The sequence below is a fragment of the Kitasatospora sp. NPDC007106 genome (assembly GCF_040634455.1).
In the GTDB taxonomy this organism is placed as follows: Bacteria; Actinomycetota; Actinomycetes; order Streptomycetales; family Streptomycetaceae; genus Kitasatospora; species Kitasatospora arboriphila.
The window spans coordinates 1-48,638 of the sequence record NZ_JBEYFP010000006.1; the positions used below are offsets into that span (position 1 = coordinate 1).

51 protein-coding genes and 1 pseudogene are annotated in these 48,638 nt (G+C 72.5%); 31 read left to right on the plus strand and 21 right to left on the minus strand.

Annotation, left to right across the window (positions count from 1 at the left end):
* From ABZ641_RS01395 to ABZ641_RS01465, 15 genes are all read left to right on the plus strand, one after another.
* Window positions 1-345 (plus strand): RsmE family RNA methyltransferase (locus ABZ641_RS01395; RefSeq protein WP_359978265.1); only part of this gene is annotated, 345 nt, incomplete at its 5' end.
* Between the two features lie 100 nt (window positions 346-445).
* The gene (locus ABZ641_RS01400; protein ID WP_359978268.1) at window positions 446-3,688 is read left to right on the plus strand and encodes a PDZ domain-containing protein; all 3,243 of its coding nucleotides are present in this window, start codon (window positions 446-448) and stop codon (window positions 3,686-3,688) included.
* A 141-nt stretch (window positions 3,689-3,829) separates the two neighbouring features.
* Complete coding sequence (locus ABZ641_RS01405) at window positions 3,830-4,189, plus strand: histidine triad nucleotide-binding protein (RefSeq protein WP_359978271.1); 360 nt, start codon at window positions 3,830-3,832, stop codon at window positions 4,187-4,189.
* 1 nt (window position 4,190) lies between these two features.
* On the plus strand, window positions 4,191-5,111 hold the full coding sequence (locus ABZ641_RS01410) for a ribonuclease Z (protein ID WP_359978274.1): 921 nt from the start codon (window positions 4,191-4,193) through the stop codon (window positions 5,109-5,111).
* A gap of 366 nt (window positions 5,112-5,477) precedes the next feature.
* Complete coding sequence (locus ABZ641_RS01415) at window positions 5,478-6,503, plus strand: PhoH family protein (RefSeq protein ID WP_344622746.1); 1,026 nt, start codon at window positions 5,478-5,480, stop codon at window positions 6,501-6,503.
* 14 nt (window positions 6,504-6,517) lie between these two features.
* Window positions 6,518-7,012: an rRNA maturation RNase YbeY gene (gene ybeY / locus ABZ641_RS01420; protein ID WP_263105453.1), complete on the plus strand. Its 495-nt coding sequence runs from the start codon at window positions 6,518-6,520 to the stop codon at window positions 7,010-7,012.
* A 13-nt stretch (window positions 7,013-7,025) separates the two neighbouring features.
* Entirely contained in the window at window positions 7,026-8,360 is a 1,335-nt protein-coding gene (locus ABZ641_RS01425; RefSeq protein ID WP_344622623.1) for a hemolysin family protein, read from the plus strand.
* Between the two features lie 114 nt (window positions 8,361-8,474).
* Window positions 8,475-8,711, plus strand: coding sequence for a hypothetical protein (locus ABZ641_RS01430; RefSeq protein WP_344622624.1), 237 nt, complete (start codon window positions 8,475-8,477; stop codon window positions 8,709-8,711).
* 19 nt (window positions 8,712-8,730) lie between these two features.
* A complete protein-coding gene (locus tag ABZ641_RS01435) occupies window positions 8,731-9,267 on the plus strand; it encodes a DUF4383 domain-containing protein (protein ID WP_344622625.1) in 537 nt (178 codons plus the stop codon).
* Between the two features lie 144 nt (window positions 9,268-9,411).
* Window positions 9,412-10,410, plus strand: a complete 999-nt coding sequence (locus ABZ641_RS01440) for an aldo/keto reductase (RefSeq protein WP_359978278.1) — start codon at window positions 9,412-9,414, stop codon at window positions 10,408-10,410.
* 71 nt (window positions 10,411-10,481) lie between these two features.
* Window positions 10,482-10,835 carry a cytidine deaminase gene (locus ABZ641_RS01445; protein WP_344622627.1) on the plus strand — a complete coding sequence of 118 codons (354 nt, stop codon included), beginning with the start codon at window positions 10,482-10,484 and terminating at the stop codon, window positions 10,833-10,835.
* Between the two features lie 138 nt (window positions 10,836-10,973).
* The gene (locus ABZ641_RS01450) at window positions 10,974-11,129 is read left to right on the plus strand and encodes a hypothetical protein (protein ID WP_159400980.1); all 156 of its coding nucleotides are present in this window, start codon (window positions 10,974-10,976) and stop codon (window positions 11,127-11,129) included.
* 57 nt (window positions 11,130-11,186) lie between these two features.
* Entirely contained in the window at window positions 11,187-12,116 is a 930-nt protein-coding gene (gene era / locus ABZ641_RS01455) for a GTPase Era (protein ID WP_344622628.1), read from the plus strand.
* Window positions 12,117-12,316: 200 nt separating this feature from the next.
* Window positions 12,317-13,795: an insulinase family protein gene (locus ABZ641_RS01460; RefSeq protein WP_359978283.1), complete on the plus strand. Its 1,479-nt coding sequence runs from the start codon at window positions 12,317-12,319 to the stop codon at window positions 13,793-13,795.
* A 64-nt stretch (window positions 13,796-13,859) separates the two neighbouring features.
* Window positions 13,860-14,417, plus strand: a complete 558-nt coding sequence (locus ABZ641_RS01465; protein ID WP_359978285.1) for a hypothetical protein — start codon at window positions 13,860-13,862, stop codon at window positions 14,415-14,417.
* 38 nt (window positions 14,418-14,455) lie between these two features.
* Here the strand turns inward: ABZ641_RS01465 and ABZ641_RS01470 are convergent, their stop codons facing one another.
* Together ABZ641_RS01470 and ABZ641_RS01475 are read right to left on the minus strand one after the other, a co-directional pair.
* Entirely contained in the window at window positions 14,456-14,722 is a 267-nt protein-coding gene (locus ABZ641_RS01470; RefSeq protein WP_344622631.1) for a protealysin inhibitor emfourin, read from the minus strand.
* Between the two features lie 63 nt (window positions 14,723-14,785).
* Window positions 14,786-15,817 (minus strand): M4 family metallopeptidase, encoded by a 1,032-nt coding sequence (locus ABZ641_RS01475; protein WP_344622632.1) that lies wholly within the window; start codon window positions 15,815-15,817, stop codon window positions 14,786-14,788.
* A gap of 310 nt (window positions 15,818-16,127) precedes the next feature.
* Between ABZ641_RS01475 and leuA the strand changes: the two genes are divergently transcribed.
* The 4 genes from leuA (at window position 16,128) to ABZ641_RS01495 (ending at window position 20,803) form a co-directional block, all read left to right on the plus strand.
* Window positions 16,128-17,909 (plus strand): 2-isopropylmalate synthase, encoded by a 1,782-nt coding sequence (gene leuA, locus ABZ641_RS01480; protein WP_359978288.1) that lies wholly within the window; start codon window positions 16,128-16,130, stop codon window positions 17,907-17,909.
* 262 nt (window positions 17,910-18,171) lie between these two features.
* Window positions 18,172-18,849 carry a TerB family tellurite resistance protein gene (locus ABZ641_RS01485; RefSeq protein WP_344622634.1) on the plus strand — a complete coding sequence of 226 codons (678 nt, stop codon included), beginning with the start codon at window positions 18,172-18,174 and terminating at the stop codon, window positions 18,847-18,849.
* Window positions 18,850-19,202: 353 nt separating this feature from the next.
* Window positions 19,203-19,949: a DNA repair protein RecO gene (gene recO, locus ABZ641_RS01490; protein WP_359978291.1), complete on the plus strand. Its 747-nt coding sequence runs from the start codon at window positions 19,203-19,205 to the stop codon at window positions 19,947-19,949.
* Window positions 19,950-19,951: 2 nt separating this feature from the next.
* Complete coding sequence (locus ABZ641_RS01495) at window positions 19,952-20,803, plus strand: isoprenyl transferase (RefSeq protein ID WP_344622636.1); 852 nt, start codon at window positions 19,952-19,954, stop codon at window positions 20,801-20,803.
* Window positions 20,804-20,980: 177 nt separating this feature from the next.
* On the opposite strand, the gene ABZ641_RS01500 is transcribed toward ABZ641_RS01495, so the two are convergent.
* Genes ABZ641_RS01500 through ABZ641_RS01515 form a run of 4 tightly spaced genes read right to left on the minus strand, consistent with a single transcriptional unit; the run spans window position 20,981 to window position 24,316 of the window.
* Window positions 20,981-21,391 (minus strand): Fur family transcriptional regulator, encoded by a 411-nt coding sequence (locus ABZ641_RS01500; RefSeq protein ID WP_344622637.1) that lies wholly within the window; start codon window positions 21,389-21,391, stop codon window positions 20,981-20,983.
* A gap of 35 nt (window positions 21,392-21,426) precedes the next feature.
* Window positions 21,427-22,410: a metal ABC transporter permease gene (locus ABZ641_RS01505; RefSeq protein ID WP_359978360.1), complete on the minus strand. Its 984-nt coding sequence runs from the start codon at window positions 22,408-22,410 to the stop codon at window positions 21,427-21,429.
* On the minus strand, window positions 22,410-23,327 hold the full coding sequence (locus tag ABZ641_RS01510) for a metal ABC transporter ATP-binding protein (protein ID WP_359978295.1): 918 nt from the start codon (window positions 23,325-23,327) through the stop codon (window positions 22,410-22,412). The genes ABZ641_RS01505 and ABZ641_RS01510 overlap by 1 nt, the downstream gene beginning before the upstream one ends.
* Window positions 23,328-23,341: 14 nt before the next feature.
* Window positions 23,342-24,316, minus strand: coding sequence for a metal ABC transporter substrate-binding protein (locus tag ABZ641_RS01515; RefSeq protein WP_359978298.1), 975 nt, complete (start codon window positions 24,314-24,316; stop codon window positions 23,342-23,344).
* Between the two features lie 389 nt (window positions 24,317-24,705).
* Between ABZ641_RS01515 and ABZ641_RS01520 the strand changes: the two genes are divergently transcribed.
* A complete protein-coding gene (locus ABZ641_RS01520) occupies window positions 24,706-26,088 on the plus strand; it encodes a glycine--tRNA ligase (RefSeq protein ID WP_344622640.1) in 1,383 nt (460 codons plus the stop codon).
* Between the two features lie 102 nt (window positions 26,089-26,190).
* On the opposite strand, the gene ABZ641_RS01525 is transcribed toward ABZ641_RS01520, so the two are convergent.
* Both ABZ641_RS01525 and ABZ641_RS01530 read right to left on the minus strand, forming a co-directional pair.
* A complete protein-coding gene (locus ABZ641_RS01525) occupies window positions 26,191-26,811 on the minus strand; it encodes a hypothetical protein (RefSeq protein WP_359978301.1) in 621 nt (206 codons plus the stop codon).
* 1,585 nt (window positions 26,812-28,396) lie between these two features.
* Window positions 28,397-28,942 (minus strand): NADAR family protein, encoded by a 546-nt coding sequence (locus ABZ641_RS01530; RefSeq protein WP_359978304.1) that lies wholly within the window; start codon window positions 28,940-28,942, stop codon window positions 28,397-28,399.
* 192 nt (window positions 28,943-29,134) lie between these two features.
* On the opposite strand from ABZ641_RS01530, the gene ABZ641_RS01535 reads away from it, so the two are divergent.
* The 5 genes and pseudogenes from ABZ641_RS01535 (at window position 29,135) to traB (ending at window position 33,462) form a co-directional block, all read left to right on the plus strand.
* Complete coding sequence (locus ABZ641_RS01535) at window positions 29,135-29,527, plus strand: hypothetical protein (protein ID WP_359978306.1); 393 nt, start codon at window positions 29,135-29,137, stop codon at window positions 29,525-29,527.
* Window positions 29,524-29,907: pseudogene (locus ABZ641_RS01540) on the plus strand (DUF2637 domain-containing protein); the annotation flags it as partial. The gene ABZ641_RS01535 and the pseudogene ABZ641_RS01540, both read left to right, overlap by 4 nt.
* A 611-nt stretch (window positions 29,908-30,518) precedes the next feature.
* On the plus strand, window positions 30,519-30,800 hold the full coding sequence (locus ABZ641_RS01545; protein WP_359978309.1) for a hypothetical protein: 282 nt from the start codon (window positions 30,519-30,521) through the stop codon (window positions 30,798-30,800).
* Between the two features lie 83 nt (window positions 30,801-30,883).
* The gene (gene traA, locus ABZ641_RS01550) at window positions 30,884-31,417 is read left to right on the plus strand and encodes a plasmid transfer protein TraA (RefSeq protein WP_359978312.1); all 534 of its coding nucleotides are present in this window, start codon (window positions 30,884-30,886) and stop codon (window positions 31,415-31,417) included.
* A 14-nt stretch (window positions 31,418-31,431) separates the two neighbouring features.
* Window positions 31,432-33,462, plus strand: coding sequence for a plasmid transfer protein TraB (traB, locus tag ABZ641_RS01555; protein WP_359978315.1), 2,031 nt, complete (start codon window positions 31,432-31,434; stop codon window positions 33,460-33,462).
* Window positions 33,463-34,046: 584 nt separating this feature from the next.
* On the opposite strand, the gene ABZ641_RS01560 is transcribed toward traB, so the two are convergent.
* From ABZ641_RS01560 to ABZ641_RS01610, 11 genes are all read right to left on the minus strand, one after another.
* Window positions 34,047-34,457: a hypothetical protein gene (locus ABZ641_RS01560; RefSeq protein ID WP_359978317.1), complete on the minus strand. Its 411-nt coding sequence runs from the start codon at window positions 34,455-34,457 to the stop codon at window positions 34,047-34,049.
* A gap of 50 nt (window positions 34,458-34,507) precedes the next feature.
* Window positions 34,508-34,864: a hypothetical protein gene (locus ABZ641_RS01565; protein WP_359978320.1), complete on the minus strand. Its 357-nt coding sequence runs from the start codon at window positions 34,862-34,864 to the stop codon at window positions 34,508-34,510.
* 188 nt (window positions 34,865-35,052) lie between these two features.
* On the minus strand, window positions 35,053-35,406 hold the full coding sequence (locus ABZ641_RS01570; RefSeq protein ID WP_359978322.1) for a hypothetical protein: 354 nt from the start codon (window positions 35,404-35,406) through the stop codon (window positions 35,053-35,055).
* Window positions 35,407-35,468: 62 nt separating this feature from the next.
* Entirely contained in the window at window positions 35,469-35,702 is a 234-nt protein-coding gene (locus tag ABZ641_RS01575; protein WP_359978324.1) for a hypothetical protein, read from the minus strand.
* Between the two features lie 24 nt (window positions 35,703-35,726).
* Window positions 35,727-36,179 carry a hypothetical protein gene (locus ABZ641_RS01580; protein WP_359978327.1) on the minus strand — a complete coding sequence of 151 codons (453 nt, stop codon included), beginning with the start codon at window positions 36,177-36,179 and terminating at the stop codon, window positions 35,727-35,729.
* The gene (locus ABZ641_RS01585) at window positions 36,176-36,373 is read right to left on the minus strand and encodes a hypothetical protein (protein WP_359978329.1); all 198 of its coding nucleotides are present in this window, start codon (window positions 36,371-36,373) and stop codon (window positions 36,176-36,178) included. Before ABZ641_RS01585 ends, ABZ641_RS01580 begins: the two co-directional genes overlap by 4 nt.
* A gap of 183 nt (window positions 36,374-36,556) precedes the next feature.
* Complete coding sequence (locus ABZ641_RS01590) at window positions 36,557-37,864, minus strand: hypothetical protein (RefSeq protein WP_359978332.1); 1,308 nt, start codon at window positions 37,862-37,864, stop codon at window positions 36,557-36,559.
* Window positions 37,861-38,694, minus strand: a complete 834-nt coding sequence (locus ABZ641_RS01595; protein WP_359978335.1) for a bifunctional DNA primase/polymerase — start codon at window positions 38,692-38,694, stop codon at window positions 37,861-37,863. The genes ABZ641_RS01590 and ABZ641_RS01595 overlap by 4 nt, the downstream gene beginning before the upstream one ends.
* Window positions 38,691-38,900 (minus strand): hypothetical protein, encoded by a 210-nt coding sequence (locus tag ABZ641_RS01600; RefSeq protein ID WP_359978337.1) that lies wholly within the window; start codon window positions 38,898-38,900, stop codon window positions 38,691-38,693. Before ABZ641_RS01600 ends, ABZ641_RS01595 begins: the two co-directional genes overlap by 4 nt.
* Window positions 38,901-38,997: 97 nt before the next feature.
* A complete protein-coding gene (locus tag ABZ641_RS01605) occupies window positions 38,998-39,402 on the minus strand; it encodes a hypothetical protein (RefSeq protein WP_359978340.1) in 405 nt (134 codons plus the stop codon).
* 121 nt (window positions 39,403-39,523) lie between these two features.
* Window positions 39,524-39,739 carry a helix-turn-helix domain-containing protein gene (locus tag ABZ641_RS01610; RefSeq protein WP_359978342.1) on the minus strand — a complete coding sequence of 72 codons (216 nt, stop codon included), beginning with the start codon at window positions 39,737-39,739 and terminating at the stop codon, window positions 39,524-39,526.
* A gap of 179 nt (window positions 39,740-39,918) precedes the next feature.
* Between ABZ641_RS01610 and ABZ641_RS01615 the strand changes: the two genes are divergently transcribed.
* A complete protein-coding gene (locus tag ABZ641_RS01615; protein WP_359978344.1) occupies window positions 39,919-40,335 on the plus strand; it encodes a hypothetical protein in 417 nt (138 codons plus the stop codon).
* Entirely contained in the window at window positions 40,310-41,626 is a 1,317-nt protein-coding gene (locus tag ABZ641_RS01620) for a site-specific integrase (RefSeq protein ID WP_359978346.1), read from the plus strand. Before ABZ641_RS01615 ends, ABZ641_RS01620 begins: the two co-directional genes overlap by 26 nt.
* Here the strand turns inward: ABZ641_RS01620 and ABZ641_RS01625 are convergent.
* A complete protein-coding gene (locus tag ABZ641_RS01625; protein WP_359978348.1) occupies window positions 41,623-41,754 on the minus strand; it encodes a hypothetical protein in 132 nt (43 codons plus the stop codon). The genes ABZ641_RS01620 and ABZ641_RS01625 overlap by 4 nt on opposite strands.
* 84 nt (window positions 41,755-41,838) lie before the next feature.
* Window positions 41,839-43,278: an MFS transporter gene (locus ABZ641_RS01630; RefSeq protein ID WP_359978351.1), complete on the minus strand. Its 1,440-nt coding sequence runs from the start codon at window positions 43,276-43,278 to the stop codon at window positions 41,839-41,841.
* Between the two features lie 102 nt (window positions 43,279-43,380).
* Here ABZ641_RS01630 and ABZ641_RS01635 point away from each other — a divergent pair, with 102 nt between their 5' ends.
* The 4 genes from ABZ641_RS01635 (at window position 43,381) to ABZ641_RS01650 (ending at window position 48,438) form a co-directional block, all read left to right on the plus strand.
* The gene (locus ABZ641_RS01635; RefSeq protein WP_359978354.1) at window positions 43,381-44,388 is read left to right on the plus strand and encodes a helix-turn-helix transcriptional regulator; all 1,008 of its coding nucleotides are present in this window, start codon (window positions 43,381-43,383) and stop codon (window positions 44,386-44,388) included.
* A 1,284-nt stretch (window positions 44,389-45,672) separates the two neighbouring features.
* On the plus strand, window positions 45,673-46,899 hold the full coding sequence (locus ABZ641_RS01640; protein WP_344622644.1) for a sensor histidine kinase: 1,227 nt from the start codon (window positions 45,673-45,675) through the stop codon (window positions 46,897-46,899).
* Window positions 46,887-47,531: a response regulator transcription factor gene (locus ABZ641_RS01645; RefSeq protein ID WP_344622645.1), complete on the plus strand. Its 645-nt coding sequence runs from the start codon at window positions 46,887-46,889 to the stop codon at window positions 47,529-47,531. The genes ABZ641_RS01640 and ABZ641_RS01645 overlap by 13 nt, the downstream gene beginning before the upstream one ends.
* Before the next feature lie 85 nt (window positions 47,532-47,616).
* Window positions 47,617-48,438 (plus strand): DUF4097 family beta strand repeat-containing protein, encoded by an 822-nt coding sequence (locus tag ABZ641_RS01650; RefSeq protein WP_359978357.1) that lies wholly within the window; start codon window positions 47,617-47,619, stop codon window positions 48,436-48,438.
* Window positions 48,439-48,638 lie beyond the last annotated feature (200 nt).

Below are 48,638 nucleotides of genomic sequence, written 5' to 3' on the forward strand. Positions count from 1 at the left end.
GATGCGGGAGACCCTGGAGAAGCGGTTCGCCGCCCGCGCCGGGGCCGTGGAGAACTCCGACGGCTTCGAGTGGTTCGAGCTGCTGCGCCCGGTCGGGCCGCCGCGGCCTTCGCCGCCGTGCTGCACGAGGACGGCGCCGAACCGCTGGCCGCCGCGGGGCTGCCCGCGGAGGGCGACATCGTGCTGGTGGTCGGCCCGGAGGGCGGCGTCTCGCCGGACGAGCTGGCCGCGTTCGCCGAGGCCGGCGCCGCACCGTACCGGCTCGGCCCGTCGGTGCTGCGCACCTCCACGGCCGGGGTCGCGGCCGGAGCCCTGCTGCTGGGCCGTACCGGCCGCTGGTCCTGACGCCGGGCCGCGGGCCCGTCCGGACACCGGCGGCCGACCGGCTCGTACGCTCAAGAAGAAACCCCCTGCGACGCGGGCGGGCGGTGCCTAGGGTGCTGGTGTGACCGAACCGCAGAGCACCTCCGAGGGCGCCTACCTGCGCCACCCCCACCTGCACGGCGACCTCGTCGCCTTCGTCGCCGAGGACGACGTCTGGCTCGCACCGCTGGACGGCGGCCGGGCGTGGCGGCTGACGGCGGACCAGACGCCGGTCAGCCACCCGCGCTTCTCCCCGGACGGCCGGCACGTCGCCTGGACCTCCACCCGGGACGGCGCGCCCGAGATCCACGTCGCCCCCACCGACGGCGGCCCGTCCCGGCGCCTCACCCACTGGGGCAGCGCCCGCACCGCGCTGCGCGGCTGGACGCCCGACGGCCGGCCGGTCGCCGTGACCACCGCGGGCCAGGCCACCCTGCGCCGCACCTGGGCCTTCGCGCTGCCGCTGGAGGGCGGCGAGCCGGCCAGACTGCCGTACGGGCCGGTCGGCGGGCTCGCGTTCGAGCCGGACGGCGAGCGCGTCCTGCTGCTGTCGGCGTTCAGCCGGGAGCCCGCGCACTGGAAGCGCTACCGCGGCGGCACCGCGGGCAAGCTGTGGATCGGCGGCCGGGACTTCGAACGGCTGCACACCGGTCTCGACGGCAACATCGACTCGCCGCTGTGGGTCGGCGGGCCGCAGGGCTCCAGGATCGCCTTCCTGTCGGACCACGAGGGCACCGGGCAGCTGTACTCCAGCCTCCCCGACGGCTCCGACCTGCGACGGCACACCGACGGCGGGTTCTACGCCCGCAACGCCACCACCGACGGCACCCGGGTGGTCTGGCACAGCGGCGGCGACCTGTGGCTGCTCGACGACCTGGAGGGCGCCGAGCCCCGCCGGCTGGACGTCCGGCCGGCCGGCCCGCGCACCCGCCGCCAGCCGCACCCGGTCTCCGCGGCGGGCCGACTGGAGTCGGTCGCCCCGGACCGCACCGGACGGGCCGGCGCGGTCGTCGTCCGCGGCACCGTGCACTGGCTGACGCACCGTGAGGGCCCGGCCCGGGTGCTGGACGCCACCCCCGGGGTGCGCGCCCGGCTGGCCCGGGTGGTGCCCGGTGCCGACGGCGGCCAGGGCGTCGTCTGGGTCACCGACGCCGAGGGCGACGACGCGCTCGAGTTCGCCCCGGTGGTGCTCGGCGCCGAGCGCCGCCGGCTCGCCGCCGGCCGGCTCGGCCGCGTCCTCGACCTCACCGTCTCGCCCGACGGCAAGCAGCTCGCGGTGGCCTCGCACGACGGCCGGGTGCTGCTGGTGGCGCTCTCCGACGGAACCGTGCACGAGCTCGCCCGCAGCGAGAACGGCGAGGTCACCGGGCTGGCGTTCAGCCCGGACTCCAGCTGGCTGGCCTGGTCGAGCCCGGCGCTCGGCGCCTGGTCGCTGCGCCAGATCATGCTGGCCGACCTGACCAGCCGCACCGTCAGCGAGGCCACCCCGCAGCGCTTCGTCGACTACGCGCCGGCGTTCACCGCGGACGGCAAGCACCTGGCCTTCCTGTCGGTGCGCAACTTCGACCCGGTGTACGACTCGCACTCCTTCGACCTGTCCTTCCCGACCGGCTGCCGCCCGTACCTGATCACGCTGGCCGCCGACACCCCGTCGCCGTTCGGCCCGCAGCGGGCCGGGCGCCCGGTCGGCGCCGAGGACGACGACAGCGCGGCCGGCAAGGCCGCGAAGGACGCGAAGGACGGCGCCGAGGGCGAGGAGGCGGCCGCCCGGACCCGGGTCGACCTGGAGGGCATCGCCGACCGGATCCTGGCCTTCCCGGTGGAGGGCGGCTCCTTCGGCAGCCTGCGGGCCACCAAGGAGGGCGTGGTCTGGACGCGGATGCCGCTGCTCGGCGAGCTCGGCGACACCGCCGCCTCGCTGGAGGACGACCACCCGCGGCCGGTGCTGGAGCGGTTCGACTTCAAGCGGCGGCGCGCCGAGGAGCTCGTGCACGCCCTGGACGCGTTCGCGGTCAGCGGCGACGGCAGCCGGCTCGCGGTGCTGGACGACGCCCGGCTGCGGATCGTCCCCGCCGACCAGAAGGCCGGCGAGGACGACGAGGTGGACGTCGACCTCGCGCGGCTGCGGGTCACCGTCGAACCGTCCGCCGAGTGGCGGCAGATGTTCGACGAGAACGGCCGCATCATGCGCGACAACTTCTGGCGCGCGGACATGAACGGCGTCGACTGGGCGGGCGTCCTCGACCGCTACCGCCCGCTGGTCGACCGCCTCGGCAGCCACGACGACCTGGTCGACCTGCTGTGGGAGACGGTCGGCGAGCTCGGCACCTCGCACGCCTACGTCACCCCGTCCGGCCGCGGCACCGAGGCCGCCCGCCGGCAGGGCCTGCTCGGCGCCGACCTCGTCCGCGACGGCGACGTCTGGCGGGTCGAGCGGATCCTGCCCGGCGAGTCCTCCGACCCGCGGGCCCGGTCGCCGCTGGCCGCCCCCGGCGTCGCCGTCCGGCCCGGCGACGCCGTGCTCGCCGTCGACGGCCGCCCGGTCGACCCGGTCGCCGGCCCGGCCCCGCTGCTGGCGGGCACCGCCGGCCAGCCGGTCGAACTGACCGTGGCCGGCAAGGACGGCGTCCCGCGGCACCCGGTGGTCGTGCCGCTCGCCGACGAGGAGGCGCTGCGCTACCACGACTGGGTGGCCGGCCGCCGTGCGGAGGTCCGCGAGCGTTCCGGCGGCCGGCTCGGCTACCTGCACGTGCCCGACATGGTCAGCTCCGGCTGGGCGCAGCTCCACCGCGACCTGCGGGTCGAGCTCGCCCGCGAGGGCGTGGTCGTCGACCTCCGGGAGAACCGCGGCGGCCACACCTCCCAGCTGATCGTCGAGAAGCTGAACCGGCGGATCGTCGGCTGGGACCGCGGCCGCGACCTCGCCAACCCCGAGCCGTACCCCGGGGACGCCCCGCGCGGCCCGGTGGTGGCGCTCGCCAACGAGTTCTCCGGCTCCGACGGCGACATCGTCAACGCCGCGATCCAGGCGCTCGGCATCGGCCCGGTGGTCGGCACCCGCACCTGGGGCGGCGTGATCGGCATCGACAGCAAGTACGCGCTGGTCGACGGCACCTCGATCACCCAGCCCAAGTACGCGTTCTGGCTGGAGGGCTACGGCTGGGGCGTGGAGAACCACGGCGTCGACCCGGACGTGGTCGTCGACTGCCCGCCGCAGGACTGGGCGGCCGGCCGCGACCCCCAGCTCGCCGAGGGCGTCCGCCTCGCGCTGGAGGCGCTCGCCGAGCGGCCGGCGAAGACCCCGCCGCCGCTGCCCGAGCTGTAGGGCCCGTCCGGGCGCGAACGGGCCCGGGGGCGGGCGGCAGCGGCCGTCCGCCCCCGCGCCGGTCCCGTGCCCGCCGCGGGGGAGTGCGCAGCTCGGCTAGGCTGCGGACCGTCAGGAACGTGCACCCGCAAGGAGACCGCCATGGCCGGCGAGGCCCAGCCCGACTGCCTGTTCTGCAAGATCGTGGCGGGGGAGATCCCGGCGACCGTCGTCCGGGAGACCGAGCGCACCGTCGCCTTCCGGGACATCAACCCGCAGGCGCCGACGCACGTCCTGGTGATCCCGAAGGTGCACTACCCGAACGCGGCCGCGCTCGCCGCCGCCGAGCCGGAGATCACCGCCCAGCTGCTCATCGAGGCCGCCCGGGTCGCCGAGGACGAGAAGATCGACGGCCACGGCTACCGGATGATCTTCAACACCGGTGCCGGCGCCGGCCAGACCGTCTTCCACGCCCACCTCCACGTGCTCGGCGGGGTGCGGCTGCGCGAGGGCCTGGTCTGAGGTGTCCCAGCGCGAACTCGTCGTCCTCGGCACCGCCAGTCAGGTGCCCACCCGGCACCGCAACCACAACGGCTACCTCCTGCGCTGGGACGGCGAGGGCCTGCTCTTCGACCCCGGCGAGGGAACCCAGCGGCAGATGCTGCACGCCGGCGTCTCCGCCACCCAGATCACCCGGATCGCCGTCACCCACTTCCACGGCGACCACTGCCTGGGGCTGGCCGGCGTCGTCCAGCGGATCAACCTGGACCGGGTCCCGCACCCGGTGGACGCCTACTACCCGGCCTCCGGCCAGGTCTTCTTCGACCGGCTGCGGTACGCCTCCGCCTTCCACGAGACCGCCGAGCTGCGGCAGCGGCCGATCCTCGACCCCGGCCCGCTGGAGGCCCCCGGCGCGCCGTTCGAGCTGTCCGCGGCCCGGCTGTCGCACCCGGTGGAGTCCTTCGGCTACCGGCTCACCGAGCCGGACAGCCGCCGGATGCTGCCCGAGCGGCTCGCCGCCCTGGGCCTGCGCGGGCCCGCGGTCGGAGCCCTCCAGCAGCACGGCCGGGTCGAGGTGGACGGCCGCACCGTCACCCTGGACGAGGTCAGCGAGGTGCGGCCCGGCCAGCGCTTCGCCTTCGTGATGGACACCCGGCTGTGCGACGGCGTCGACGAGCTCGCCGAGGGCGCCGACATGCTGGTCATCGAGGCCACCTTCGTGGACGCGGACGAGCACCTGGCGTCCGAGCACGGCCACCTCACCGCGGCGCAGGCCGCCCGGGTCGCGGCCGCGGCCGGGGTGCGGACCCTCGTCCTCACGCACTTCTCGCAGCGCTACCCCGTCCTCGACCAGCACCTCGCCGAGGCCCGCAAGCACTTCGACGGCGAGATCGTGATCGCCGAGGACCTCGCCCGCGTCCCGGTGCCCCGCCGCCGGGCCTAGGACGTGCGCGCACCGCAAGGGCGTACGGATGCTTCCACGCGCTCCTGGGGCGGTCTCCCGCGCGGCCCCGGGGACGGCTCCTGGTGCGGCCGGGGCGGAAAACCACTCGCGCGGTCGGGGCGGGTGGCCCACCATCGAATCCGGCCGCCGCGGGCGGAGCCGCGCCGCCCCTGCCCTCCGGGAGAGGGCCCGTGCGGCGTACCCTGGTGACCTCGGACACCCCGAGCTGCACCCCGAGACGACGGATTGGGATGAGGCAGGCCGCAGCGCCGACCCATGAGTGACACACCGCAGACCCGTACCAACGGACAGCCGCGCCGTGAGGCGCAGGCCAGCACCCGGATCGTGATCCCCGAGAAGCACCCCATGGTGACGCTGCTGGGTGCGGCCGACTCGCTCCTGCGAGTGATCGAGCAGGGGTTCCCGCAGACCGACATCCACGTGCGCGGCAACGAGGTGACAGCCACCGGCGACCGCTCCGAGATCAGGTTGGTCGAGCAGCTCTTCAACGAGATGATGCTGGTGCTCCGCACCGGCCAACCCCTGACGGAGGACGCCGTGGAGCGTTCCATCGCGATGCTCAGGAGCGCCGCCGACAACCCGGACCACCCGGCGCCCTCCGAGGTGTTCACGGCGAACATCCTGTCCAACCGGGGCCGCACGATCCGCCCCAAGACGCTCAACCAGCAGCGCTACGTCGACGCGATCGACAAGCACACGATCGTCTTCGGCCTCGGCCCCGCCGGCACCGGCAAGACCTACCTGGCCATGGCCAAGGCCGTGCAGGCCCTCCAGGCCAAGGAGGTCAACCGGATCATCCTGACCCGGCCGGCCGTCGAGGCGGGGGAGCGGCTGGGCTTCCTGCCCGGAACCCTCTACGAGAAGATCGACCCGTACCTGCGCCCGCTCTACGACGCGCTGCACGACATGATGGACCCGGACTCGATCCCCCGGCTGATGGCCGCGGGCACCATCGAGGTCGCCCCGCTCGCCTACATGCGAGGCCGCACCCTCAACGACGCCTTCATCATCCTCGACGAGGCCCAGAACACCTCGCCCGAGCAGATGAAGATGTTCCTGACCCGGCTCGGCTTCAACTCGCGCGTGGTGGTCACCGGCGACACCAGCCAGATCGACCTGCCGGGCGGCACCCGCAGCGGCCTCAAGGTCGTCCAGGAGATCCTCGCCGACGTGCCGGACATCCACTTCTCGGTGCTGACCAGCACCGACGTGGTGCGGCACAAGCTGGTCGGCCGGATCGTGGACGCCTACGAGCGCTGGGACGCCCAGCAGGAGGCCGACCAGGCCGCCACCGACCGCAAGCCCGTCCAGCGCCGGGGCGCCCGTGCCCCGCGTCAGTCCCAACGCCAGTCCCACCGCACCGAAAGCTGAGTCACAAGCCCTCCATGTCGATCGACATCGCCAACGAGTCCGGGTGGGACGTCGACGAGGAAGCCATCCTCGACGTCGCCCGCTTCGCCCTCGACAAGATGCGGATCCACCCGCAGTCCGAGCTCTCCGTGATCCTGGTCGACAGCGACGCGATGGCGGAGCTGCACGTCCAGTGGATGGACCTGCCCGGGCCCACCGACGTGATGTCCTTCCCGATGGACGAGCTGCGTCCCGGCAAGGAGGGCCAGGAGCTGCCGCAGGGCCTCCTCGGCGACATCGTGCTCTGCCCCGAGGTCGCCCAGCAGCAGGGCAAGGCCGCCCCCTCGCAGCACTCGATGGACGAGGAGCTGCAGCTGCTCACCGTCCACGGGGTGCTCCACGTGCTCGGCTACGACCACGAGGAGCCGGACGAGGAGAAGGAGATGTTCGGGCTGCAGAAGCGCATCCTGGACGACTGGCGCTCCGGCCGCGGCCTGTCCGGGATCTCCCCGGCGCCGACCGTCCACTGAGGGCCGGCCGCTTGTGAGTGGTGATAGTACGAGCTTCCTCGTCGGGGCTCTGCTGCTGGTCGTGGTCGGCTGGCTCGCCGCGTGCGCCGAGGCCGGCATCTCCCGGGTCTCCCGGTTCCGTGCCGAGGAGGCCGTCCGGGCGGGCCGCAAGGGATCGGCCCGGCTGCTGACGGTGGCCACCGACCCGATCCGCTACCTCAACCTGGCCACCCTGATCAGGGTGGCCTGCGAGATGGCGGCGGCCGTCCTGGTCACCGTGGTCTTCGTGCGGAACGTCGACAAGACCTGGCAGGCGGTGCTCTCCGCGATCGCGGTGATGGTGCTGGTCTCCTTCGTCGCGGTGGGCGTCTCGCCGCGCACCATCGGCCGCCAGCACCCGCTGACCACCTCGACCGCCGCCTCCTTCGTGCTGCTGCCGCTGGCCCGCATCCTCGGGCCGATCCCGCGGCTGCTGATCCTGGTCGGCAACGCGCTGACCCCGGGCAAGGGCTACAAGGAGGGTCCGTTCGCCTCCGAGGCCGAGCTGCGGGCCCTGGTCGACCTCGCCGAGAAGGACGACCTGATCGAGGACGAGGAGCGCCGCATGGTGCACTCCGTCTTCGAGCTCGGCGACACCATCGTCCGCGAGGTGATGGTGCCGCGCACCGACCTGGTGATGATCGAGCGGCACAAGAGCATCCGGCAGGCGCTGACCCTGGCGCTGCGCTCCGGCTTCTCGCGGATCCCGGTGGTCGGCGACAACGAGGACGACGTGGTCGGCATCGTCTACCTCAAGGACCTGATCCGGCGCACCCACGTCAACCGGGACGCCGAGTCCGAGCAGGTCGGCACGGTCATGCGGCCCGCCGTCTTCGTCCCGGACTCCAAGCCGGCCGCCGACCTGCTGCGCGAGATGCAGCAGATGCGCTCGCACGTGGCGATCGTGATCGACGAGTACGGCGGCACGGCCGGCCTGGTCACCATCGAGGACATCCTGGAGGAGATCGTCGGCGAGATCACCGACGAGTACGACCGGGAGATCGCCCCGGTCGAGGACCTCGGCGACGGCTCGTACCGGATCACCGCGCGGCTGCTGGTCGAGGACCTCGGCGAGCTGTTCGGCCTGGAGCTGGAGGACGAGGACGTCGAGACCGTCGGCGGCCTGCTCGCCAAGCACCTCGGCCGGGTGCCGATCCCCGGCTCGTCCTGCGACATCCCCGTCCCGGACGAGACGGCCACCGACCTGGTGGCGATCCGGCTGAGCGCCGAGAGCTCGGCCGGCCGCCGCAACCGCATCGACACCGTCGTCGCCGCGCCCGTCCGGGCCGTCGAGGACCCGGAGGACGAGCTCGCCGACCAGCAGAGCTGACCCCCGCCACCGCGCCACGGCCGGTCCCCCGCACCCGGGGGACCGGCCGTTCGTGTGGCGACGGACCCCGCCCGCGTTTGCCGCCGGGGCCCGGGCGTTTGCACCATGGAGGGTATGACGCACCAACTGCGCGCGGAGTACGGCCCGGCGGGCCGGTCCGGCGAGGTGAGCAGGTGGCACATCGTCCGGACCGCCAACCCCGCCGAGGGCATGTGCGGCGCCACGATCGAACCCGATGCCGAGACCAGGCCGGAGACGGACTGGGGGACGGGGCTGCGGACCTGCCAGCAGTGCGGTTCGCTCTACCTCCACGAGATCCCCTACCACCGCGACTACCACGGCCACGGCTGACGTACGGCGGAGGCAGCAGATGAAACTGCAAGACGAACTTCCCGTGGACCACCGGCTCGGCCAGATCTACCGCTGGACCGCGGGCCTCGGCGGAGTGTTCCTGGTGGTCTTCGGCATCCTCGGCCTCGTCGACCAGGTCGGCTTCTTCGACACCGACGGCAAGGAGACCCTGGGCCTGTCCAGCAACGGCGCCCTCAGCGTGCTGTCCATCGTGGTCGGCGGGATCCTCATGATCGGCGCGGTGATCGGCGGCAACTTCGCGTCCACCCTGAACATGATCGTCGGCGTGCTGTTCATCCTCGCCGGCTTCGTGGGCCTCATGGTGCTCGACAGCAGCGCCAACCGGCTGGCCTTCCAGATCCCCAACGTGGTGTTCAGCTTCGCCTTCGGCTTCGCGGTGGTGACCTTCGGCATGTACGGCAGAGTGAGCAGCCACCTGCCGCAGGACAACCCCTACTGGCGCCAGCGCCACAGCGGCCCGGAGACCGCGCCCAACGGTCCGCAGACCCTCGTCAAGGTGCTCAAGCCGGGGCCGCCCAACCCGATCGGCCACTGAACCGCACCCCGACGGCCGCAAGAACCAGGAGGCCGGGACGCCCGCCGTCCCGGCCTCCGGTCCGCCCGGCGAAGTACTTTGACGGACCGTCGGATTCCGGGGGAGGGTGGGCGCCGACCGCACACCACCCACGGAGGGGGACGGATGAGCGAGCGCTCGCTCGGAGGACTGCAGACCGCACCCGTCGGCTTCGGAGCCATGGTGCTCTCGCCCGGCATGTACGGGCGGACCGACGACGACCGGGGCGTCGCCGCCCTGCACGCCGCGCTGAACGCCGGCGCCACGATGATCGACACCGCCGACGGCTACGGCGCCGACGGCCACAACGAGGCCCTCGTCGGCCGGGCGGTCGCCGGCCGCCGCGACGAGGTGGTGATCGCCACCAAGTTCGGCTTCCGCATCCCGGAGGGCGCCGAAGCGCACAGCTTCCCGGTCGGCTACTCCTTCGGCGAGCTGGCCGTCAACGCCGAGCCGAAGTACGTGCGCGGCTACGCCGAGCAGTCGCTGCGCAACCTCGGCACCGACGTCATCGACCTGTACTACCCGCACTTCCCCGACCCGCAGGTGCCCTTCGAGGACACCGTCGGCGCCGTCGCCGACCTCGTCGCCGCCGGCCTGGTCCGCCACCTCGGCCTCTCCAACGTGACCGCCGGGCAGCTGCGCGCCGCGCACGCCGTCCACCCGGTGGCCGCCGTCCAGACCCAGTGGTCGATGTGGCAGCCCGTCGACCCGGAGCTGCTCGCCGCCGCCCGCGAACTCGGCGTCGGCCTGGTCGCCTGGAGCCCGCTCGGCGGCGGCTTCCTCACCGGCACCGTCCAGCAGCTCGGCGAGGACGACTTCCGCCGGCACATCCCCCGCTTCGACGGGGCCAACCTGCAGACCAACAACGACCGCTACGCCCCGCTGCGCGGCATCGCCGCCGACCTCGGCCTGACCCCCGGGCAGCTGGCGCTGGCCTGGCTGCTGCACCAGGACGAGCACGTGGTGCCGATCCCCGGCAGCCGGACCCCCGCCCACATCGCCGAGAACACCGCCGCGGCCGGAGTGACCCTGGACGCCGCCGTGCTGCACCGCATCGACGAGGCCCTCGCCCTGTTCGCCCCGGCCGGCCGGGGCGCCCTGCTGGCGGAGGCCGACGGCTGACCGGGCCGGCGGGTGTCCGCCCCGCGGTCCGGCGCGGACGGCGTGGCGGCGCCCGCCTATGCTCAGGGCTCATGAGCGAGATCACCGAACTGGATCCCGAGGACAAGAAGATCATCACCCTGGCCCGCTCCGTCCGCGCCCGCAACGGCGTGGCGGAGGGGGCCGCGGTGCGCGACGAGACCGGCCGCACCTACACGGCCGGCAGCGTCTCGCTGGAGTCGCTGCGGCTCAGCGCACTGCAGACCGCGGTGGCCATGGCCGTCGCCAGCGGCGCCAAGGGCCTGGAGGCCGCCGCCGTGGTCACCGAGGCCGAGACCCCGGCCGAGGCCGACCTCGCCGCCGTGCGCGACCTCGGCGGCGCCGGCACCCCGCTGCTGCTGGCGGGCCCCGACGGCGCCCTGCGGAGCCGTACCGAGGCGCGCTGAGACCCGCCCGCCGAGCCGGTCCCGCCCGATAGTCTGATGACCGGCCCGGCGGGGGGCGGGGCCGCGCGGACGGCACCGTCCCGGTGCACGGGAGCGGCGCACGGTAGCAGTGCCGGGGAACGGCGCAGGGGAGGGGACATGGGCGTACTGGCGTTCTTCGCGGGGCTGCTGCTCACCGTCATGGGCTTCGGCCGCTGGCGGGAGACCGGCTCGCCGTACTGGCTGATCGGCTCGCTCGTCCTGCTGGTCCTCGTCCTGGTCGGCGCACTGACCGGAGGCAAGAAGACCGGCTGAGCCGCCCGCCGCGGCACGCGTCCGTCCGGCCGCCGGTGATCAGGGAGAATGGTGCCCATGAATGCCCCTTCCTCCCCGTACCGCTCCGGGTTCGCGTGCTTCGTCGGCCGTCCCAACGCGGGCAAGTCGACCCTGACCAACGCCCTGGTCGGGACGAAGGTCGCGATCACCTCCGACCGACCGCAGACCACCCGGCACACCGTGCGCGGCATCGTGCACCGCCCGGACGCGCAGCTCGTCCTGGTCGACACCCCGGGCCTGCACAAGCCGCGCACCCTGCTCGGCGAGCGGCTCAACGACCTCGTCCGCACCACCTGGGCGGAGGTCGACGTGATCGGCTTCTGCCTGCCCGCCGACCAGAAGCTCGGCCCCGGTGACCGGTTCATCGCCAAGGAGCTCGCCGAGGTCCGCAAGACCCCCAAGGTCGCGATCGTCACCAAGACCGACCTGGTCGACTCCAAGCGGCTGGCCGAGCAGCTGATCGCCATCCACCAGCTCGGTGCGGAGCTCGGCATCGAGTGGGCCGAGATCATCCCGGTCTCCGCCGTCGGCGACAAGCAGGTCTCGCTGGTGGGTGACCTGATCACCAAGCTGCTCCCCGAGGGCCAGCCGCTCTACCCGGACGGCGACCTGACCGACGAGCCCGAGCAGATCATGGTCGCCGAGCTGATCCGCGAGGCCGCCCTGGAGGGCGTCCGCGACGAGCTGCCGCACTCGCTCGCCGTGGTGGTCGAGGAGATGCTCCCGCGCGAGGGCCGGCCGGCCGACCGTCCGCTGCTCGACATCCACGCCAACGTGTACATCGAGCGGCAGAGCCAGAAGGCGATCGTCATCGGCGCCAAGGGCTCCCGGCTGAAGCACGTCGGCACCACCGCCCGCAAGCACATCGAGGCGCTGCTCGGCACGCCCGTCTACCTCGACCTGCACGTCAAGGTCGCCAAGGACTGGCAGCGCGACCCGAAGCAGCTGCGCAAGCTGGGCTTCTGAGCAGCCACCCCGCAGCACTGCAGCACTGCAACACCGCAGCACCGCACGGCCCGCCGGCACCCCGTCGGCGGGCCGTCGCCGTTCCGGGAACCGTGCCGATGTCGGCCGCGGGCAAGGGGCGTGCGCGGCGCGGCCGCGGTCATGTGCTCCGTCATCAAATCGTCACAAGCGGGTCGATGGATTCCCCTTATGATCGCCCGGTGAACCACGAGGTCGTCGACGGAATCCCCGTCCTGTGGGCGGAAGCGCCCGGACCGCTCGAAGCGGTCCTCATGTTCGGGTGCGGCGCGCAGGACGAGACGCTGCGCACCCTGGGCACCACCCACATGATCGAGCACCTGGCGATGAGCACCCTGCCGCGGCTGCACCACGACCACAACGCCTCGGTCGACCTGCTGACCACCCAGTTCACCTGCACCGGCCGCCCCGAGCAGGTCACCGCCTTCCTCGCCGCGGTCTGCGGGGCGCTCACCGCGCTGCCGCTGGACCGCATCGAGCAGGAGGCCGGCGTCCTCGCGGCCGAGGACGGCAGGGTCGCCGACCCGATGACCGGCGAGCTCCTCTCCCACCGTTACGGCGCCCAGGGCCTCGGCCTCGCCGCCTTCCGCGGCCCCGGCGCGGACCGCATCCCCGTCGAGGCCGTCCGCGGGACCGTCGAACGGTACTTCCACCGCAACAACGCCGTCCTCCTGCTGACCGGCCCGCCCCCGGAGGGGCTGCGCCTGCCGCTGCCCGACGGCGAGCGGCCCGACCGCAGCACCCCCCGGCCGGTCCTGCACACCGGCCCGTCCTGGCGCCACGAGGACGTGCCCGGCCCCGGCATCGCCCTGCGCGGCGACCTCGACGATCCGGCGCTGCTGCTCGCCTGCAAGGTCCTCTCCGAGCGCCTGCGCGCCACCGTCCGCCACGAGCACGGCCTCTCCTACGACGTCGGCGGCGACACCGTCCACGCCGGCCCCGGCCGGGGCGAGCGCACCATCTGCCTGGACGCCCGCGAGGGCCAGGAGGCGCGGGTCGCCGAACTCCTCTGGGCGGGCGCGCTCCGCCTCGCCGCCGAGGGCCCCACCGATGCCGAACTCGCCGAGGAGGTCACCGGTCTCCGCGAGCTCTTCGAGGACCCTCGCTCGGTCACCCACGAGCTCGGCGAGGCCGCCGGCGCCCTGCTCTTCGGCGATGAGTGCCAGGACGCGCAGACCCGCCTCGCCGCCCTCGCGAAGGTCACCCCGGACCAGGCCCGGGAGGCGTTCGCCCGCGCGCTGGAGACCGTGCTGCTCGTGGTGCCCTCCGACGCGGAGGTCGAGGCGGTGCTGCCGGACGGCCGCCCGCTGCCCGCGTACTCCTGCGCCACCGTGCGCGACCTGCCCTCCGGCGCCGCGGTGTTCCGTCCGCCGCTCAGCGCCCGGCTGCGCTCCTCGCAGGCCCGCCGGGCCCGTCTCGCGGTCGACGACCGGGGCCTGTGGGCGCGCGAACCCGACGGCGGGGTGCACCACGTGCCGTTCGCCGAGGTGGTGGGCGTCGAGATGCGCGGCCCCGGCCGGGTCGTCTTCGGCCGCGACGCCTGCGTGATCCCGGTGGTGCCGGAGTTGTGGGCCGGCATCGGCGCGGCCGTCGACGCCGTGGACGCCGCCGTGCCCGAGCACCTGCGGTACGCCGCCTCGGCCTTCCGCCCCGCGGACTGAGCCCCCACCCCCCTCGTCTTCCCGGCGCGTTCCCAGCGTCCGTTCCGCCGACCGGAGTTCCGCCGTGCCCACCTTCGCCGCCGTCACCGCCGCCGACACCGACCGGGTCCGGGCCGCCCTCGGGCGGTCCAGGCTCGGCGGCTACCTCTACCCGGGCACGCCCGGCGGCACGGCCGTCCTCTTCGACCCGCCGAAGCCGCGGTTCGGCCGGATCTCCCGCTCCCGGCTGCTCGACCCGGCCTTCGACCTCGCGTTCGAACTCAAGGCCCCGGTCTGGGTGCTGGAGGACGACGGGCGGTGCGCCGGCGCCACGGCCTGCTTCGCCGGCGGCGGCTTCCGCGAACTGAGCTGGGCCGCGGACTGGACGCCGCCCGCGGACCCGGCGGCCCGTGCCGCGCACTGCGCGAAGACCGCCGAGAAGGCCGGACTGCCCGACCCCGCCGCCCTGGCCGCCGTCCGCAACGACCCGGCGCCGGACGGCAGCCGGCCGAGCGGCGAGGACGTGCTCCGCCGGCTGTGCGCGGTGGTCGGCGCCCCGGACACCGCCGTCGGACAGTCGCTGTTCCACCGGGCCGGGCCGCGCGGGCGGGACTTCGTCCGCTTCGAGGCGCGTCGCCGCTGACGGACGGACGGGTGTGGTGCTCGGGCGCCCCGCGACCCTCAGGCGCCCTCGCGCATGACCAGGCCGACCAGTTCGCGCTGGGAGTCGGTGAGCTTCGGGTCGGCGCAGTAGACGGTGCGGCCGTCCACCGTGATCTCGTAGTGGAAGCCGTCCGGCACGCCGTACGACGGGGCGCGTAGCCCGCCGGCCATCGCCTCGCGGGCCAGTGCGTGCACGTGCGGTGCGTCGGGGCGCGCGGCGGTGTCCAGCTCGGCGTGCTTGGCGTGGCCGGCGAAGCCGCCGGTCCTGGTGACCTGGATACGCATGGTTGTCAGTGTGCTACGCAGGGGTGGGCTTTGCCGAGGTCTTTCACAGAGTCCACCCGTACCTCAGGTTGTGCTGATTCCCACCTGTGACCACGCGTCGGCCACCGCGTCCGCGACGCCGCTCACCCGGGGGTTGTGCGAGCTCGCAGTGGCGACCGTCGCCCGGGCGAAGGCGGCGAAGTCGGTGGTGGGGGAGAGCCGGCCGCTGGTGAGGGTGTCGTACCAGATCCGGCCGGCGCCCTCCCAGGCGTGGCCGCCGATCGCGACCGCCGCGAGGTAGAAGGCGCGGTTGGGGATGCCGGAGTTGATGTGCACCCCGCCGGAGTCGCTCCGGGTGCGGACGTAGCCGTCCATGTGCGCGGGCTGCGGGTCGGTGCCGAGCCGGTCGTCGTCGTAGGCGGTGCCGGGGGCCTTCATCGAGCGCAGGGCGACCCCGCGCACCCCGGGGGCGAGCAGGCCGGCGCCGATCAGCCAGTCCGCCTCCTCGGCCCGCTGGCCGAGCGCGTACTGCTTGACCAGGGAGCCGAAGACGTCGGAGAGCGACTCGTTGAGCGCGCCCGGCTGGTCCCGGTACTCCAGGTCGGCGGTGAACTGCGTGACGCCGTGCGTGAGTTCGTGGCCGATGACGTCCAAACAGACGGTGAAGTCGACGAAGATCTCGCCGTCCCCGTCGCCGAAGACCATCCGGCTGCCGTTCCAGAAGGCGTTGTCGTAGCGGTCGCCGTAGTGGACGGTGGCGTCCAGCGGCAGCCAGGCGTCGTCGATCGAGGCCCGGCCGTACACCTCGCGGTAGAGCTCGAAGGTGGCGCCCAGGCCGTCGTAGGCGCGGTCGGCGGAGTCGTCGGCGACCGGCCCGCCGCCCTCGGTGCGGACGGTGCGGCCGGGCAGCGTCTCGGTGTGGCCGGCGTCGGCGACGGTGCGGGTCAGCCGGTGGGGCGCGGCCGCGGCGGAGGGGACGGCGAGCAGTCGCTGCTCGCGCAGGGCGGTGTCGACGGCCACCGAGCGCCGGGCCGGCGCGTGGCCCAGATCGGCCAGTCGGTCGAGGATGTGGGGCGGGACGATGGCGCAGCACGGGTACGCGGGAGTCGCAGCCATGTCGCCCAGGGTGACGCATCCATGACGAGATGTCACGACCCCTGCAGGAAGCGAACCGTCTCAGTGGGTGGAATCGTGGTGGGCTTCACTTCGTGTGCCCGGGGAGCTGGGTTACGCTGGGGAGCATCATGCGTTACGGGCTGCTTCTTCTTAGCTGCCGCGGCGAGGGCCTGTAGTCCATCGGAGGCCGGCTCCCTCGCCGCGGGGAGTCGTGTTGCGCCCTTTTCTGGATGCGGCACACCAGTCGGCCGAGTTCGGGTGTCCAAGCCCCGATCAGCCCGCAATCGACATGGAAGCCGAGAGTCACCCCATGACCGAGCAGTCGTCCGTCGCCCGCGCGTTCATCGACCGCCCCACCCCGATCACGGCACACACGGTCCAGCAGAAGCCCTCGGGCATGCCGTTCCACCGCTACGTACCCTTCGGCACCGTCGACCTGCCCGACCGCACCTGGCCGAGCAAGGTGATCACGCAGGCCCCGCGCTGGCTGTCCACCGACCTGCGGGACGGCAACCAGGCCCTGATCGACCCGATGTCCCCGGCCCGCAAGCGCAAGATGTTCGACCTGCTGGTGCGCATGGGCTACAAGGAGATCGAGGTCGGCTTCCCGTCCTCCGGCGCCACCGACTTCGCCTTCGTGCGCTCCCTGATCGAGGAGGACGCGATCCCCGAGGACGTCACGATCTCGGTGCTGACCCAGGCCCGCGAGGACCTGATCGAGCGCACCGTGGAGTCCCTGAAGGGCGCCCCCCGGGCCACCGTCCACCTGTACAACGCCACCTCGCCGCTGTTCCGCCGGGTGGTCTTCAAGGGCAGCAAGGACGACATCAAGGCGATCGCCGTGGACGGCACCCGCCTGGTGATGGAGTACGCGGAGAAGATCCTGGGCGACGAGACCGTCCTGGGCTACGAGTACTCGCCGGAGATCTTCATCGACACCGAGCTGGACTTCGCCCTGGAGGTCTGCGAGGCGGTCATGGACGTCTGGCAGCCGGGCGAGGGCCGCGAGATCATCCTGAACCTGCCGACCACCGTCGAGCGGTCCACCCCGAACGTCTACGCCGACAAGATCGAGTGGATGTCGCGGAACCTGTCCCGCCGCGAGTTCGTCTGCCTGTCCACCCACCCGCACAACGACCGCGGCACCGGCGTCGCCTCCGCCGAGCTGGCCGTGATGGCTGGCGCCGACCGCGTCGAGGGCTGCCTGTTCGGCCAGGGCGAGCGCACCGGCAACCTGGACCTGGTCAACGTCGGCATGAACCTGTTCTCGCAGGGCGTCGACCCGATGATCGACTTCTCGGACATCGACGAGATCCGTCGCACCGCCGAGTACTGCAACCAGATGGGCGTCGCCGAGCGCCACCCCTACGCCGGCGACCTGGTCTACACCTCCTTCTCCGGCTCCCACCAGGACGCCATCAAGAAGGGCTTCGACGCCCTGGAGGCCGACGCGGCCGCCGCCGGCGTCCCGGTCGCCGACTTCACCTGGGGCGTCCCGTACCTGCCGATCGACCCCAAGGACGTCGGCCGCTCGTACGAGGCCGTGATCCGGGTCAACAGCCAGTCCGGCAAGGGCGGCATCGCGTACGTCCTGAAGAACGACCACAAGCTGGACCTGCCGCGCCGGATGCAGATCGAGTTCTCGAAGAACATCCAGTCGAAGACCGACGCCGAGGGCGGCGAGGTCACCCCGGCCGAGATCTGGGCGGTCTTCCAGGACGAGTACCTGCCGACCCCGGACAACGCGTGGGGCCGCATCTCGCTGGACGGCCCGCGCAGCCTGACCACCGAGAACGGCCGCGACGTGCTGCACGCCGAGGCCGTGGTGGACGGCGAGCGCACCGCGCTGACCGGCTCCGGCAACGGCCCGGTCTCCGCCTTCGTCGACGCGCTGGCCGGCATCGGCCTGGACGTCCGCGTCCTGGACTACGCCGAGCACGCGCTGAGCGAGGGCGGCGACGCCCAGGCCGCCGCCTACGTCGAGTGCGCCGTCGACGGCAAGGTGCTGTGGGGCGTCGGCATCGACGGCAACACCGTGCTGGCCTCGCTGAAGGCCCTGGTGAGCGCCGTCAACCGCGCGCAGCGCAGCTGACACGCCGAAGCGACGTGTACGAGGGGCCGCCCGTGGGGGCGGCCCCTCGCCGCGTTTCCGGGCCGTCCGGCCCCTCCCGCCACCCCGTGTGTCCTGCGCCACATTTTTTCGCCCCGGCACCCGTTCGGGGTGCTGACACGTGCCCGTAACCGTGGCAACATCGACGCACCGGAACCGGGGTCGGTGGGACGGCCAGCGGAGTCCGGTCGCGTGACCTGCCCGCAGACGTGCAGGCCGCCTGCCATGTCTGGGGAGTGGCGCCGTGACAGGGTTGTGGGGTGTCCGTCCTCGCTGGCGGACTGACGTCCTCGGTGACTTCTTCTGCCCGGGCTGCGGCGGCGACCGCAACTACCGCCGACAGCACGGCCGGCGGTGGCTGCGGTTGCTCGGCACCCCGGTCCTGCCGCTCGGCCCGGTCATCGGCAGCGTGCAGTGCACCAGCTGCCACGGCCGCTACGGCGTCGAGGCACTGGAGCAGCTCACCTCCGTCCGGCTCGCCGCGATGCTCCGCGACGCCCAGTACACCGTCGCCCTCGCCGTCCTCGCCGCCGGCGGATCCGGCAGCCGGGCCGGCCGTGACGCCGCCTGCGCCCTGATCCGCGAGGCCGGTTTCGACGACTGCGGCGAGGCCCAGGTCCTCGCCTCCCTCGCCGCCCTCACCGGCCGCAGCGGCGGCGAACCCCAGGACGTCGACGACACCGCCGCGAGCGGCGCCGGCGGCCTCGCCATCGAACTCCACGCCGCCCTCGAACCGCTCGCCCCGCACCTGGCACCGGCCGGCCGCGAACGGCTCGTCCTGCAGGGCGCCTGGATCGCCCTTGCCGACGGCGGCTACCTGCCGCAGGAGCGCGCCGCCCTCGCCGCCGTCGGGCGCTGTCTGCGGATCGGACCCCCGCGGGTCGAGGACCTGCTGGAGGACGCGACCCGCGCCCCGCGCTGACGCCGCCGCCCCCGCTCGCCCGCGCCTTCCCACGCCCTGCCGTCCCTTCCCACACCTTCCCGTCCCCTTCCCACACCTTCCCGTCCCTTCCCACGCCGCCCGTTTCCCGGGCCGCGCCCCCGACCGGGCCCGACTCCCCCCTCCCGGGCCCGCCGTGACCCGCACCGACAGGGCAACCCCCCCGGCCCCGGTGCGGGGCTCACGGCTGCCCGCGGACGGCCGTGCGGACCGCCGCGCGGTCGGTCCATGAGCGTCGGGTCGGGTCGTGCGGGTCCGCCCGGGGACCCGGTCGGCGTGCGCGAGAATGGGGGGATGCCGATACTGCCCACCGCCGTCGCCCGGAGTGCCGCCGCATGAGCCTGTTCCGCGACGACGGCGTGGTGCTGCGCACCCAGAAGCTCGGCGAGGCCGACCGGATCATCACCCTGCTCACCCGCCAGCACGGCCGGGTCCGGGCCGTCGCCCGCGGCGTGCGCCGCACCAAGTCGAAGTTCGGCGCCCGGCTGGAGCCGTTCTCCCACGTCGACGTGCAGTTCTTCAGCCGGGGCAGCGACCTGGTCGGCCGCTCCCTGCCGCTGTGCACCCAGGTCGAGACCATCGCCCCGTACGGCGGCCGGATCGTCGGTGACTACGCCCGCTACACCGCCGGCACCGCCATGCTGGAGACGGCCGAGCGCTTCGCCGAGAACGAGGGCGAGCCCGCCGTCCAGCAGTACCTGCTCCTGGTCGGCGGCCTGCGCACGCTCGCCGCGGGGGAGCACGAGTCGCACCTGGTGCTCGACGCCTTCCTGCTGCGCTCGCTCGCGGTCAACGGCTACGGCGCGAGTTTCGGCGCGTGCGCCAAGTGCGGCCTGCCCGGACCCAACCGGTTCTTCTCGCTCCAGGCGGGCGGCGTGCTCTGCGCCGACTGTCGGGTCCCTGGAAGTGCCGTACCCTCCCCTGAGACACTGGTCCTGCTCGGCGCACTGCTGTCGGGGGACTGGCAGACGGCGGACGCCTGCGAGCCGCGCTACTGGCGCGAGGGCAGCGGGCTGGTGGCCGCCTATCTGCAGTGGCACCTGGAGCGGGGCATCCGCTCGATGAGATACGTGGAGAAGTGAGCATGGCAGCACGACGGCTCTTCGGCAGCAAGCAGCGGGTGTACGAGACCCCGGCGCCGCACCCGAGCGGCGCCCGCCCGCCGAAGATCCCCGGCGAGCTGGTGCCCAACCACGTGGCCTGCGTGATGGACGGCAACGGCCGCTGGGCCAAGGAGCGCGGCCTGCCCCGCACCGAGGGCCACAAGGTCGGCGAGGCCGTCGTCCTCGACGTGCTCCGCGGCTGCCTGGAGATCGGCGTCAAGAACCTCTCGCTCTACGCCTTCTCCACCGAGAACTGGAAGCGGTCCCCGGAGGAGGTGAAGTTCCTGATGAACTTCAACCGGGACGTCATCCGCCGCCGCCGCGACGAGATGGACGCCATGGGCATCCGCATCCGCTGGGCCGGCCGCATGCCGAAGATGTGGAAGAGCGTCGTCCAGGAGCTCCAGGTCGCCCAGGAGCAGACCAAGGACAACACCGCCATGACGCTGTACTTCTGCGTCAACTACGGCGGCCGCGCCGAGATCGCCGACGCCGCCCAGGCCATCGCCCGCGACGTCGCCGCCGGCCGGCTCGACCCCAAGAAGGTCAACGAGAAGACCTTCGCCAAGTACCTGTACTACCCCGACATGCCGGACGTCGACCTGTTCCTGCGCCCCAGCGGCGAGCAGCGCACCTCCAACTTCCTCGCCTGGCAGTCCGCCTACGCCGAGTTCGTCTTCCAGGACGTGCTCTGGCCGGACTTCGACCGCCGCGACCTGTGGCGCGCCTGCGAGCAGTACGCGCGGCGCGACCGCCGCTTCGGCGGGGCGATCCCCAACGAGGTGGAGGCCGCCGCCGAGGCCGCCGCCGCGGAGCTCCCGGCCCAGCGCTGACGGGCCGTACCCGCCTTCCGCGTGCACGCGAGAGGCCCGGGCCGACCGGCCCGGGCCTCTCGCGTGTTCAGGTGCGGTGCTGTTCCGGCGCCGTGTGCTCCGGCTCCGCATGTTCCGGTGCCTGTGGTCCGGCCCCGCGTGTTCCGGCGCCGTGCGTGCGGGTGTCTGCCCGCGCGGTCAGGCCTTCTGCGCGCAGTTCCCGCAGGTGCCGAAGATCTCCAGGGTGTGCGCGATGTCGCTGAAGCCGTGCTCGGCGGCGACCGCGTTCGCCCAGTGCTCCACCGCCGGACCCTCCACCTCGACCGTCGCGCCGCAGGTGCGGCACACCAGGTGGTGGTGGTGCCCGCTGCTGCACCGCCGGTAGACCGCCTCGCCCTCGGACGTCCGCAGCACGTCCACCTCACCGGCCTCGGCGAGGGACTGCAGCGTACGGTAGACCGTGGTCAGACCCACCGAGTCGCCCCGGTGCTTGAGCATGTCGTGCAGCTCCTGCGCGCTGCGGAAGTCCTCGATCTCGTCCAGCACCGCCGAGACGGCGGCTCGCTGCCGAGTGGATCGGGCTCGCGGCGTCGGGCCTGCGGTGGTCACCGTGGGTCCTCCTGGGGGTGGGATGCTGTCGCACCTCATTGTGCCAGCCCCCGGCCCGCGGACGGCTCGCTCTCGCGCCGTCCGTTCCGCCCCGTGGACGCCCCCTCCTGATCCGGAGCCTCCGCCGTCCGGCCCGCCTCCCGGCCCGCCGACTGGGCGGGCAGCACCACGTCGCAGACCTCCGGACCGGAGTCCGGCGCGGCCCGGTGCCGCCGCCGGGCCAGCGGGCCCGCCACCGCGCCCAGCAGGGCGAAGGCGGCGATCGCGAGCAGCACGATCGCGGGGCCGGACGGCACGTCGGCCTGGTACGAGCCGGCCACCCCGAGCACCGCCACGGTGATCCCGAGGCCGACCGCCGCCGCCTGGGTCGCCCGGAAGGAACGCGTCACCTGCTGCGCGGCCGCCACCGGGACGACCATCAGCGCACTGACCAGCAGCAGTCCGACGACCCGCATCGCCACCGTCACGGTGACCGCGGCCATCACGGCCAGCAGCAGGTTCAGCACCCGGACGGGGATCCCGGTGACCCGGGCGAACTCCTCGTCCTGGCAGATCGCGAACAGCTGGCGGCGCAGCCCGAAGGTGACGGCCACGACCACCGCGGCCAGTACGGCGATGGTGGCGAGGTCCCCGGGGCCCACGGTGAGGATGGACCCCCACAGGTAGCTCTCCAGGTTGCCGCTGCCGGCCTGGGCGCTCACGCTGACCAGCAGCTTGCCGCAGGCCATGCCGCCGTAGAAGAGCATCGCGAGGGCGATGTCGCCGCGCTGGTTGCCGCGCGAGCGGACGAGCTCCATCACGACCGCGCCCAGCACGCAGACCAGGACGGCCATCCAGACCGGGCTGGTCTGGAACAGGAAACCGAGGCCGACGCCGGTGAGGGCGACGTGCCCGATGCCGTCGCCCATCAGCGCCTGGCGCCGCTGCACCAGGTAGACGCCGACGGCCGGCGCGGTGATCCCGACCAGCACGGCGGCGACCAGCGCCCGCTGCATGAAGTCGAATTGCAGCATCTCGATCATGCGAGCAGTCCTCGGGGGTGGGTGTGGTCGTCGGCGTGCGGGTGGACGTGGTCGTGGCCGGGCAGGGCGTGCTGTCCGACCCCCTGGGGCGGCGGGCCGTCGTGCGCCACGCAGCCGTCCCGCAGCACCACGGCCCGGTCGATGAGCGGCTCCAGCGGGCCGAGCTCGTGCAGGACGAGCAGGACGGCGCAGCCGCGGTCGGCCTCCCGGCCCAGGATGTCGGCGAGCACCTGCTGGCTGGCGACGTCGACGCCGGCCATCGGCTCGTCCATGATCAGCAGGTCCGGTTCGCCGACCAGGGCGCGGGCGATCAGCACCCGCTGGTGCTGGCCGCCGGAGAGCCCGGTCACGCCGTCCTCGGCTCGGTCCAGCATGCCGACCGCGGCCAGCGCCCGGTCGACCGCGGCCCGGTCGCGCCGGCGGAACGGCAGCAGCCGGTGCTGCGGCAGCCGTCCGGTGGAGACCACCTCGCGGACGGTCGCCGGGACGCCGCCGGCGGCGGTGGTGCGCTGCGGCACGTACCCGATCCGGCGCCAGGCGCGGAACGAGCGGTACGAGGTGCCGAACAGCTCCAGATGCCCGCGGTCCAGCGGGACGCCGCCGACCACCGCCTTGACGGTGGTCGACTTGCCCGAACCGTTGGCGCCGAGCAGGGCCACCACCTCGCCGGGGCGGACGGTGAGGTCCACACCGCGCAGCACCGGGCGGCCGCCGACCGAGGCGACCGCCTCGCGGAGACGGACGGCCGGCGGCCGGCCGTCGGGTGCCGCCTCGGGTGCCGCCTCCGGTGCTGCCTCAGGGGTTGCGTCGGGTGTGGTGGCCTCGGACGCGTCGGGGGCTGCGTCGGGCGTGGTGGTTTCGGGCGCGGTGGGGGCTTCGGGCGCGGTGGTGCGCTCGGGGAGGACTGGGCTCATGGCGTGGTGTCCCGTCAGCTGGTGGCGCCGAGCGCCGCCCGGAGGTTGGTCAGGTTCTGCCGCATCACGGAGAAGTAGTCGCCCTTGCCGTTCTTGATGCCCTCGATGGGGTCGAGCACGGCGGTCCGCAGCTTCAGGTCCTTGGCGACGCTGGTGGCGAGCGCGGGGCTCACCAGGCTCTCGAAGAAGATGGTGGTGACGCCGTGCTCCCGGGCCGCCTGCTGGATCGTGGCGAGCCGGGCCGGGCTGGGCTCGGCCTCCGGGTCGACCCCGTTGATCGCGATCTGCTCCAGACCGTAGTGGTCGGCGAGGTAGCCGAAGGCGGCGTGGCTGGTGACGAAGGCCTTCGTCCCCGAGCCCTTCAGGCCGTCCCGGAACTCCGTGTCCAGCGCGGTGAGTCGGGTGACCAGGTCGGCGGTGTTCTTCTCGTAGTCGGCGGCGTGCGCCGGGTCGGCGTCGGCGAACGCCGCACCGACCGCCTTGGCGACCGCCGCGTACCGGGTCGGGTCGAGCCAGATGTGCGGGTCGCCGGCCGGGCCGCCGTGCTCGTGACCGTGGCCGTCGGCCTCCTCGCCGCCCTCGTCGAGGTGGTGGTCGACCAGCGGGGAGGCCGCGGTGGCGTCGACGACGTGCTTGGAGTGTGATTGCTCGACCGCCTTGTCGACCGTCGGCTGCAGGCCCTTCAGGTAGAGGACCGCCCCGGCCTTCTGGACGGCGCCGACCTGCCTGGCGGTGAGTTCGAGGTCGTGCGGCTCCACGCCGGCGGCCGTCAGATCGGTCACCTTTACGTGCTCGCCGCCGATCTGCGAGGCGAGGAACTCCATCGGGTAGAAGGACGCGACCACCAACAGTCTGCCGCCGGCGTCCTGCGCACTGCTGGTGCCGCCGCAGGCCGTCAGCGCGAGGGCGGCGGCGAGGGCGGTGGCAGTGAGGGCGACGGCCTTGGCAGGGCGGCGGCGGGTGCCGCCGGAGGGTCGGGGGAGCGTCATGACAACCATTCTCATCTTATGTGGAAATGATTGTCAACTCACCCGATTGGGTGAGGCGCGTCCGCTGCGCGGGTGGACCGCGGTGGGCCGGCGGGGTGGCCGGCGGCCCGGACGGGTGTGGGAAGGCCGGCGAGCGGGTGGGCTCAGGAGGGCGGTGAACGGGTGGGCTCAGGAGGGCGGTGAACGGGTGGGCGCGCGGGGGTCGGGGAGGTGGCGTGCGGGCGGGAGGCCCTGGAGCCGGGCGGGAAAGTGCCGTCCGAACGCCGCGGGAACATGCGGTGCGGCCGATACTGATGTGACTGCACCACCCCCGAGCCCGGTAACCTGAGGTATTCGGGTGCGTGCAACCAGCCGTGCCCAGACCGTGCCGTCGTACTGAAGAGAGCACTGTGGCCGCCGACAAGATCGACACGATCGTCAGCCTGAGCAAGCGCCGTGGCTTCGTCTACCCCTGCAGCGAGATCTACGGCGGTACCCGCGCCGCCTGGGACTACGGTCCGCTGGGTGTCGAGCTCAAGGAGAACATCAAGCGCCTGTGGTGGCGGGCGATGGTCACCGCTCGTGAGGACGTCGTCGGAATCGACTCCTCGGTGATCCTCGCCAAGGAGGTCTGGGAGGCCTCCGGCCACGTCGCCACCTTCAACGACCCGCTCACCGAGTGCCTCTCCTGTCACAAGCGCTTCCGCGCCGACCACCTGGAGGAGGCGTACGAGGCCAAGCACGGCAAGCTGCCCGCCAACGGCCTCGCCGACATCAACTGCCCGAACTGCGGGAACAAGGGCTCCTTCACGGAGCCCAAGGAGTTCTCGGGCATGCTGAAGACGCACCTCGGCCCGGTCGAGGACGGCTCCGGCCTCGCGTACCTCCGCCCGGAGACCGCGCAGGGCATCTTCACCAACTTCAAGGCCGTTCAGACCACCTCGCGCAAGAAGCCGCCGTTCGGCATCGCCCAGGTCGGCAAGAGCTTCCGCAACGAGATCACGCCCGGCAACTTCATCTTCCGCACCCGCGAGTTCGAGCAGATGGAGATGGAGTTCTTCGTCAAGCCGGGCGAGGACGAGAAGTGGCACGAGTACTGGCTCGAGCAGCGCTGGAACTGGTACCGCGACCTCGGCCTGCGCGAGGAGAACATGCGCTTCTTCGAGCACCCGAAGGAGAAGCTCTCCCACTACGCCAAGCGCACGGTCGACATCGAGTACCGCTTCAACTTCGGCGGCACCGAGTTCTCCGAGCTCGAGGGCATCGCCAACCGCACGGACTACGACCTCGCCGTGCACAGCGAGCACTCCGGCCAGGACCTCAAGTACTTCGACCAGGAGTCCGGCGAGCGCTACTTCCCGTACGTCATCGAGCCGGCAGCCGGCCTCAACCGCGCCATGCTCGCCTTCCTGATCGACGCCTACTTCGAGGACGAGGCCCCCAACGCCAAGGGCCAGATGGAGAAGCGCGTCGGCATGCGGCTCGACCCGCGCCTCGCCCCCGTCAAGGTCGCGGTGCTCCCGCTCTCCCGCAACGCCGACCTCTCGCCGAAGGCCCGCGGCCTCGCCGCCGACCTGCGCACCGCGTGGAACGTCGACTTCGACGACGCCGGCGCCATCGGCAAGCGCTACCGCCGCCAGGACGAGATCGGCACGCCGTTCTGCGTCACCGTCGACTTCGACACCCTCGAGGACGACGCGGTGACCGTGCGCGAGCGCGACACCATGGCGCAGGAGCGCGTCTCCCTCGACCAGGTGAAGTCCTACCTGGCCGCCCGCCTGATCGGCTGCTGACCTCGGTACGACGCCCTTCGGTCCGCCGACCCGGCCCCCTCCGCTGCAGATTCTGCGGCAGAGGGGGCCGAGTCGTTCCCCGTGCCGGATCGACGGCAGAGGTCAGCGGCGACCGCGGGGGCGGGGTGCGGGCGGTGCCGTCGGGAGCCCCGCCGACCGGAGGGCGGCCAGCACCCCTCGCGAACGGCTCTCCTCCAGTGCGGCCGCCGCACCCAGCAGCACCTGGTACAGCTCGCGGTGCGGGAGCAGAGCGCGCCCCAGTTCGGCGAGGTCACCGGGCGAGCGCAGCCCCGCGGTCTCACGCACCAGTGTGGCGGCGAATCGCTGCGTGGCCGCCTGTTGCGCGGTGGCCTGCTGCGCGGCCGGATGTGGGGCGGCCGGATGCGGGACGGATCCCGTGCCCGGCGGTGCCGCCGTAGCATCTGGGAACGCCAACTGCTCGACGGTGGCGGCCACATCGGCGATCGGCCGGCCCGCAACCTGCCGCAGCAGGTGCCGGACGTCACCGGTGCGCCCGGCCGCGGCCAGACCGGCGGTCAGTGCAGCCAGTTCGGCCGGCGGGGCGGAGGCCCACTCCCACAGCAGGGTCTGGCCGTCGGCGGCCTGGCCCGCCCGTTCCAGGGCCGCGATCAGCGCCGGCAGCGCCGAACCCGGTACGCCCCACAGGGCATGGAACAGTTCGTTCGCCTCGTCCGCCAGCCCCACTCGGCGGAGCTCGGCCAAGGTGCCGGCCGCTTGGTCCGGCGAACCGTGCGCCGTCGCGCGGACTAGGTAGCCCGCCGCACCGTACGGCCCCTGCGATCGCAGCAGAGCGGCGAGACGGGCCACGTCCTGCGGCGCGAGGGTGACCGCGGCCTGCGCCACGACGGCTGCCGACTCGTGCGCCGAACCGCGGCCGTGCAACTCGCCGACGCGGACGGCGAGGGCGGCCAGCTCCTCGGCACTGCGTGGCGGCGGAGCGGGAGCAGGAGCGGGAGTGACGGGAGCGGCTGGAGCGGTGGGTGCGGAGGTGGAGGTGGAGGGTGTGGGCGGTTCGCTGTCGGCCGGCGCCGATCGGTATTCGGTGTCGCCTGATGCCGCACCCCGGACACCGCCGAAGCGGGCCCCGCGGACCGGGGCCACCGTTGGAGCGGACGGTGGGGCCATCCCTGCGGCTTCGGCCGCAGCCTGCTCGGCCGCGGTGGCCCGGACCGGCTCCGGCTCCTGTTCCTCCACGAACGCGCCGCCGAACCGGGCCCCGGTGGGACGCCTGCGCTTCGCGGGCTTCGGTTCGGCCGCAGCCATGGCCGCAGGCCCGACCGCCGGTTTCGTTGCCGGCTCGGGCGTCCGCGCGGTGGTGTGAGTCGGTGGGACTGGTGGTGCCGGGGGTTCGGGGATCGGCCGGTACTGGGGTGCGGCCGCTGCACCGGCGGTGGGGGTGGCCGGTGCGGTGGGGGTGGTAGCAGCGGCTCCCTGGAACGGCGGACCCGGAGGCAGTGAACCGGCTTGCGGGGAGTAGGTGTTGGGGTAGCCGGTGCTGCGGTCGCCGGTGGTGTGGGGGCCAACTGTGTGAGGGCCGGCGCCGAAGGGTGACGGCCGGGTGCCCGCAGTCTGCTGACGCGGTACCGCGTCCTGCTGCCCGGCGCCGCCGGTGCCGCCGGGGCCGGACGGTTCGCGGTAACTGCGTTGGGGAAAGCCGCCGTTCTGCCGGGCGAGATCCTCCAGTGCCAAGAGGCGTTCGCTCAAGTCGAGGCAGCGAGTGCCCAGTCCTTCCCGCAGGGACCGGGCCTGTGCGAGGCGCCGTAGGAGTTCCGGGTCCGGCTGTTGGTGTGGTTGGGCGTAGCCGTGCGCCCGGTCCGGTTGGCTCGCCGCCTGCACCGCCTCGGCGAGCCGTCGTTCGCGCTGTGCTGCGTACTGCCGCGCCCGGAGTAGTTCGTCCAACTCCGTCCGCAGCATGTGGATGTCCGCTGCTGTGGGCCCCAGCTCCTGCACTGTCATCCCTCGTCCGACCAGCCTCTCCACCTCGGGGCCGCCCAGCCGGCCCCCTGGCCCTACCTCGGGCCATCCTCACCAAGCCATACGGCGTCGGTGTTACAGGCGTGAGTCCGCCGATTTTCGGCGAATGACGTTGCAGGTGGCGGGGGTTGAAGTCGCCGGAAGAAGTGGTGGCGTTCCGAGGGTGCGGGTGTCGGGTGGTTGCCCGGGGCGCAGCCCTGCATCGGCGTCAGGGGCAGTCCGGGACCCGCGGCCAGGGTCACGGCCGGGAGTCACGGCCGGGGCCGGGGTCCGGAGCCAGGTTCAGGGCCGAGGCCAGGGTTCAGGGCCAGGGTCAGGCGATGAGCCGGGCCCGGGCCTCCATCAGGGCGAAGCCGAGCAGGTTGAGGCCGCGCCACTCCTGCGGTCGGGTGGCCCGCTCGTTGTCAGCCGCCAGGCCGATGCCCCAGAGCCGGTCGAGCGGGCTGGCCTCCACCAGGACGCGCTGGGCGGTGCCCAGCAGGTAGTTCCGCAGCGCGTCGTCCTGCCCGAACTTGGCCACGTTGCCGGCGACCACGAGCTCGAACCGTTCGGCGACCCACCGCTCCTCGTCGAAGCCCCGGACCTGGCGACCCAGCTTCTTGGCCTCGCCCGGGGTGGGTGCGGCCAGGATGCGGGCCAGCGTCTGCTCGTCCTGGAACAGGCGGGCCTTCCCGGCCATCATCCAGTGCTCCGCGGAGCGGTAGGTGACACCGTCCACGGTGAACTCCCCGGGCCACCACTGGCTGAGCGACCCCGGACCGATCCGGCCGTCGGGCTCCGGCCGGTGGCCCCAGAAGAGCAGGATGTGGGGGCAATTGATCCCTGACGTGCACTGATGCTCAAAAAGGGGCTTTGACATGCGAAAACGCCTCTCGGCTTCTGCCATCGTTTCGCGCAGTTTTTCACTGCCTTGTGCCCTCGATGTGCCCTCGGTAGCCACCCGAGCACCTCCGCTTCCTGGTTGACCTCGCGCTAGCACGACGACGCCGCCCGGTGTGCAACCACCGAGCGGCGCCTAGGACCGGACCCTTCCAAGGCAGGAGCCCAACCCATGACGCACGACCCTACTCCCCGGCGTACCGCCGCGGTGAGACTCATCGACGGCACGACCGTTACCGTCCGAGAGCCGGCCTGGTGCCTCGGCCGCCACGACCAGGGCGAGCACCTGGTCGACCTCACCCACGACGGCCCGGTGACCGACCTGCCCGTGCAGACCGCCCGCGGCCTGGTCGACCTGCTCGACGTGGGCCTGACCCAGTCCCCGTACAGCAGCGTCCCGGCCTACCGGGAGACGCGGGCCGCGGTGTCCATCGCCGGTGCCTGCTACCGCTACGACGCGGCCGGGCTGTTCGCCCTGGCGGACGCCATCGCGGGCCACGCGGTCCAGCTCCGGGTGTTCGCCCGTGAGCTGGCTGTCCTCGAGGGACGGGAGGCCGGCCGATGAAGGCAACCCCTTCCCAGTGGCTGACCGGCGCCGCCGTGGCGGTGATCGTGGCTCTCACCGGTGCCGCGTTCTGGCTGAGCTACGCACACCTGCACACCGTGGCGGCTGAGCACGGCCTGGGCGGCTCCGAGGTCCGGGCGTGGGCGTGGCCGGCGACGCTGGACCTGTTCATCGTCGCGGGCGAGCTGCTGATGCTCCGCGCGTCCCTGGCCCGCTCCACCGACTGGTGGGCGGTCGGGCTGACCGTGGTTGGCTCGGGCGGCTCCATCGCCCTCAACATTGCCGGGGTCACCGGCACCGATCCGCTCGACTACGTGACCGCCGCGGTGCCGCCGACCGCCGCCCTGCTGGCCTTCGGTGCGCTGATGCGGCAGGTCCACGGGGCGCTGACTGCCACAGAGGGACAGGCTGTCCCTGTGTCGGCCGGGGTTGAGAGGGACAGTCTGTCCCTCTCAGATGCCCTGCCCGCGGAGTCGGTGAGGGACGAACTGTCCCTCACCGTGGCGCCGGTAAGGGACGACCTGTCCCTTACAGAGGTCCTCTCGGGACCTGAGTCCGCCCGGTCCTCGGGGGACCTGACGGGGCGGCAGGAGCTGTCCGAGGTGGTGGAGGGCTCGGTGTACCCGGAGCCCGTACCCGCGCCGTACCCGGTCGAGGAGGAGCGGGTACGGCTCGACTTCCTGCCGCTGCCGCAGTGGGCGCCGACGGCCGTCGAGGAGGCCGCGCGTACCCACCCCGTGCTCGCCGCCGAGCAGGCCCGTACCCGCGCCGAGGTGCACGTCGAGTACGTACCCGAAGACGAGCCGGAGGCGGGTACGGGCGACGCCGAGGCGGAGCTGATCGCCCGCGGCCGGGAGAAGTTCGCCGAGTACGTCGACGGGGGCAAGGTGCCCCCGATCAGGGAGATCCGCTCTGTACTCGGGGTGGGCCAGTCCCGCGCGCAGCGGGTACAGGACGCCCTCCGGGCCGACGTGGAGCAGGGGGTGACGGTGTGAGCGAGCAGCACGCCTGCACCTGCGGGCACGACCACAGCCCGGCGCTGCAGCAGCCGATGTACCCGGCGCCGTACCCGGTGTACCCGCAGCCTCCGGCGCCTGTACCCGCCCGGCCGTACGGCGGGTACATCGCGGCCGGCGCGGGCGCCGCGGCGGTGCTGATCCCGACCCTGCTGGCCGTCACCGCGGCCCTGCTGGCGGTCGGCCTGGCGGCCCTCGCCATCGCGGTCACCGCCCTCGTGTGCCGGTGGATCGCGAAGGACATGCGGCGCGGCTGACGGCTGCCCGTCCTCGCCCGGTCGTCCGGGCGGGGGTGGGGAGCCGGGACAGCCCTGGCCCCTCGATCCGAGAGGACACCATCGTGACGACGTCGAACATCCCGCCGCGGCAGACCCGCAGCGGCTCCGCCGGGGCATCCGGCAGCACCACCCGGAACGGCTTCGGGGCCGGCGCCACCTTCTCGCCCGGCCTGAACATCAACGTCAACAAGAGCGCCCCGACCGGCAGCGGCGGTGTGGGCGCGGCGGCCAACCCCGGCGTCGGCCTGAACCGCACCAGCCCGCTGGCCCTGCCGGAGCCGGCGTTCTACTCCACCGCGGACGTCCGCTCGTACTGCGAGGCGCTGCGGGCGTTCGCCATGTACGCCGCGATCGAGGTCGAGGTGGGCGCCGAGATCCTCAAGGCCGCCCTCGAGCAGGCCCCGGCGCTGCCCGGCGACAACGTCTTCCAGGCCCGAATGCGGGCCCGCGCGGTCGGCCGCAAGCTCGCCAAGGCCGCCGACGCCCTGTCCGACGCGGCGAAGGACGCCGCCGCCGCGTGGGCCGCGTTCCAGCGCGAGTACGCCGACGTCGCCAACCCCCGCCCGCAGCGCCAGCAGCGACCGTTCCAGTTCTGAGAGGAGTCACCGTCATGGCGAAGAACACGGCGCACAACCCCGAGGCCGAACACCGGGAGAACCTGGAGGGCGCCTCGACCGCCGGCGGCATCATGGCGTGGGCGATGAACCGGGCCAAGCCCTACACCCCGCCGTGGCTGCTGGCCGGCGGAACCGGCGTGGCTGGCAGCCTGGCGTGGATTCCGGCGCACGGCTCCGTCGGGTACGGCGTGGGCCTGACCCTGGCGTCGGTCGGCCTGACCGGGGCGACCTGGTGGGCCGGGAGGTCGACCAGCGCGCAGCGGCGCCTGCACTCGGCGGTCACCGTGGCCGCGACCTCCGGCTGGTTCACCGGCATGGCGCTGGCCGGCTGGAACTCCCTGACTTTCGGCGCGTACTGGGTCGGCGGCGGCGCCCTGGCCCTGTCGTGGAACATCCGGCAGGTGATGCGCCGCAACCCCGACGCGGCGCAGGCCGCCGCCGACGCGGACGGCACGCTGCTGGAGAAGGTGAAGCTGGCCGGGACGAAGATCCGCCGTGCCGAGGTCGAGCCGAACCGGGTGACCGCGCAGCTCACCCTCCCGGCCGGAGAGCTCACCAACGACGACGTCTCCCGGGCACTGGGCAACATCGCCTCCGCCCTCGACGTCGCCCCGACCGCGGTCCGCTACCTGCCCGACCCCGGATCCGCGCGCCGCGGCGACCTGGTCGTCGTTCCCCGCGACATGCTCGCCGAAGTGGTCGAGTGGTCCGGCCCGTCCAACGTCGGCGGCTCCATCACCGAGCCGCTGGTGATCGGCCGGTACGACGACGGCAGCCCGCTGCTGATCTGGCTGCCCGGCGACCCGGAGACCGGCCGCAACTCCACCCACCTGCTGATCGCGGGCGGCACCGGCTCCGGCAAGGGCGACGGCGCCCTGAACCTGCTGACCGAGATCGTGTCCCGCCGAGACGTGATCCTGTGGCTGTCCGACCCCAAGGCGTTCCAGGACTTCGGCCCGCTGCGCCCCGGCATCGACTGGTCGGTCGAGGGCGGCGCCGAGACCGAGACCATGGTGACCGCGCTGCAGGCCGCCATCCCCGCCCGGACCCGGTGGCTCGGTCAGCACGGGTACCGGCAGTGGGTCGCCACCGCCGCCGAGCAGCAGACGGACCCGGCGCACACCTGCCGCCCCGACGGCACCGCGTGCGGCTGCGAGGGCATGCCGTTCCTGGTCGCGTGGTTCGAGGAGGCCGCGAACACGCTGCGGTTCATGGGCGACGACGCGTTCACCGGCGCCGCGCAGGAGGCCCGCTCCGCTGGCATCGCCCTGGTCATCTCCCTGCAGCGCCCCTCCCACGACCAGATGTCCACCAGCACCCGCGCCTCGCTGCCGTCCGCGCTGTGCTTCGGCGTCGACCCGCGCGACGAAGGGTTCGCCCTGCCGCCGTCCGTCCTCGACGCGGGCGCCCACCCCGGGGCGTGGGGCAACCGCCGCCCCGGGTACTGCTACCTGGTCACCCCCGGCGTGGACGAGAACCGGTACCCGTCCCCGGCCCGCACCTGGCGCTTCACCGGACAGGCCGCCCGCGTCATGGAGCAGCTGGCGGCGTGGGCCGCCCGGCACGGGGCCCGCCCCGACCCGGTCACCGCCAAGGCCGCGGCCGCCACGGTCGGCAAGGCGTACACCGAGCGCAGCAACGGCACCGTCGCCGACGGCGACCAGGACGACGACGGGGGCAGCGTGTACGAGAGCGCCGGCCGCCTCGACGTCGAGGACGACGAGATCGACCCGGCCGCTGAGCTCGACCAGGTCCCGGCCCCGTTGGCCGATGTGCCGTTCGCCCCGCCGAGCTCCGAGCTCAGCCAGGAGGAGGCCCGCGCCGCAATGGACGCGATCGTGGCCGGCTTCGAGGACGACGGCGTGATGGTCATCGGGCCGAAGGACGTCATGGCCAAGGCTGCCGTCGGGCGCAGCCGGGCGTGGGTGTCCGGGGAGTTCCGCCGCATGGTCGAGGACGGCCGGCTGCAGCCCACCGGGCAGTCCGGCCGGTACCGGATCGTGCCCGCCCTGGCCGGCGTCTGACGGCCCTGACGGGCTGACGGCGCTGACACCCATTTCCCTAGGCAGCCGCGGTGTCAGGCGCCACCTGACACCCGTCCTGACGCCACCTGACACCTGGTTCTGACAGCACGACGAGGCCCCGCCGAGAGCATGTCGGCGGGGCCTCGTCGTGCACGATACGCGGGCGCAGGTGCTGCCAGGATCCCGGCACGCCGCCCGCTGAGATCGCCTCGCGGCAAACAGATGCGCCCGGCCAATCCCGGCCGGGCGCATCGTGCGGGTGTTGCCTCGGGTCAGGCTGCCCGCCCGCCCCGAGGCGGGGCGGCAGGCCGCGGGCGGACGCCGTGGCTGGCGAGCCGAGCTGCCCTCTCCGAGGCCGTCAGGCGGCGCACGGGCTCGGACCGCATCATGAAGCCGAGGTTCACGGCGAGACCCGACTCCCAGTTACCCCGGGAAGCAGGGCGGGGGTTGGATGCGACGGTCATCGTCTGTCCTTCTTTCGTGTGGGTTGGTGCTGGGCGGACGGGTGCTCGCCCCCGATGGCGAGGGCGAGCAGCAGGGATGTGGCGAGGTCGTTGCCGAGGGCGCGCCAGGCGTCGACAGCCTCACGGTCCCGTACGGTGAGACGCTGGTAGCGGTGCTGCGGCGCAGCGTCCGTGCTGGTTGCCTCGCATCGGGCGGCTCCGGTCTGCGTAGGCCAGGACCGCGGACCGGTCCAGGAACCAGCGGCCGGCCTGTCTGCGCCCCATGCCCTCGGCAGCGAGCTGGCGGACGCGCCTCTCGCTGAGGGCGAGGAGGGTGCTGGCCTCCGTCGTGGTGATCTCATGGGGCAACCCTGGTCCGACTTCCGGTGCGTCAACTTCCGCGCTGCCGTCGGCGGCACGCGGGAGTGCTTCGTAGGTGTGGGCTGCCCTGCGGATCGCGCGGCGGGTCGCGTCGACCTCCAGGTGCATCCAGGTCGGCAGCGCGCGCAGCACCTGGGCGACGTTGGGCGAGGCGAGGATGCGGTCGAGCACGTGCGCACTGACGCCTGAGACGAGGGCGCCTTCGACGTACCCAGGGCCGCTCACTGTGGCACCGCCAGGTCGTCCATCCAGTCGTCGTCATCGTCGTGAAGCAGTTGCGCCATAACGGCCCGCAGCTCGCGTACGGCAGCCACGCCCGCCGTGCCGCCGGCCTGCGCGGTACGGGCCAGGTTCAGCGCCATCTGCCGTTCGACTTCCGGCATGCCGGCCTCGGTACAGGCGAGGGACACGGCCGTGACCAGGGGCCCGTCCTTGGCCGGGACGGCGCCGTCCAGGTGCGCCCGGATTGCCGCCACGGCCAGGGTGGACATCGTCGTGCGGTGCTCGGCCGCCGCGCGCTGCAGCTGGTCGCGCAGCTCGGGCGGAACCCGGAGTGAGATCGTCATCGTGGCCGCCATCGCGGGCCTCCAATCAGTCGGTGTGACATCTAGATCCGCCGGAGAGAGATTCCTGAAAGTTGGGCGCGGGGCTGCCGGCCGGGCCTGGTGGAAAACTCGGCCAGCGCTCCGGCGACCGAAGGGCGTGCAGAGTCTGGACACCCTTTGCGGTGGCGGTGACCTCGACGGCATCGAGGTCACCGCCGGGGTCAGTCAACGGGCAGGGCGCCGATGGCGGCGGCGAACCCGCGGATGGCGTTGATGAGCTGGCCGGAGAGAGCCTCGTAGTGGAGGGGCATGTCGTTGGCGCGGGCGGTGAGGAGACCGACGACCAGGTGGTCGAGTCCGTGGACGATGTGGTCGAGGCCAGGGGCGGCCGCGGCGGCGCAGTCGGTACAGATGATGCCGAGGCCGTCGAGCTTGATGCTGATGCGATCGTCGCCGTCGGTGCCGGGGCTGACGGCGCTGCAGGTGCCGCACTGAGTGCCGGGCTCGACGAGGCCGAGGAAGAAGGTGATGGGCCGGTCGTCGATGGTGATCACGGCGATGGGCGTGGTGGTCATGGTCGTCTCCACGTGTTGGCTGGCGAGTTACGAGCGGGCTTTACGCCCGACCAGGTGAGGGCTCAGTCCTGGGCGCCGTCACCGCGCAGCTGGTCGGCGGCAGCGGCCAGGAGCTGGTCGACGATGGCGTGGGCGCGGGTGCGGCCGACGGGTGCGTGGTCGGCGAGGGCGCGCAGGCCGGCGCGGTCGATCAGGACGTCGGTGCGGCCGAAGGAGTCGGTGACGACCTTGGTGGTGATGCCGAGCTGGGCGGCGAAGGCCTTGAACTCGGCCGGGTCGAACGGGTCGATGGTCATGGCTGTGGTTCCTTCCGTAGTCGGTCAGGCAGGGGTGGGGAGGCTGTGGGCGCGCAGCTGGGCGGCGGCGACGGGGTCGACCTGGTCGATGGCGTCGACGAACAGCAGCGGCCAGTGGATCGGCCCGGTGCGGCCGCGCAGGACGAGCAAGTCCCGCGACCCGTCGGCCGGCAGCGGGTAGCGCAGGGCCTTGCCGAGCACCGCGGGGTCGACCGTCTTCGGCACGGCGATGACTGCGGCGGTGGCCCGGTCGTTGGGTCGCACGGCGCGGATCAGCCCAGTGCGCAGGACCACTCCGCTGCCGTTGTCGATGTAGGCCTGCCAGGTGGTGACCGCATCGAGTGCCCGGGCCGCCGAGGTGAGCATGCCGGGCGGGACGGTGATCAGGTAGGCGTCGTGCCTGGTGATGTGATGGGCGATCTCCTGCACGGCGCGCGAGCGGAGCATCAGGTGGTTGGTGGCGTCGGGGTCGGTCACGGCTGGTGCCTCCTGGCGATGGCCTCGGCGATGGCGGCGATCAGGGCATCGCTGTTCGCGGCGAGCCAGGCGGCGAAGGCGGTCTCGGCGAGGACGGGAGAGCCGAAGGCGTCCTTGAACTCCTGGGCGGTGATGGGCTCCACCTGCTCGGTGCCGTCGTCGTCGATGTCGGCGAGGCGGTTGCTGTCGCTCACGTGGATCTTCCTTTCGGATTGAGACTGTGATTGCGCTACGTGATCCCCTGGCCGTCGCTACGAACTAAGCCGAAATTACGAAACAAGCAGGTCAGGGGGCCTTCGGGCTGGGGGCTTAATTCGTAGCTACGAATTAAGCCCCCAGGGGCGCCTCAGATACCCGCAGGTCAGAGGCTTAGTTCGTTACTTCGGCTTAGTTCGTCGGATCATCCGGACCGGGGCACCGCCGGTGGGCTCCGACCACTCTTCGTAGCCGCCGAGGGAGAGCAGGGCGGCCCACAGCGCGTCCAGCTCCGCCTTCTTGCGGTTGCGGCCGAAGCAGTCCCTGGTGATCGAGGTCCGGGACGTGCCGGCCTCTCCGGCCGCGTCCACGAACGCCTTGAGGCGGTCCAGGTCGGGGTTCCCGGAGTTGTTGCCGAAGACGTACCAGGCGGAGTCCTCGGCGTAGGACCACATGGCCTCAGCGGCCTGCAGGTGCGGGACGTCGATGCTGCCGCAGCCGTCCAGCAGTGCTGCGGTTACCGACAGCCGGAGCACCTGCGGCGCGGCACGGGCGACGACCTGGGCCACCGGGCCGTCGCCCGCGTGGTCGGCGGCCAGGCGCCGGTAGATGTCGCGCCAGTACACGGCCGCGGCCGCGGTGCGCGCCATCCGCTCGATCTTCGAGGCGTGCTCGATGATCTCCCGCAGTTCGGCGCCCAGCGCCTTGATCGTCGCCTCGCCCAGGTCGCCACCGTCGGGCAGGAGCTTGGAGCGCTTGGAGAGCACCGGCAGGAAGCGGTTCATGGTGCCACCGGCCCGCTCGGAGTCAGAAAGCTTGGCCCGCAGCTCGGTTGGGGTGATGTGCCCGATGATCCCGATGTGCGGGTCGGTGGCGACCTTGGGCTTGAGGGTCATGGTGCGCAGGGTCCCGCCGTCCCAGGCCTGCCTGATCAGCGGCAGCAGGGTGTTGCCCTCGCGCTTGCCCTGGGCCAAGGTGCTGGCGAACTCCGTCTCGACGATGAGCAGGCGCTTGTCGCTCACCCCTTCGTCGTAGTCCTTGCTCTCCGGATCGCCGCTCTCGTCCCGGACCTGGATGATCAGACCCTCGGCGGAGGACAGGCCACCCTGCACACGGTCGTGGCAGAACGTCTCGTCGGCCGCGTTGAGGACCCGGCGCACTTCCGCCCACGAGGTGCCCTTCACACCGCCCGCGGTGCGACCGATGACCATCGGCCAGACACGGCACCCGTGCTCGACACCGCCGGTCAGCATGTGCGGGGACCGGCCGATCATCGTGCCAACGGCCGCATACAGGGTGAACAGCATCGCGGCCGGGTCCGCCTCGGTGTGCGGCTCGATCTCCCGCACGATCCGCCCCGGCAGCCCGTGCATGGCAGGCTCGGCGAGCGCAGGCCACGGCCGCCCGGCCGCCGAGGGCCCGCCCTGCTCCTCCTCACCGAGGCCGTGCCGGGCCAGGATCTTCTCCGTCTCGTCCCACGACGCGCTCATGCACTCACCGCCCCGCGGGCCGGCGCCCGATCGGCACTGCGGACGGTGCGGGCCGCCTCGGCCTCCGACAGGCCGATATGGACGCCGGCATCGACCAGCGCGGCGAACACCGCCGCGGCGGAGACCCGGCCCTCGCGGGTGACCTCCAGGGCCCGGCAGGCGGCCCAGTACAGGCGGGAGTTGCGCTCCCCCTCCTGGGCTTCGAGGACGAAGTGGACAAGCCCGGCCAGGGTGTCCCGCTCACCGCCCGGGCGCACCGGCTGGCGGGGCACCACAGGCGCCTGCTGCCTCGGCAGGAGCACGGCCGGCCACGGCGCGGGCCGGTGGGTGAACTTGCCGTCCCCCGACCAGCGGTAGCGGCCTGCGGTGTCCGGGTGCACGGAGGGGGCGACCACGATGTAGCCGTTGGCCTTCACGTCGATGCCCGGGCCCAGCTTGCCCGGCAGCCGCTGCTGCGGGGCACGGTAGACCATGTGCAGGCCATCGCCGCCGGTGATCTGCATCAGCGTGCCCGGCAGCGGGCCGAGCTTGCCCTCCAGGTGCGCGAGGGTCTTGTTGCCGCCGTTGCGCGGGTCGATGTCGACCACGGCGAGGCCGTTGGGCAGGCAGGGCAGCCCGATGTTGGCCTGCGGGTACCTGTCCCACCAGGCCCGGAGGTGGTCCTGGTCGGTGGTGGCGTCGTGGTAGCCGTGGCCGTCGCTGCCGCACTCTCCGCGGCAGGGGTCGTCTTTGGGGTGCAGGCGCGGGATGGCAGGAGTCTTGCCGGACAGGGGGAACACCTTCCAGCCGTGATCGGCGTAGCCGAGAACGGCACGCAGGAGATCGGTCATGGAGTCCTCGGCTTCTTCGCCGACTCGGCGGCCAGGTCGAGATCGCCGGTCAGCGTCTCGAGTGCCCGCACGATGCGGCGCAGGGCGGCCCGCCGGGTGCGGGCGTTGGGCTGGGTGGAGAGGATGCGGCGCGTGGCGGTGAGGATGAGCCGGAAGTCGGCCCGGTCCCGCTGGGCGGTGGCGTAGGCCAGTTCGAGCCGGTTCATGGGCGCCTTGGGCACCGGCCACGCGCCGACCGGCCTGGACGGCCCGAGGCCCCGGCAGTGGTCGCCGCCGGGGCCTCGGTGGTGGTGCGGTGGGTCATCAGCCGGCCTCGCCCCGGGCAGCCCGCTCGACCGCGAGGTCGACCGCGGCGTACAGCCCGACCCGGATGTCCTCGGCGGCTTCGGCGACCGCTATCCCGTCGGCGAGGGCGCCCTCGATGTGGCGGCGGACCGTCGCGTCGATCAAGGCGTCGGCCAGGGCGTAGAGCGGGTTCGAGGCGCGCTCGGCGCTGCTCCACCCGTCCTGACCGGGGTGCGGGAAGACCGCCTCGGCCGTCTCGGCGCCGAAGATCGCCAGCTTCGCGGCGGTCTCCTGCGGCCGCTCGGAACGGGCGAGGGCGGTGTGGATGGCCCGCTCGGCAGCGCGCATAGCGCTGGTGCCGGTGAAGGGCGCGGTGGCGCCCTGGATGGAGCTGTCGGCGCTTCTGGCCTTACTGTGGTTCACAGCGTTCTCCTTCTTGGAGGGACAAGCCCCGGGTCTTCTTGGTGGTTGGCCGGGGCTTTGTCGTGGTCGGAGCGCGTCGGGCCCTTGTCTGGATGGCCGTCCGGATGGGGCCTTTCGCGTTTCAGGCGGCGATCGTCTGGGTGTCGAGCCACTGATCGACGTCGGTCCAGCGGGCGCGCAGGTGGCGGCCAACCTTGATGAACTTGGGACCGCCACCGCGGCTCGACCACTGGTAGACGGTGCTGATCGGCACGCCGCAGTACTCGGCGACCTCCTGCGCGGTGGCGAGCTTGCGCCTCTGCGCATCGGTCACCTGGGGCAGACGGGAGGGAGGCATGGGCCACTCCATGAATCGTTGATTCGACGACTTAGCTCGTCGTGTCGACGTATGCCAAAGCTTGCCCCTGTCTCTTGCGACTCGTCAAGGCGCCGAGTACATTCGTCGTTATGACGAGTCCGCTGACAGTGAGCGATGTAGTTGCCGAGCGGGTGAGGGAGGTCCGGAAGAGGCGCGGCATGACTGCGAAGGCCCTCGCCGAGGAGTGCGCAAAGCTCGGACTTCCTGGGCTGACGGCTCAGGCACTGTCCAACATCGAGAGCGGTCGTCGAGGTCCGGATGGGCGTCGTCGGCGCGACGTCACGGTCGACGAGCTGTTCGGCCTGGCATTTGCGCTCTCGGTTGCACCTGTTCACCTGCTGGTCCCGCCCGTGGACGGCGAGGAAGTGGCGCTTTATCGCGTCGTTCCGGCTGGCAACCCCACGACGCCAGGCTTCGCGCGGGCCTGGATTCGAGGACAGTCGCCAATCGGGAACGTGGATGCGCGCTGGTACTTCAGTGAGGTGCCGAGCTCGGAGTGGACCCCGCCAGCGAGTCAGTGGAGCGCCGCGAACATCGAGGCGCAGAGCGATGCCGTTCGAGGCCAAGATGGCTGACGTCTACGACAGGTGGCACCTGTCCCGGCCGCCCATGGACGCAAAGCCGTGCCCTGACCACACCAGTCAGACCCGCACGCTGGTTCCCAGCGCCGAGCACGGCAAGGGCAGGCGCTGGCAAGTCCGCTACCGCGATCACGAGGGCGGTCAACGCAAGGAGAACTTCGCGAAGCGCAGCCAGGCCGACAGCCGCGCCGCCGAGGTCGAGACCGACCTGAACCGCGGCACCTACATCGACCCGAAGGCCGGGAACATTACCCTTCGGGAGTTCGCCGAGGACTGGCTGGCCTCCCGGACTAGCGACCCTTCGACGATCGATATCCAGAGCCGACACCTGCGGCTGCACATCCTGCCCGCCCTGGGCGGCCGCCCGCTCCGAGCCTTGCGGTCCTCCACCATCCAGGCATGGCTCTCCGGCCTGACGGTGAAAGCCACCTACGCGAATGGCATCCTCGGTACGCTCTCGGCGATTCTCGCGGCCGCCGTCGATGACGAGGTGATCAGCAAGAACCCGGCCCGAGCAAAATCGGTTCGACCCCCGAAGGTCGAGAAGAAGAAGATCCAGCCGTGGACCGCTGAGCGCGTCGCGGCCGTCCTCGGGGCCCTGCCCGGGCGTTACACGGGCATGGGCGTGCTGGCTGCTGGCTGCGGGCTGCGCCAGGGGGAGATCCTCGGCCTCGGCCCGGACGACCTCGACCTCAAGCGCGGCCTCGTCCACGTCCGCAGGCAGGTGAAGCACGTCGACTACAAGCGGGTATTTGCCCCTCCGAAGGGCGGCCGTACTCGTGAGGTGCCGCTCCCGCCGTCAGTAGCGGCCGCCCTGGCGGTCCACATGAAGGTGTATCCGCCGAAGCCGGTTAGCCTGCCGTGGCGCACGGCGGACGGCGCTGCCGCCACGGTCCAGCTGCTGTTCACCACCCCCGACAGCGCCAACGCCATCGACTCCAACAGCTTCAATTCCCGCGTCTGGAAGCCTGCTCTGGCCGCCGCCGGTGTGATCCCGGGGCCGAGGAAGGGTGAGACGCACGCGGCGGCCGAGGAGGACGGCATGCATGCGCTGCGGCATCACTACGCAAGCGCGCTCCTCGACGGAGGGGAGAACATCACCGCCCTCTCGGAGTACCTGGGGCACCACGACCCTGCGTTCACACTGCGGACGTACGTGCATCTGATGCCGGCCTCCGAGGACCGGACGAAGCGCGTGATCGACGCTGCGATGGGCTCCATGCTCACCGCCCTGTTTTTCGAGTCGAGTGCCCTCAATGTGCCCTCGGCGGACCCGGCTACCTAGAACTTGCAGGTCGCAGGTTCACGCCCCCAGACGAGCAGGTACTTGGGCCGAGTGCCCGCCTCGACCAGGGCGACCAACTGCTCACGGGTGCGGGTGTCGGCCGGTGTGGTGGGTTCAGTGGTCGTCATGACGTCATGCTCCCATCCGTCGCCGACACTCTGCTTCCGGTTTTTCGCACCCTTGGAACACCACCTCGTACGCTGCCCCGCAGGTCAGGCAACCGAGCGCGGGAGCCGCAGGCTGAGGACGGCGATGATCACCGAGCCGCCGAACTGGAGGGCCAGCACGAGCGCCAGTGCGTGCGCGAAGCCCATGGTGGGGGACACCGCGAGGAAGAGCGTGCCGAGGGTGGCGACGCCGAGCGCGAGGCTGGACTGCTGGGTGGTCGCCAGGACGCCGCTCCCGACGCCTGCCCGCTCGGCAGGGACCTTGGACAGCACCACGCGGAACAGCGGAGTGCCCACCAGGCCCTGGCCGATGCCCGCCAGGGCGACGCCGGGCAGCATCCGCAGCGGCGAGAAGTGAGTCCAGTCCGCCAGGACGGTGGCCAGCAGGGTGACCAGGCCGATCCCCTGGACCACTGCGCCCGCCGTGATCACCCGGCTGCCGAACCGTCCCACCAGACGCGGGCCGGAGAGCGAGGCCGCGAAGTACCCTGCGGCCATCGGCACCAGCGCCCAGCCGGCGGCGACCGGCCCGAGCCGGAGACCGTGCTGGAGCAGGATCGCCACCACGAACATGAAGCCGCCGAAGCCGGTGAAGTAGGGCAGCGCGATGCCGAGTCCTCGGCGCATCTCGGGAATGTGCAGCAGTGAGAGCGGCACCAGCGGTGTCCGGCCCATCCGCTCGGCCCGGCGTTCCACGGTCAGGAAGGCGGCGGCGAGCAGCGGGAACAGGCCGAGCAGCAGCCAGGTCCACAGCGGCCAACCGACGGCCCGGCCCTCCATCAGCGGGACGAAGAGGGAGAGCAGCGAGGCGGTCAGCAGCACCGTGCCGGGCACGTCCACTCCGGCGGCACGGCTGGCCCGCGTCTCGGGCACGAACCGGACGGCGAGCACCGCGGTCAGCAGGGCGAACGGGACGTTGAGCAGGAACACGGCGCGCCAGCCGCTCCCGAACAGGTCCGCCGCGACCATCATGCCGCCGAGGACCTGGCCGATGACGACGGAGATGCCGCCGACCGCGCCGTAGATGCCGAGTGCCCGGGCACGCTGGGACCCGCTGCTGGCAGCGGTGATGGTCGCCAGGACCTGGGGCAGCAGCAGCGCAGCGGAGGCGCCCTGCGCCACGCGTGCCGCCACCAGCGTCCACGCCGTCGGCGCGAGACCGCAGGCCAGGGACGTCACCGCGAAGAGCGCGGCACCGGCGACGAACAGACGGCGCCGACCGAGTGCGTCGCCGAGCCGGCCGCCCAGGACCAGCAGGACCGCGAAGGCGATGCCGTAACCGGCGGCGACGAGCTCCAGAACCGCGGGGCCCGCAGCGAGGTCGTGGTCGATGGTGGGCAGCGCGACGTTGACGATGAAGAAGTCGAGCATCGGCAGGAAGGCGCCGAGCAGGACGGTGACGAGGCCCGCGACACCCAGGGTGGGGGCGTCCGTGGCACGACCGGCGGTGGAGGTGGTCCGTGGAAGCGTCAGTTGCTGAGTCACGGCACCTACGATCCGCCTCGCCGCACCCTGGTACCAGACATCGTTTATCCAGGTATAACGAGTACCTGGCAACAGGATGCGCGCGGGAGCATCCTGGTAGGCATGGCTACACGCATCGCCTCCACAGGCCGCCCTACGGAGTCTGCCTCCCGGCCCGGCCCTGCCACCAGGGCCGGCGGGTCCACGGCCACAAGCCCGACGGCGGCGGGCTTCACGGCTACGGGGTCCACAGCCACGGGGTCCACGGCTACCAGGCCGGGAGCCGGCGCCGGGGCCGAACTCGCTCCGGCCGCTGCCCGGCGACAGGAGCTCGCCGCCTTCCTCCGTAGCCGCCGGGAGCGCATCTCGCCCGAGCAGGTGGGGTTGCCCGAGACCGGGCGCCGCCGCACACCGGGCCTTCGCCGGGAAGAAGTGGCGCACCTCGCCACGGTGGGAGTCACCTGGTACACCTGGCTGGAGCAGGGGCGGGACATCCAGGTCTCCGCCCAGGTGCTGCAGTCGGTGGCACGGGCGCTCATGCTCGACCCGACGGAACGTGCCCACCTGTTCGTCCTGGCCGGTGCCGAGGACCCTGCCCCGATCGTCGAATGCGCCACCGTCACGCCGGCCGCGCGGATGCTCCTCACTCAGCTGGAGCCGATGCCGGCCGCCGTGCTGAACAGCCGCTACGACGTTCTCGCCTACAACCGCGCCTACACCTGGATCGCAGGCGACCTCGACGCCCTCCCGTTCGAGGACCGCAATCTGATGTGGCTGGCCTTCACCGACTCCGAGTTCCAGAGGAGCCTCCTCGACATCGGGGAGGCGCGCCCCGCCATGGTGGCCAAGTTCCGTACCGCCATGGCCGATCACGGGGCCGAGCCTGCGTGGAAGACGTTGCTGAACCGACTGCGCAAGGCCTCGCCCGAGTTCGAGGAGATGTGGCAGCAGCACGAGGTCGCCGGCCTCGGCAACGGCCTGAAGCGCTTCCTGGTGCCGGACGTCGGCTTGATGCGCTTCGAGTACACCAATCTCTGGCTCGGCCCGCGGCCCGGCCCGAGACTTGTCGCCTACACGCCCCAGGACGAGGAGACGCGGAGCAAGCTGGAGGCTCTCGCGGCCCGTTCCTGAGTGCGTCGACGCGCGGAGCAGGGCGGGGATCGCCAGTGCGCCGCGGCGAACCGGCGAGCCCGTGCGTCGCGGCAGCGAGGCACCGATGGTGAAGCGCGGCACCCGGGGCGTCCGGCACGCACGGCTCGCCGCGTGGTCGAAGGCAGCGCGGTCGGCTGCGAGCAGCAGGCACACCAGCGCGATCGGCACCTCGGCGGCAAGTGCCATGGTGAGTGCGGTAGCCAGCTCGGGCCCGGTGGCAGCTGTCGAGACATCGACCAGTGCGTCCAGCCCGAGCAGCAGACCGGCGAGGCACGCGGCCGAGCGGGGTGCCGCGCCGCGGCCGTCCGGCCGCAGGCCTGCAGTGAGCAGCGCTGCGGCCTCGGCCGCGTCGAGCAGGGCCCAGCCGACGAGATGTGCCCAGGCCAGGGCCACCGCCCAGGGGATCAGCGCGAGTCCGCAGACGGCCAGCAGCCGGTGGTGGCTCACGCAGCAACCCCCGCCCGCAGCCGGACCGGTGGGCAGCCCGGCCCGCTCACCAGGACACCTGTTGCAGGTGTGGCGCACCAAGCCAGCCAGAACGCACCCATCACCGTGGTCAACCCGGCGGGAACCCGCTGACTGGCCCGTCGGCCACGGGTGAACACCACCGCGGGCGGTGAGCCGTCCGCGCACAGCCGCCCCCAGGCGAAGGCCCCGGGATGGCCGGTGCCCGGCCGTCGCCGTACGCCACGGAGCACGCCACCCGCCAAGGACGACGTCACCACCACATCGAGCAACTCGCCGTGCTCGTAGACCTCCAACGCGGCCCGGCGCCCGCGCCCCGCCGAACCCCGGACGGACCACGGCCCCAGCACAGGCAGGGCCAAAGTACGGCGGACGCTGGGCGGTGGCACCCGACTCCGCCCCGGAGGTACTGCGCCGCGACCGCGGACCGTCTCGCCGACGCGGTCCGCAGCGAGCCCTCGGGCACGGGCACCCGCCAGCGGTCCCGCAGCGGTCGACGGGCCGACGCCGCCCGCTCCGGTGTCCCGGGCAGCGCCGTCCGCCTCGCGCACCGTCGGGTTCGCCCGGCCGTACACCGTGTTGCTCGTCCGGTCGTTCGCCGTGCTGTTCGCCGTGCCGTTCGCCGTGTTGTTTCCCGTGCTGTTCGTCAGGCTGTTCGTCATGCCGACAACATTCGCGACCTGCGGATGCCCCTGTCGTTGGCGCACACTTCACTTTTCATGGTGAAGCCAGCTACACCATCAACAGTGAAGAGCACTTCATGGTGGAGCTGATCGCGCGCCAACTACTCTTTCCGCCATGTCCGATTCCGCTCTCCGCAACCCGCTCGCGCCACTTCTCCGGCGCGTTCCGTGGGCGGCGGCTGCCAGGCGGGACACCCTCTTCGTCGCGGCAGGTGTCCCCCTGGGGATGCCGGCCGTCGTTCTCCTCCTCGACGCCAAGTCCGCCGCCGTCCTGGTGTTCGTACTTCCCTTCTGCTTCGACCTCCTGACGACGGCACAGCGAAGTCGCCTCCTCGTCCTGCGCGGCGTGGACGTGCCGAGCCGGCTGCCGCCCGATGCGGGGTGGGCGAGGAGACTGCGCGCCGGCATGACCTGGCGCCAGACGCTCCATCACGTCGTCATGGCCCCACTGTTCGCGACCGCAGGCCTCCTGGTCATGGCGGTCTGGGGAGCCGGTCTCGTCATGGCGACGTTCTTCGTCTGGATCTGGGCGCTGCCGCCCGACGGCCCAATGCGGCCCGGATCCGGGTGGACGACCGATGGGGGATTGGTCACTGCCGCCGGTGTGGCGCTGCTCCTCCTCGGGCCCTGGGCGTTCGCCTGGATCGCCCGCACCGACGAGCGGACCACCCGCGCCCTGATCGGTCGCAACCGGGCCGAGGTGCTGGAAGAACGGGTGGAGCGACTCGCGGTCAGCCGTGCCGGGGTAGTGGACGCGGCAGACGCCGAGCGCCGCCGGATCGAGCGGGACCTCCACGACGGTGCCCAGCAGCGTCTCGTCTCCCTCGCCATGAACCTCGGACTGGCCCGCCGGACGCTGACCGACATTCCGACGGAGGCCATGCAGGTCATCGTCGAGGCGCACGAGGAGGCCCAGGCAGCCATCGAGGAGCTGCGCGACCTCGTCCGCGGCCTGCACCCGGTCGTCCTGGAGGACCGCGGGTTGGACGCAGCACTGTCCGGCATCGCCGCTCGGAGTCCGGTGCCGGTGCGCATGGACGTCGACCTCGACGGACGTGTGGCACCAGCGGTCGAAGCGGTCGCCTACTTCACAGTCTCCGAGGCACTGGCGAACGCGGCCAAGCACGCCCGGGCGTCCCGCGTCGACCTCTCCGTCCGTCGATCCGGAGACCGGCTCCGGATAGTCATCGGCGACGACGGCATCGGCGGGGCCGATCCGTCCAGGGGAAGCGGCCTGACGGGCCTGCGGAAACGAGCGGCCTCGGTCGACGGCACGCTCACTGTCATCAGCCCCCTCGGGGGCCCCACCACTCTCACCGTGGAGCTGCCGTGCGAGCTGTGATTGCCGAAGACTCCGTCCTCCTACGGGTCGGCCTGATCAAGGTGCTGGAATCCGTCGGCTACGAGATCCCGGCTGCGGTCGGAGACGCAGAATCCCTGCTGGCCGCAGTCGAGGAACACAAACCTGACATTGCGATCATTGATGTGCGAATGCCACCGGACTTCGCGGACGAGGGCGTCAAGGCTGCGCTGCTGATCCGCAGGCAGTGGCCCGATGTGGCCGTCCTGCTGCTCTCACAGTATGTGGAGGAGCGCTACGCCGCCGACCTGCTCTCGGCGAACACCAGTGGCGTCGGGTACCTGCTCAAGCAGCGTGTCGCCAATGTCGACGACTTCCTGGAGGCGCTCCAGCGAGTTGCCGACGGCGGTACGGCGCTCGACCCCGAGGTGGTCGCCCAACTCCTCGTCCGCAAGGATCGCGATCCGCTCCGCAAACTGACTCCACGCGAGCGCGACGTCCTCGCCCTCATGGCGGAAGGCCGGTCCAACGCCGGCATCGCCGCCATCCTGGTAGTGAGCGACAGCGCTGTCGCGAAGCACATCAACGCCATCCTGATGAAGCTCGACCTCCCGCAGACGGACGCAGACCACCGCAGGGTCCTCGCAGTCCTCCGGTTCCTCGAGGTGGGCTGAGGTGGCGATCCGCCCGGTCAACGCCGCCGCCGCAGCCCGCCACAGCCGGCGAGGCAGCGCAGCCACCGCAGACATGGCAGACGGCATGAGTGGCACCGCGGGCACAGCAGACACCTCAGCAGGAGAGCGTGAGCGCAAGGCCTGGCGCGCCGTCGCGATCATCGTGCTGACCCTCAGCGTCCTTGCCGGAGCTGGCATGGCCTGGGGCGTCATGGCGTACCGGACGACCACGCGGACCTTCCTCGGTCCGGTCACCGCAGTGGAACTCAATGCCGAGGCCGCTCAGGTGCGGGTCGAGGCCGGTGGGCCCGACCGCGTCACGGTGGACCAGCGGGCTGACTGGGCGCTGCGGCCACCCGCGGTCGAGGAGAGCCTGGAGAACGGAACTCTCCGAATAACCGTCCGCTGCGGCACCATCGTCGGGCCGCTGGACGCCGAGCCCTTCGGGTGCGGGCTCCTGCTCGACATCCGGATTCCGGCCGGAGTGCCGGTCCATGCCCGGGCCACGTCCGGTGGATTCACCGCGCGAGGGCTGTCCGGGGAGCTCCGGATCGAGACCACCTCGGGGGCGATCCGGCTCGATGCTGTGAGCGGCCCGGTCTGGGCGAAGGCGTCCTCGGGACAGATCACCGGCGAGACCTTGACCTCCACCCGCGTTCAGGCCGTCCTGACCTCCGGGCAACTGCTGCTCATGTTCGCCCGCCCACCCGAGGAGGTCACCGTCACAGCCACCTCCGGCCAGGTCGACCTCGAACTCCCGGCCGACCCTGCCGGGTACCGCATCGACCACAACACCAGTTCAGGTGCAGTGGACATCAACCCGGCCCTGAGATCCGACACCTCCACCCGCCACCTCGACATCGCCACCAGCTCCGGCCAGATCAGCGTGGCGAAAGCCACCCCGTAGCCGCCGCGGCCAAGTCAGCCCACCCGCCCAGCTGCCCCACCCGCTCAGCCACCGCCCGGCCGCACAAGCCCGGCCAGCCCAGCTACCCCACCCACACAAGCCCGCCCGCTCACCCGTCCAAGCCCACCCACCACCCACCCCACCCCACCCACCACCCACCCCACCCCACCCACCACCCACCCCACCCCACCCACCACCCA

Coding starts and splice junctions, on each gene's coding strand:
- ABZ641_RS01405 (WP_359978271.1), top strand. CDS start 3,830: ATGGCCGGCGAGGCCCAGCCCGACTGCCTGTTCTGCAAGATCGTGGCG.
- ABZ641_RS01415 (WP_344622746.1), top strand. CDS start 5,478: ATGGTGACGCTGCTGGGTGCGGCCGACTCGCTCCTGCGAGTGATCGAG.
- ybeY (WP_263105453.1), top strand. CDS start 6,518: ATGTCGATCGACATCGCCAACGAGTCCGGGTGGGACGTCGACGAGGAA.
- ABZ641_RS01430 (WP_344622624.1), top strand. CDS start 8,475: ATGACGCACCAACTGCGCGCGGAGTACGGCCCGGCGGGCCGGTCCGGC.
- ABZ641_RS01435 (WP_344622625.1), top strand. CDS start 8,731: ATGAAACTGCAAGACGAACTTCCCGTGGACCACCGGCTCGGCCAGATC.
- ABZ641_RS01440 (WP_359978278.1), top strand. CDS start 9,412: ATGAGCGAGCGCTCGCTCGGAGGACTGCAGACCGCACCCGTCGGCTTC.
- ABZ641_RS01445 (WP_344622627.1), top strand. CDS start 10,482: ATGAGCGAGATCACCGAACTGGATCCCGAGGACAAGAAGATCATCACC.
- ABZ641_RS01450 (WP_159400980.1), top strand. CDS start 10,974: ATGGGCGTACTGGCGTTCTTCGCGGGGCTGCTGCTCACCGTCATGGGC.
- era (WP_344622628.1), top strand. CDS start 11,187: ATGAATGCCCCTTCCTCCCCGTACCGCTCCGGGTTCGCGTGCTTCGTC.
- ABZ641_RS01470 (WP_344622631.1), bottom strand. CDS start 14,722: ATGCGTATCCAGGTCACCAGGACCGGCGGCTTCGCCGGCCACGCCAAG.
- ABZ641_RS01475 (WP_344622632.1), bottom strand. CDS start 15,817: ATGGCTGCGACTCCCGCGTACCCGTGCTGCGCCATCGTCCCGCCCCAC.
- leuA (WP_359978288.1), top strand. CDS start 16,128: ATGACCGAGCAGTCGTCCGTCGCCCGCGCGTTCATCGACCGCCCCACC.
- recO (WP_359978291.1), top strand. CDS start 19,203: ATGAGCCTGTTCCGCGACGACGGCGTGGTGCTGCGCACCCAGAAGCTC.
- ABZ641_RS01495 (WP_344622636.1), top strand. CDS start 19,952: ATGGCAGCACGACGGCTCTTCGGCAGCAAGCAGCGGGTGTACGAGACC.
- ABZ641_RS01510 (WP_359978295.1), bottom strand. CDS start 23,327: ATGAGCCCAGTCCTCCCCGAGCGCACCACCGCGCCCGAAGCCCCCACC.
- ABZ641_RS01515 (WP_359978298.1), bottom strand. CDS start 24,316: ATGACGCTCCCCCGACCCTCCGGCGGCACCCGCCGCCGCCCTGCCAAG.
- ABZ641_RS01530 (WP_359978304.1), bottom strand. CDS start 28,942: ATGTCAAAGCCCCTTTTTGAGCATCAGTGCACGTCAGGGATCAATTGC.
- ABZ641_RS01535 (WP_359978306.1), top strand. CDS start 29,135: ATGACGCACGACCCTACTCCCCGGCGTACCGCCGCGGTGAGACTCATC.
- traB (WP_359978315.1), top strand. CDS start 31,432: ATGGCGAAGAACACGGCGCACAACCCCGAGGCCGAACACCGGGAGAAC.
- ABZ641_RS01565 (WP_359978320.1), bottom strand. CDS start 34,864: ATGGCGGCCACGATGACGATCTCACTCCGGGTTCCGCCCGAGCTGCGC.
- ABZ641_RS01570 (WP_359978322.1), bottom strand. CDS start 35,406: ATGACCACCACGCCCATCGCCGTGATCACCATCGACGACCGGCCCATC.
- ABZ641_RS01575 (WP_359978324.1), bottom strand. CDS start 35,702: ATGACCATCGACCCGTTCGACCCGGCCGAGTTCAAGGCCTTCGCCGCC.
- ABZ641_RS01590 (WP_359978332.1), bottom strand. CDS start 37,864: ATGAGCGCGTCGTGGGACGAGACGGAGAAGATCCTGGCCCGGCACGGC.
- ABZ641_RS01595 (WP_359978335.1), bottom strand. CDS start 38,694: ATGACCGATCTCCTGCGTGCCGTTCTCGGCTACGCCGATCACGGCTGG.
- ABZ641_RS01600 (WP_359978337.1), bottom strand. CDS start 38,900: ATGAACCGGCTCGAACTGGCCTACGCCACCGCCCAGCGGGACCGGGCC.
- ABZ641_RS01610 (WP_359978342.1), bottom strand. CDS start 39,739: ATGCCTCCCTCCCGTCTGCCCCAGGTGACCGATGCGCAGAGGCGCAAG.
- ABZ641_RS01615 (WP_359978344.1), top strand. CDS start 39,919: ATGACTGCGAAGGCCCTCGCCGAGGAGTGCGCAAAGCTCGGACTTCCT.
- ABZ641_RS01620 (WP_359978346.1), top strand. CDS start 40,310: ATGCCGTTCGAGGCCAAGATGGCTGACGTCTACGACAGGTGGCACCTG.
- ABZ641_RS01625 (WP_359978348.1), bottom strand. CDS start 41,754: ATGACGACCACTGAACCCACCACACCGGCCGACACCCGCACCCGTGAG.
- ABZ641_RS01635 (WP_359978354.1), top strand. CDS start 43,381: ATGGCTACACGCATCGCCTCCACAGGCCGCCCTACGGAGTCTGCCTCC.
- ABZ641_RS01640 (WP_344622644.1), top strand. CDS start 45,673: ATGTCCGATTCCGCTCTCCGCAACCCGCTCGCGCCACTTCTCCGGCGC.
- ABZ641_RS01650 (WP_359978357.1), top strand. CDS start 47,617: ATGAGTGGCACCGCGGGCACAGCAGACACCTCAGCAGGAGAGCGTGAG.